56 protein-coding genes are annotated in these 57671 nt (G+C 33.3%); 47 read left to right on the plus strand and 9 right to left on the minus strand.

Annotated features, from left to right (window positions below):
- Nucleotides 1-1314: 1314 nt before the first annotated feature.
- Nucleotides 1315-2670 carry a hypothetical protein gene (locus IGI47_RS13250; RefSeq protein WP_438784470.1) on the plus strand — a complete coding sequence of 452 codons (1356 nt, stop codon included), beginning with the start codon at nucleotides 1315-1317 and terminating at the stop codon, nucleotides 2668-2670.
- A gap of 176 nt (nucleotides 2671-2846) precedes the next feature.
- Here the strand turns inward: IGI47_RS13250 and IGI47_RS13255 are convergent, their stop codons facing one another.
- Together IGI47_RS13255 and IGI47_RS13260 are read right to left on the minus strand one after the other, a co-directional pair.
- Nucleotides 2847-3716 (minus strand): hypothetical protein, encoded by an 870-nt coding sequence (locus IGI47_RS13255; protein WP_438784471.1) that lies wholly within the window; start codon nucleotides 3714-3716, stop codon nucleotides 2847-2849.
- 50 nt (nucleotides 3717-3766) lie between these two features.
- Nucleotides 3767-4726 carry an IS30-like element IS6770 family transposase gene (locus IGI47_RS13260; RefSeq protein WP_113844459.1) on the minus strand — a complete coding sequence of 320 codons (960 nt, stop codon included), beginning with the start codon at nucleotides 4724-4726 and terminating at the stop codon, nucleotides 3767-3769.
- A gap of 314 nt (nucleotides 4727-5040) precedes the next feature.
- On the opposite strand from IGI47_RS13260, the gene IGI47_RS13265 reads away from it, so the two are divergent.
- Nucleotides 5041-5718 (plus strand): hypothetical protein, encoded by a 678-nt coding sequence (locus IGI47_RS13265; RefSeq protein ID WP_438784472.1) that lies wholly within the window; start codon nucleotides 5041-5043, stop codon nucleotides 5716-5718.
- Nucleotides 5719-5894: 176 nt separating this feature from the next.
- Here the strand turns inward: IGI47_RS13265 and IGI47_RS13270 are convergent, their stop codons facing one another.
- Entirely contained in the window at nucleotides 5895-5993 is a 99-nt protein-coding gene (locus IGI47_RS13270) for a type I toxin-antitoxin system Fst family toxin (RefSeq protein WP_438784473.1), read from the minus strand.
- Nucleotides 5994-6177: 184 nt separating this feature from the next.
- Between IGI47_RS13270 and IGI47_RS13275 the strand changes: the two genes are divergently transcribed.
- Nucleotides 6178-6963, plus strand: a complete 786-nt coding sequence (locus IGI47_RS13275; protein ID WP_226077235.1) for a DUF5677 domain-containing protein — start codon at nucleotides 6178-6180, stop codon at nucleotides 6961-6963.
- A gap of 43 nt (nucleotides 6964-7006) precedes the next feature.
- A complete protein-coding gene (locus IGI47_RS13280) occupies nucleotides 7007-8443 on the plus strand; it encodes a hypothetical protein (protein WP_438784474.1) in 1437 nt (478 codons plus the stop codon).
- Here IGI47_RS13280 and IGI47_RS13285 read toward each other — a convergent pair.
- Entirely contained in the window at nucleotides 8440-9063 is a 624-nt protein-coding gene (locus IGI47_RS13285) for a recombinase family protein (protein WP_438784475.1), read from the minus strand. The genes IGI47_RS13280 and IGI47_RS13285 overlap by 4 nt on opposite strands.
- A 201-nt stretch (nucleotides 9064-9264) precedes the next feature.
- Between IGI47_RS13285 and fic the strand changes: the two genes are divergently transcribed.
- The 8 genes from fic (at nucleotide 9265) to IGI47_RS13325 (ending at nucleotide 14561) form a co-directional block, all read left to right on the plus strand.
- Nucleotides 9265-9870 (plus strand): protein adenylyltransferase Fic, encoded by a 606-nt coding sequence (gene fic / locus IGI47_RS13290; RefSeq protein WP_438784476.1) that lies wholly within the window; start codon nucleotides 9265-9267, stop codon nucleotides 9868-9870.
- Between the two features lie 15 nt (nucleotides 9871-9885).
- Nucleotides 9886-10461 carry a recombinase family protein gene (locus IGI47_RS13295; protein ID WP_224434961.1) on the plus strand — a complete coding sequence of 192 codons (576 nt, stop codon included), beginning with the start codon at nucleotides 9886-9888 and terminating at the stop codon, nucleotides 10459-10461.
- A 159-nt stretch (nucleotides 10462-10620) separates the two neighbouring features.
- Entirely contained in the window at nucleotides 10621-10824 is a 204-nt protein-coding gene (locus IGI47_RS13300) for a hypothetical protein (protein WP_010734340.1), read from the plus strand.
- Nucleotides 10825-10933: 109 nt separating this feature from the next.
- Nucleotides 10934-12259 (plus strand): Y-family DNA polymerase, encoded by a 1326-nt coding sequence (locus IGI47_RS13305; protein ID WP_438784477.1) that lies wholly within the window; start codon nucleotides 10934-10936, stop codon nucleotides 12257-12259.
- Complete coding sequence (locus tag IGI47_RS13310) at nucleotides 12252-12599, plus strand: hypothetical protein (protein ID WP_438784478.1); 348 nt, start codon at nucleotides 12252-12254, stop codon at nucleotides 12597-12599. Before IGI47_RS13305 ends, IGI47_RS13310 begins: the two co-directional genes overlap by 8 nt.
- On the plus strand, nucleotides 12596-12775 hold the full coding sequence (locus tag IGI47_RS13315; protein WP_438784423.1) for a hypothetical protein: 180 nt from the start codon (nucleotides 12596-12598) through the stop codon (nucleotides 12773-12775). The genes IGI47_RS13310 and IGI47_RS13315 overlap by 4 nt, the downstream gene beginning before the upstream one ends.
- Nucleotides 12776-13020: 245 nt before the next feature.
- Nucleotides 13021-14343, plus strand: coding sequence for a C39 family peptidase (locus IGI47_RS13320; protein ID WP_438784479.1), 1323 nt, complete (start codon nucleotides 13021-13023; stop codon nucleotides 14341-14343).
- 131 nt (nucleotides 14344-14474) lie between these two features.
- Nucleotides 14475-14561, plus strand: coding sequence for a putative holin-like toxin (locus IGI47_RS13325; RefSeq protein WP_219842351.1), 87 nt, complete (start codon nucleotides 14475-14477; stop codon nucleotides 14559-14561).
- A 359-nt stretch (nucleotides 14562-14920) separates the two neighbouring features.
- On the opposite strand, the gene IGI47_RS13330 is transcribed toward IGI47_RS13325, so the two are convergent.
- Both IGI47_RS13330 and IGI47_RS13335 read right to left on the minus strand, forming a co-directional pair.
- Nucleotides 14921-15295 carry a hypothetical protein gene (locus IGI47_RS13330; RefSeq protein ID WP_104661782.1) on the minus strand — a complete coding sequence of 125 codons (375 nt, stop codon included), beginning with the start codon at nucleotides 15293-15295 and terminating at the stop codon, nucleotides 14921-14923.
- 1 nt (nucleotide 15296) lies between these two features.
- The gene (locus tag IGI47_RS13335) at nucleotides 15297-16208 is read right to left on the minus strand and encodes a ParA family protein (protein ID WP_438784480.1); all 912 of its coding nucleotides are present in this window, start codon (nucleotides 16206-16208) and stop codon (nucleotides 15297-15299) included.
- 551 nt (nucleotides 16209-16759) lie between these two features.
- Between IGI47_RS13335 and IGI47_RS13340 the strand changes: the two genes are divergently transcribed.
- From IGI47_RS13340 to IGI47_RS13370, 7 genes are all read left to right on the plus strand, one after another.
- Entirely contained in the window at nucleotides 16760-18256 is a 1497-nt protein-coding gene (locus tag IGI47_RS13340) for a primase C-terminal domain-containing protein (RefSeq protein ID WP_438784481.1), read from the plus strand.
- Between the two features lie 180 nt (nucleotides 18257-18436).
- On the plus strand, nucleotides 18437-18742 hold the full coding sequence (locus IGI47_RS13345; RefSeq protein ID WP_438784482.1) for a type III secretion system protein PrgN: 306 nt from the start codon (nucleotides 18437-18439) through the stop codon (nucleotides 18740-18742).
- A gap of 964 nt (nucleotides 18743-19706) precedes the next feature.
- Complete coding sequence (locus IGI47_RS13350) at nucleotides 19707-19964, plus strand: hypothetical protein (protein ID WP_438784483.1); 258 nt, start codon at nucleotides 19707-19709, stop codon at nucleotides 19962-19964.
- 464 nt (nucleotides 19965-20428) lie between these two features.
- Nucleotides 20429-20647 (plus strand): hypothetical protein, encoded by a 219-nt coding sequence (locus IGI47_RS13355; protein WP_438784484.1) that lies wholly within the window; start codon nucleotides 20429-20431, stop codon nucleotides 20645-20647.
- A gap of 48 nt (nucleotides 20648-20695) precedes the next feature.
- On the plus strand, nucleotides 20696-20872 hold the full coding sequence (locus IGI47_RS13360) for an addiction module toxin RelE (protein ID WP_438784485.1): 177 nt from the start codon (nucleotides 20696-20698) through the stop codon (nucleotides 20870-20872).
- 22 nt (nucleotides 20873-20894) lie between these two features.
- A complete protein-coding gene (locus IGI47_RS13365; protein ID WP_167592709.1) occupies nucleotides 20895-21038 on the plus strand; it encodes a hypothetical protein in 144 nt (47 codons plus the stop codon).
- Nucleotides 21039-21125: 87 nt separating this feature from the next.
- Nucleotides 21126-21377 carry an ASCH/PUA domain-containing protein gene (locus IGI47_RS13370; protein WP_438784486.1) on the plus strand — a complete coding sequence of 84 codons (252 nt, stop codon included), beginning with the start codon at nucleotides 21126-21128 and terminating at the stop codon, nucleotides 21375-21377.
- A 278-nt stretch (nucleotides 21378-21655) separates the two neighbouring features.
- Here IGI47_RS13370 and IGI47_RS13375 read toward each other — a convergent pair whose 3' ends face one another.
- Nucleotides 21656-22075, minus strand: a complete 420-nt coding sequence (locus IGI47_RS13375) for a hypothetical protein (protein ID WP_438784487.1) — start codon at nucleotides 22073-22075, stop codon at nucleotides 21656-21658.
- Nucleotides 22076-22129: 54 nt separating this feature from the next.
- Nucleotides 22130-22369 (minus strand): hypothetical protein, encoded by a 240-nt coding sequence (locus tag IGI47_RS13380; RefSeq protein ID WP_438784488.1) that lies wholly within the window; start codon nucleotides 22367-22369, stop codon nucleotides 22130-22132.
- Nucleotides 22370-22517: 148 nt separating this feature from the next.
- Here IGI47_RS13380 and IGI47_RS13385 point away from each other — a divergent pair, with 148 nt between their 5' ends.
- From IGI47_RS13385 to IGI47_RS13520, 28 genes are all read left to right on the plus strand, one after another.
- Nucleotides 22518-23321 (plus strand): LysM peptidoglycan-binding domain-containing protein, encoded by an 804-nt coding sequence (locus IGI47_RS13385; RefSeq protein WP_438784489.1) that lies wholly within the window; start codon nucleotides 22518-22520, stop codon nucleotides 23319-23321.
- Nucleotides 23322-23539: 218 nt separating this feature from the next.
- The gene (locus IGI47_RS13390; protein ID WP_438784490.1) at nucleotides 23540-26362 is read left to right on the plus strand and encodes a SpaA isopeptide-forming pilin-related protein; all 2823 of its coding nucleotides are present in this window, start codon (nucleotides 23540-23542) and stop codon (nucleotides 26360-26362) included.
- Nucleotides 26363-26442: 80 nt separating this feature from the next.
- Nucleotides 26443-27084 (plus strand): hypothetical protein, encoded by a 642-nt coding sequence (locus tag IGI47_RS13395; protein ID WP_438784491.1) that lies wholly within the window; start codon nucleotides 26443-26445, stop codon nucleotides 27082-27084.
- The gene (locus tag IGI47_RS13400; RefSeq protein WP_438784492.1) at nucleotides 27081-28079 is read left to right on the plus strand and encodes a class A sortase; all 999 of its coding nucleotides are present in this window, start codon (nucleotides 27081-27083) and stop codon (nucleotides 28077-28079) included. Before IGI47_RS13395 ends, IGI47_RS13400 begins: the two co-directional genes overlap by 4 nt.
- 90 nt (nucleotides 28080-28169) lie before the next feature.
- The gene (locus IGI47_RS13405; protein ID WP_438784509.1) at nucleotides 28170-29693 is read left to right on the plus strand and encodes a peptidoglycan DD-metalloendopeptidase family protein; all 1524 of its coding nucleotides are present in this window, start codon (nucleotides 28170-28172) and stop codon (nucleotides 29691-29693) included.
- 43 nt (nucleotides 29694-29736) lie between these two features.
- A complete protein-coding gene (locus IGI47_RS13410; protein WP_438784493.1) occupies nucleotides 29737-29826 on the plus strand; it encodes a DUF3789 domain-containing protein in 90 nt (29 codons plus the stop codon).
- 53 nt (nucleotides 29827-29879) lie between these two features.
- The gene (locus tag IGI47_RS13415) at nucleotides 29880-30269 is read left to right on the plus strand and encodes a hypothetical protein (protein ID WP_438784494.1); all 390 of its coding nucleotides are present in this window, start codon (nucleotides 29880-29882) and stop codon (nucleotides 30267-30269) included.
- Nucleotides 30262-31872 (plus strand): FIVAR domain-containing protein, encoded by a 1611-nt coding sequence (locus tag IGI47_RS13420; protein WP_167592701.1) that lies wholly within the window; start codon nucleotides 30262-30264, stop codon nucleotides 31870-31872. The genes IGI47_RS13415 and IGI47_RS13420 overlap by 8 nt, the downstream gene beginning before the upstream one ends.
- Nucleotides 31873-31874: 2 nt before the next feature.
- A complete protein-coding gene (locus tag IGI47_RS13425) occupies nucleotides 31875-32099 on the plus strand; it encodes a hypothetical protein (RefSeq protein ID WP_438784495.1) in 225 nt (74 codons plus the stop codon).
- A 539-nt stretch (nucleotides 32100-32638) separates the two neighbouring features.
- A complete protein-coding gene (locus tag IGI47_RS13430; RefSeq protein WP_438784496.1) occupies nucleotides 32639-33478 on the plus strand; it encodes a hypothetical protein in 840 nt (279 codons plus the stop codon).
- A gap of 1 nt (nucleotide 33479) precedes the next feature.
- Nucleotides 33480-33686, plus strand: a complete 207-nt coding sequence (locus IGI47_RS13435) for a hypothetical protein (protein WP_081123643.1) — start codon at nucleotides 33480-33482, stop codon at nucleotides 33684-33686.
- On the plus strand, nucleotides 33676-34011 hold the full coding sequence (locus tag IGI47_RS13440) for a hypothetical protein (RefSeq protein ID WP_167592698.1): 336 nt from the start codon (nucleotides 33676-33678) through the stop codon (nucleotides 34009-34011). Before IGI47_RS13435 ends, IGI47_RS13440 begins: the two co-directional genes overlap by 11 nt.
- A 3-nt stretch (nucleotides 34012-34014) precedes the next feature.
- Complete coding sequence (locus tag IGI47_RS13445; protein ID WP_167592697.1) at nucleotides 34015-35106, plus strand: hypothetical protein; 1092 nt, start codon at nucleotides 34015-34017, stop codon at nucleotides 35104-35106.
- A complete protein-coding gene (locus IGI47_RS13450) occupies nucleotides 35103-37640 on the plus strand; it encodes a type IV secretory system conjugative DNA transfer family protein (protein WP_438784497.1) in 2538 nt (845 codons plus the stop codon). The genes IGI47_RS13445 and IGI47_RS13450 overlap by 4 nt, the downstream gene beginning before the upstream one ends.
- Nucleotides 37637-39664 carry a pLS20_p028 family conjugation system transmembrane protein gene (locus IGI47_RS13455; protein ID WP_438784498.1) on the plus strand — a complete coding sequence of 676 codons (2028 nt, stop codon included), beginning with the start codon at nucleotides 37637-37639 and terminating at the stop codon, nucleotides 39662-39664. The genes IGI47_RS13450 and IGI47_RS13455 overlap by 4 nt, the downstream gene beginning before the upstream one ends.
- A gap of 48 nt (nucleotides 39665-39712) precedes the next feature.
- Complete coding sequence (locus tag IGI47_RS13460; protein ID WP_438784499.1) at nucleotides 39713-40087, plus strand: DUF5592 family protein; 375 nt, start codon at nucleotides 39713-39715, stop codon at nucleotides 40085-40087.
- A complete protein-coding gene (locus IGI47_RS13465) occupies nucleotides 40084-42636 on the plus strand; it encodes a trse protein (protein WP_438784500.1) in 2553 nt (850 codons plus the stop codon). The genes IGI47_RS13460 and IGI47_RS13465 overlap by 4 nt, the downstream gene beginning before the upstream one ends.
- A 1-nt stretch (nucleotide 42637) precedes the next feature.
- Entirely contained in the window at nucleotides 42638-42826 is a 189-nt protein-coding gene (locus tag IGI47_RS13470) for a hypothetical protein (RefSeq protein ID WP_086325187.1), read from the plus strand.
- A gap of 24 nt (nucleotides 42827-42850) precedes the next feature.
- Nucleotides 42851-44023, plus strand: coding sequence for a DUF3991 domain-containing protein (locus tag IGI47_RS13475; protein ID WP_438784501.1), 1173 nt, complete (start codon nucleotides 42851-42853; stop codon nucleotides 44021-44023).
- Nucleotides 44020-45099: a lysozyme family protein gene (locus IGI47_RS13480; protein WP_438784502.1), complete on the plus strand. Its 1080-nt coding sequence runs from the start codon at nucleotides 44020-44022 to the stop codon at nucleotides 45097-45099. The genes IGI47_RS13475 and IGI47_RS13480 overlap by 4 nt, the downstream gene beginning before the upstream one ends.
- Nucleotides 45100-45111: 12 nt before the next feature.
- A complete protein-coding gene (locus tag IGI47_RS13485) occupies nucleotides 45112-45747 on the plus strand; it encodes a hypothetical protein (protein ID WP_104889498.1) in 636 nt (211 codons plus the stop codon).
- A gap of 32 nt (nucleotides 45748-45779) precedes the next feature.
- Nucleotides 45780-46712: a hypothetical protein gene (locus IGI47_RS13490; RefSeq protein ID WP_081123653.1), complete on the plus strand. Its 933-nt coding sequence runs from the start codon at nucleotides 45780-45782 to the stop codon at nucleotides 46710-46712.
- Between the two features lie 289 nt (nucleotides 46713-47001).
- On the plus strand, nucleotides 47002-47331 hold the full coding sequence (locus tag IGI47_RS13495) for a hypothetical protein (RefSeq protein ID WP_179189834.1): 330 nt from the start codon (nucleotides 47002-47004) through the stop codon (nucleotides 47329-47331).
- A gap of 253 nt (nucleotides 47332-47584) precedes the next feature.
- On the plus strand, nucleotides 47585-47971 hold the full coding sequence (locus IGI47_RS13500) for a hypothetical protein (protein WP_438784503.1): 387 nt from the start codon (nucleotides 47585-47587) through the stop codon (nucleotides 47969-47971).
- On the plus strand, nucleotides 47971-50190 hold the full coding sequence (gene mobP2, locus IGI47_RS13505) for a MobP2 family relaxase (protein ID WP_438784504.1): 2220 nt from the start codon (nucleotides 47971-47973) through the stop codon (nucleotides 50188-50190). Before IGI47_RS13500 ends, mobP2 begins: the two co-directional genes overlap by 1 nt.
- A 78-nt stretch (nucleotides 50191-50268) precedes the next feature.
- Nucleotides 50269-50496 (plus strand): type II toxin-antitoxin system PemI/MazE family antitoxin, encoded by a 228-nt coding sequence (gene mazE / locus IGI47_RS13510; RefSeq protein WP_071856366.1) that lies wholly within the window; start codon nucleotides 50269-50271, stop codon nucleotides 50494-50496.
- On the plus strand, nucleotides 50489-50827 hold the full coding sequence (locus IGI47_RS13515) for a type II toxin-antitoxin system PemK/MazF family toxin (protein WP_438784505.1): 339 nt from the start codon (nucleotides 50489-50491) through the stop codon (nucleotides 50825-50827). Before mazE ends, IGI47_RS13515 begins: the two co-directional genes overlap by 8 nt.
- Before the next feature lie 84 nt (nucleotides 50828-50911).
- Complete coding sequence (locus IGI47_RS13520; protein WP_438784506.1) at nucleotides 50912-57376, plus strand: SNF2-related protein; 6465 nt, start codon at nucleotides 50912-50914, stop codon at nucleotides 57374-57376.
- 38 nt (nucleotides 57377-57414) lie between these two features.
- Here the strand turns inward: IGI47_RS13520 and IGI47_RS13525 are convergent, their stop codons facing one another.
- Nucleotides 57415-57639: a hypothetical protein gene (locus tag IGI47_RS13525; RefSeq protein ID WP_086325258.1), complete on the minus strand. Its 225-nt coding sequence runs from the start codon at nucleotides 57637-57639 to the stop codon at nucleotides 57415-57417.
- Nucleotides 57640-57671 lie beyond the last annotated feature (32 nt).

The raw sequence follows: 57671 nt of genomic DNA on the forward strand, positions 1-57671 counted from the left end.
GCCAGTTCAATTTCGTTTTCATTCTCCTATAGTTGTAATAATAAATATACTGATCTATCGCTCGCTTCAATAAATCAAAGAAACTTTCCATTGGTTAATTATCTAGACACTTCCCCTTTTACGATATGCTTTAGAAAATGTTGTGTTCTCTCAGTTTATACGAATAAGCATTCATTTGATTCCCCCTTGATCTGAGTGGAATATACGGTAATACGGACAATCATCCATAACCTGGATCGCTTCCTCAATTATTTAAAAAAAGCATTTTCAATTTGAAGCAAGCGCACTTATTTTTGGAGCGTATTGCTATGATATTGGTCTTCGATTGTTGTTTTAATATTGATTTATTCGGGTGCTCATTTTTTAGTCAAGCTAGGTGGACGTCCTTTCGATTTGGAGAGTTCCTCAATTTTCGCTATACGAAATTGACGCATCTAAGCTACAATAAGTGCTAAATTGTTTATTTTTAAGGTGTTGGCCACTTCACGGTAGGACATCTTACTTGTTTAATATTACTCTGTCATATTTGGCTTGAATTGAATAGAGTATTTCTGATTTCGTCGTTTTCTCAGGAGTACTTCTTCTCTAAATTCTCGATAAGCATTTATCCAAAATTGAAGCCGTTTATGGAATTTGACACCATGCTTGATAGAAAGAAATTGAATCTCATTTTTGCCTTCAAGATATTCTTGAACGATTTTCATATTGAATTCGAAACTGTATTTTCTATACAAATAGTGACCCTAAAAAATTAGATTTTTGGTCTAACTTTTGGGAAGCTTCATTTTTTAGGTTTTTTTATTATAATTTCATACTTTTCTATTTTCACATTACAATAGAAAGAAAAATATTGGCTTGAAGAAGGTAGAGACTTATAAAGCATAAAAAATCTCTTTATATTTTTTTTAGATATATACCTATTCTCCAGTCTATAATATTAGACCAAAGAAGGGTATACAATTCTTTTATTCAAAAAATTCTATATCTCCCTCAAATATATATCAATCCCTATAAATATAACATAATTCTGATTTCTTAATACAGTCGAATTCCTTATCTTTATGAACTAATATAGGCCATCTAGAATAAATCAAACTTCAACTTTAGGTTCATATACTGCCATTTCTAGTCATTTTTATAAATTCTTTTTGTATAATAACCTCTTTTATTATTGGTAATAAAAACTATCATTTGTTGCTCAATTAATGCTGAGAAAACATCTCTCAAATAGTTTTTTTTTAGATTTTTTTGATAAATCTATCAACTGTAATCAGTTTTTAATTATCATTAAATTAAAAAGGAGAGTGTCCATGCATGAATCAAGATGAGTACTACTCACATTTATTATCCTGGGCTAAATCTCAGAGAACATCATTTATTAATTCTAAAAAATACGGTTTTTTTTCAATGCAGATTATTTTACAACTCCTCAATCTAATGGAAAATAAAATATCTCTGTTAGAAATAGAACAATATAAACCTAGTATTGAACTTATTTCTTTATATAAAAATTATCTAGAACTAAATGAAAAAAGTTTCAATTCACAGGATATAGAATTATTAAAAAAGTCTTTAGATAATAGTATGTATGCCACAATTGTACCCGAGCTATTAGCTTTTGAAATAAAAAAATTAGTTCCTAATAAGAAGGAGAGTTTTTTATTACTCCCCCTTACAATAGTTTCCTATGATACTTTATTAGTAGATTGGAGTCTCCATGAAATCAGCTGCAGGATACAAAATAAAAATAATTATATTCAACTAGAATTTTTTGATAAAGCACACCAATTTCATTCTCTCAGAAAAAACTTCAAGCAAGTAACTATGGATCCCCATTCTAAAATACGTAATAAAAGGGACATTATTAATTATTTCTATATTATTTCTCCGGAAAAAATAAATCAATTATCTCTCATTCTTTCATTAGGAACTATACATGTACGCAATCAAATTAATGAAATTATTACAAAAAAAGAATCTCAAAAATATAGTCAAAATAAAGAAAAATCAAATATTCAAGAAATATTTTTTTCTAAAATAAAGAATCTTTCTATAAATGAACATTATGGTGACATTACTAGTACTTCACAAAACCTCGTTGGAAATTGTGTAATTAAAGAATTAGATATTGCTCTAAAAGTAGCTTTAGGAGAAAGGAAATTTAGTGAAATTTCCAAAATAAAATTCTCTCCTTCTTTACAAGGGATTCAAGGTAGATATTTATATACTTCTAAAATACCAGGGATTAGTTCAACTAAAGAAATCTACCTATCCTTGATATCTATATTATTAGATCGTTTAGATACATTAAAATTTGATTCTTTAATGAGCAAAGAAATAGCAATAGATATTTTTTCCATTTATTCCTATTTAAAATGTTGCCGTGAAAATAGTCCTCTGACAAAAAAATTACAAACTTATTTAACAAATAAATTTTATAAAAATCAAAATTTATCTATTTCAAAAAGTATTTCTACAAATATTCATACTGATCATCTTCATATGAACATCCAGAATATCAATTCTATCAAATACTTGTTAAATCAAGAATCAACTAGTGTACCTAAACATTTACACTTACTAAAAGATGTAGCAAAAAAAGAAAAAAAATCACAACAAAAAAAATTAAAAAAAAGTATTATCTATAAGCAACCTGATCATTCATTATAATAATTGTATACTTTATCTAGTAAATTAATAATTTCCATAAATAATCAAATAATTACTTTACATTATTTAATTGATAAAATCTTGTCGAATATTATTAAATAACTAGAAATCATATGTGAACAGAGATATCTTTCTGTTCACATATGATTTATTTACTTCTTTTCAGATTTATATAATTACTTCGCTCGTTCTATTCGTTTTAAATACTTTTTCTGAATTATATACAAGAGAAGTAAGACTATTCCTAAGATACTAAATAATCTATTAAGTGAAGAATTTTCACTGGTACGTGGAAGTTCTTTTTTAGATTCATTCAATTTTTCTGTTAAGAAATTCTTTCTAGAACCTCCAGTTAGATCACTAGCCCTATCGATTTTTGACATACTTCTATCGTTAAAATTTCTTGTCCCTCTAATTCCTAAACTACTATTTTTACTGATTTCCTTACTTTCTGAGTTGATATTTTCTGAATCATTATTGCTTGGCTTACTACTCATTTCAGCATTTACTGAATCACTTGTACTTGTCTCTCCACTTGTTCCAGCATCTACTGAATCACTAGTACCTGTATCCCCACTCGTTCCAGTGCTTACCGAATCACTAGTACTCGTATCTTCACTTACTTCAGTGTTTTCTGAACTACTGTTATTGGTGTTACCATTACTAATCACTTGAATACTTAACTCTATAGTTGATTCATTTTTGTCCGAATCAAAAACAGTATATTTTATAGGATATGTTCCTATAATTGATGGATTAAATGTTGTTTCTATTTTTGTATTATCAGGACTGATAGTTAATTCTCCATCTTCTGGATCTATTGCCTTAATCAAAGAATATAAATCGATTATTTCATCTTGTTTAAGAGTAATATTGTTAAAAATACTTTGTAACCTAGGTGATCCACCTTTTTTTATCTTTTCTATAAAATCTGTAAATTCGGTTTTATCTATTTCTAGCAAAGAATTATATAGTAAAATCAAATTGTTTTTATAGTTGATTTTGACAGTTCTATTTTCTATTTCTTCTTGACTTAGTTCATTCATTGCATTTCTTAATATTATATTGGTCTGATTTTTTTTCAATTTATGATTTGTCAAATTAAGCTAGAATAAAATGCTTCTTGTACATAGCTCAAAAATATTTCGATTGGTGTTCTGTAATTCAATGATTTTCTTGGAATATGATTACGTTGATTGCTGACACTGGAAATAAATGTCTGATTCACTTTTCTAAAATCCATTGATTTCGGCAGTCCATTACGACGCAGAATCCCGTTAGAATTCTCGTTTAATGGGCGTTGAGAAGGTGTTCCAGGGTCCGCAAAATATATATCAATATCATGTTGGTTACTAATGGCTTTCCAGTTAGAAAATTCTTTTCCACAGTCAAACGTAATAGATTTAAAGAAGTTTTTAGGGAAGCGAGAAAACCATTGATTAAGGGCAGTTTCAATATCTAATGCCTTACGGCCGTTGGGTTTAATCGTGATAATGACTTTAGATAATCTTTCAACTAAAGTAATGACGGCACTTTTATGATGAATGCCAACGATCGTATCACCTTCAAGGTGACCAAACTCAGAATTGAAATCAGGATAATTATCAGGTCGATCATGGATTGAGCGCTGATACTGTTGTTTTCCCCGTTTTTCCTGATGGCCATTGGGTTTTCTTTTACCTTTCATCGGTAGTGTGTCAATATCAAATATTCCTTTAGAAAATAAACGATAAAGTGTTCTCATACCGCATGAAACAGGCCTTTCTTTTTGCCCGATAATGACGTCAGGCGTCCAACCAAGAGTGACTTTCTCTTTAATGTAATCTACTTCATGAGCAGGTAATTGAATGACTTTTCTACCACATTTTTTCTTATTTTCTTTATACTGGTGCCAATAATCAAGAGCAGTCTTGCCTTGCTTGAACTTATTGACTACATTATAAATAGTTTGTATAGCACGTCCCATTCGGTTAGCGATTTCAACCGGTTTATTATGTTGAAGATAATATGATTCTATCATTGTCAGTTCGTCTATGGTAAGATGTTTGTAGGTCATTTATGGTTACACTCCTTTGTTTTCTTTCGTCGGAAATACAATTTGAGTGTACCATAAATGCCTTTTTATTTTTCTAACTTAATTTTACAATTCGCGTAATAAAAAAAATAAGAAAGATAGGTACTGCTCATTGATGAAGTTTCAAGCAGTACTTATCTTTTTCATTTGACAGATAGATGTTATACTCAAGACGTAGTTACGATAGCATTTTTTGTCTGTTTCTGAAGCAATTTTAGATGCTATGTTTACGTATAGCTTTTTTTCATTCATAGTATATCATTTGGTAATTCGCCAATATATTAAATGGAGAGGAAGTGAATAAGTTGTTAGTAGAAGCTGTTCATGTTCAACCAGCACATGGAAGAATAAATGATTCCGTCTACTTAAAAAATAAGATATTTACTTTTCGTGTAGCTGAAAAATTAGAAAAAAAGATTCAAAAGGGAATGCTTGTGTATTCTAAAGATGGTCAATTGATTTATGTAAAAAACATAATTACAGGTAGATCCGAAGAAGAAGAAAACGAGTATACTGCGATTATTAGTAAAGTTTTTAACGAAAATCCTGGTGTTCTTCCTATGCGAAAAGGAGAAGGGGTACCTAAAATACGATTCATAAATAAAAAGACAATTTTTGAAGGGCTATTTTTAGAATTGAAAGATAAAACCTTACACAAAACCAAGCAAAAGGTTTATTTCAAAGTACCACCAACTGTTTATAAGAAAATTGGCATAGGAGATATTGTGATCTTTTCTTTTAAAGGTAAAAAGTACCATGTATTAATTATCCAAGTTTATAAACCAACAGAATTGAATAAAGAAGTATCTTTCATTCAACCGAAATTTAAACCATTTTTTTTGAAAAAAGTTGCGAAAGGGTTCAAAAAGACAGACTATATCACTATACCAAAGGAAGAGAATATTGTAACTTCTAATCAAAAGAAACAAGAAAATCGTAAACGTCCGTTTATAATAAGAAAAACAAGTAAATAAGAAGTTATAGTTATAAACGAATATTTAATTTGTGCATTTGAGGTAGAAATGCTATAATACAATTGCGAAATGTGAAGATTTTGTACAATAGAAGCACAAAGACAAGCCTACTGCGAATAGGCTTGTCTTTTTTTCATTCGTTGCGACTCCGAATGTGTGGGTTAGCGACAACTTGCTCAATTATCGTCTTTCTCATCTAACCAATGAGAAACTAGCTCAATGACTATCCCAACAAAAGTTGGTGCGATAATTAATATGAAGATTTTGTCTAACAATAGAAGCACCCCCTTTGGGGGCAAGTTGCCAAAAAAAGTATAACATTAAAATATTGGATGTACAAAAGTAGTTTAGAGTCCAATAGAGTATACCCTGTTGGATTTTTTTAGGGCTATGGTAGAATCATAATTATATTGTGTCATGTAGCTTGGGCATTAAAATCTTAACTTGTTGGAGGTAACTTTGAATAATTTAGAAGATAAAAAGAATTTTTTTGATAGTGGAGTGAATTGTTACGAAAAAATATGGAAACAAATGGACGAAAATAATGTTGATTTCGTTATATATTCATTATCAAAGAGTATATTTAATAGAGCTAAAACAATAAATGATCTTATCTATATTGGTAGTACGGAATCACTTGGTGTACTATCTCGATCTTTGTATGAACTTTACTTGTCCATACGATATATACTAGAGGATAGGGATGATTCTATAAATAGAGCTAATTCTTTTATTTTCCAATCTAGAATAGACTATTTAAATAATTTGTCAAATATTGAAAAAAACTTACCAGGTAGCTTAATTTATAGTGAAGAATATTGTAATCGTGAAGTAAGTGGCGCAAAAAGTATTAGTGATTTAATTACGTATTATAAGAATGAACGAAAAAAATTATTTAAGTATAGAATGACGAATAGTTGGGACAATAGGCATTGGTACGATTTAGACCAAGAAAAGAAAACAAGCATACTGAAGTTGATGAAAAGACTTAATATTGACAAATCTCTATATTTTTTTATATATGGAATTGGATCAATGGATGTTCATGGAACTGGTAGTATTAATCATATTGCATCAAATTTTGGAATAGAATCAGCGTTACAGATCCCTGTATTAGAAAGAATATCATTTGTAATAACTTTAGATACTTTGAAAGAAATGCAAGAATTTTATAGATATAACAGCAATGATATGGATGATAATTTTAAATTGATGGAGAAATCTTTTAAAAATATAATTGAGTAATTATATTTACGTTTCACAAATCTGTTAAAGGAGGAAAATAATTATGGATTCGGGAGTTCTATGGAATCTAACAAGTACAGTGTTGGCATTATTTATACCAATTGCTATATTTTTATTTGAGAATGAGAACGCTGTTGATTGGGATAAAATGGTAGTATTTGATCAAGTTATAAAAATAAAAATACTATCTTTTGGAATAATACTATTAACATTACCTTTACTTTTCTATCAATCAGATTCAACAGATAATGAGTTCTATGTAATACTTAACTGCATAATTCTTTTCTTATATGTAATCGGTATAGGCTTATCTACTCTATCGCTAGTTAGGTGCTACTTTTGGATTATTAACAAGCGTACTTATTCAAAGAACAACGCTAGTAAAACCGGTAAATATAGAACACAATGTAGGAAAGGGTATATTAGTAACTTATCCAAGAATGAAAATGTTCAGAAAGAAACATGGTCTCTCATATGGAATTCAGTAGATCAACAAGGAGAGATAGCTGAAATTGAATTACTGGACATGTATGTAGAGCAATGTAATGAAAATACAGATTATGAAAAAAAATTAGAATTTATGTCTATTTATTTCAATAGTATAGATATGAATATTATTGATGAAAAGAATACAAATCATTTTGTCAATTATGATTTTTATGAGAGGTTGTCCAATTTTCTTTACTGCGAAATCAAACGGGTATACCTTGCAAACAAGAATATAGATATCGACAAAGTAAATGTTTTCTTTGATATCTATACAAAAAACTCTATTTTTAAGTGGGACTCTAGACACAGATATAATAAATTTTTATCACAATTTTTAGAAGACAAAGACATATCTGAAGAAAAATATAGGTTATTCCTAAATAAGAATATATTAAAATTAATATCTTATATCAAGAAAGCTAATAATCTATCTTTAGTAGATAATGTAGATGATTTTTTGCCTGAAAAACTTATTTATGATGAGAATGAAGATAATCCCAAAAAACAAATAATGATATTTCAATTTTATTTAAACTGGCTTAGCAGCGTATCAGTTTCCCCAGAAAGGAATGACGATGATAAATATTTTGCGAACAAACTGTTTCAATTTATATTTCCAAACTATTCTTCAATGCCATTTTTTACATTAATAAATTTTATGCTGTATGTTAAAGAACACTTAGGATACGATGACTTAGTAGAAATGATAAAGGCATATGATAAAGAACCTTATCCATTCAAAGGAGTCAATGCTGGTTCAGATATGGCTATGATTTCAGGTGAAACTCGAGAAGAAATTCTAGCTAATTACAAAGAACAAAATATAAAAACTCAGGAATTAATTAAAAAGAATATAAAATACTATGATCCTTTACTAGTGAATAAAGAAAATATTGATAAAGTATTAAATGCAATTGCTGATTCAGATGTTAGATCTCCTAGAATTGATGATTTAAAAGAACAAATTTTAATGTATAAAGAACTTTTTTAATTCATTTGATTACTGTTATAGTCAATATCATTCTTAATTCTGTAAATAGTTTGTCTAGTAATATTGTAGTTTTTAGCAATCTTAGAGATAGCAACGCCATTCTCAAGATCCTCAACGATGCTTTTATAAACAAGGCGACGTTGGGGATCTTTTGTATCTGCGCTATATAACTTAGGACGTCCTTTGTAAACACCATTCGCTTTTGCAATCTTAATTCCTTGTGCCTGGCGTCGTTTCGATTCAGTACGCTCTTGTTCAGCAATCATGGCCAAAATTTGAATGATTAGGTCTTTGATAAATTTATCCAAGAGAGGATTTCCGATTGCTTCAGCCATGATTGGTAAACTAGTGATGATTAGTTGCACATTTTTCTTTTTGAGATAATTGACTGAGTCAATGATTTCGTCATAATTTCTGCCTAATCGATCGATGGCTTCGACAATAAAAATATCTTGTTCACGGACAAAATCTAAAGCTTCCTGGAAAATCGGTCGATGAGTGATCGTTGCTCCAGATTGTTTCTCGATGAAAATTTTTTCTGCACCGAACTTTTTCATTTCTGCAATTTGTCGTTGTTCATTTTGATCAATCGATGATACTCGAATATAAGCAACTTTCAATTTTTTACCTACTTTCTCAAACTATTTAAAATACACCCTAATCATACATTAGAAATCGAGATTTTTCAATGATACGCTAGTGTCTATTTAGGGTACAATCGTGTCAGAAACTTAATAGTTTTTGACACATGATTAAATTCGCGGTATAATAGGATTTGTAGTGTTTCATAAACTTATGTCAAAAAGTTAAGGGGATTTTCCATGATTTTAGAGAATAAATTGGGTTTAACGAATCAGGTTGAGCTGGCCAAGGCTGAAGAAAAACTCAGCAAGCAAAAAGCGAAGGAATTATACGATTCAGGAAAAATAAACGAAATCGAAGTCGGCACGTTTAAAGGCTTATCTGAAATTCATGATTTTCTCTTTTCAGAAATTTACGATTTTGCCGGAAAAATTCGTACGGTCAATATTGCAAAAAGAAATTTTCGTTTCGCACCGGTCATGTACCTGGAACATTCGTTAAAGCATATTGATCAAATGCCACAAACTTCTTTTGAAGAGATTATTAATAAATACGTGGAGATGAATATCGCTCACCCTTTTCGTGAAGGGAATGGACGAAGTACTAGAATTTGGCTAGATCTCATTTTAAAGGAAGAATTGCAAAAAGTTGTTGATTGGAACTTGATTGATAAAGCAGACTATCTTTCTGCAATGGAGCGCAGTCCAATAAACGACTTGGAAATACGCTATCTGATTTCCAATGCCCTGACTGATCAAATCGACGATCGTGAGTTATATATGAAAGGAATCGATGTTAGCTATTTTTATGAAGGATACTCTGAATATACGATAGATGATTTGTAAGAGCAGGTGGGTTAAATGACAAAATATGGCTATGCACGTGTCTCAACTGCTTCTCAAAGTACAAAGGAGCAGATCCAACAGCTGCTTGAGAACGGTGTTGAGAAGAAGAATATTTTTTCTGAAAAATTTACAGGTACGAAACGAGATCGACCGAAGTTTAATCAGCTGTTAGCTGGTCTGAAGCCTGGAGACGAAATCGTTGTTACGAAACTTGATCGATTCGCCCGTAATACAAGAGAAGCACTAGAGATCATTGAACCTTTACTCGATGATAACGTCACGATTAAGGTATTGAATCTAGGAACGATCGAAAATACGTCAATGGGTCGAATGGTTACACGCACGTTGTTGAGTGTAGCTGAAATGGAACGTGATATGATTGTAGAACGTACTCAGGAAGGAAAATTGTTTGCGAAAAAGAATAATCCTAATTTTAAAGAGGGACGTCCGAAAGCAACAATCACACCAAAGAAGAGGCACGCATATGAATTGATTACTTCCGGGAAATCGTACAAAGAAGTGGAAGCCATAACGGGGTTCAGTCGTAGTACACTTTTTAGAATTAAGAAACAAATAGAAGGCAGTGATTAGAAGATTGATAAAATGAATATAAAAATCTCTTTCAATTTAAATGAATCGTTGTTTATACGAACATTCTAAGGTCAAGTTCGCTCATTAAGATATATCATTGGTCGAACAGAGCGTCATATTAGCTACGAATAGAGATATTTTTAGGGAGGATCGAAGCAAATGAAAGAACAACAATTAGGCTATACTTTTTGGGGACGTCCATTATACGGGTTAGAACGAAGAACGGCTGTATCGATCGATTGTGCTTGCGGTGAGCTGATTCAGCAAAATATTCAAACGAAACAATATCATTGTAAAAATTGTGGGAATTGTTACCAATTCATTGACCAAGACTTCCAATTGCTAAACGAAAAAAATAAGTAGGTTTATTATAGTCAGACAAATAGTCTGACTTTTTTGCTATTTTAGAATGTTCCCCTTTACAAATGCGAACGTATGTTTGTATAATCAAATTGAAATGGGGGAGAAAAACATGCTTGATTACTCAAATGAGCCAGTCAATGATTACTTTTTGATCGATATAAAAAGTTTTTATGCGAGCGTTGAATGTGTCGAAAGAAATTTAGATCCATTAACAACGCCTTTAGTTGTGATGAGTCGAGCAGATAATACAGGGTCAGGACTTACTTTAGCCGCTTCACCCACTGCCAAAAGTAAATACGGAATCACAAACGTTAGTAGACCTCGCGATCTACCTTATCCTTTGCCTAAAGAATTACACATTGTACCACCAAGAATGAACCTATATATAAAGAAAAATATGGAAGTAAACAGTATTTTTCGGCAGTACGTCGCAGATGAAGACTTATTGATTTATTCGATCGATGAGTCGATTCTAAAGGGAACAAAATCGCTGAACTTATTTACAACAGCTGATACAAGAAGTGAGAGACGCAAACAGCTCGCAAGACAGATACAATCACATGTTTACTGTCAAACTGGTTTGATTGCCACAGTCGGAATCGGTGATAATCCAGTTTTAGCCAAATTAGCCTTAGATAATGAAGCCAAGCATAATAAAGGATTTGTTGCGGAATGGACGTACAAAAATGTGCCAGAAAAAATTTGGACGATTAAAGAAATGACGGACTTTTGGGGTATCGGTTCACGCATGAAAAAAAGATTGAACCACATGGGGATTCTGAGTATTAAAGATTTAGCAAATTGGAATCCGTATTCTATCAAGCGCCAATTAGGTGTTATTGGATTACAGTTATATTTCCATGCTAATGGGATCGATCGAACAGATATAGCTTTACCACCAGAGCCGACAAAAGAGAAATCGTATGGGAACTCTCAGGTGTTACCTAAGGATTATACGAAAAAAGAAGAAGTTGAGATCGTGGTGAAGGAAATGGCGGAACAAGTGGCTGCACGTATTCGACAGCATAAGTGCAAGACTGGTTGTGTTCGCTTGTATATAGGTACGTCGATCCTGGAAACAAAGTCGGGGTTTTCGCACCAAATGAAAATCCCACTCACTGACAATACGAAAGAGCTTCAGTACTATTGCCTTTATCTATTCAACAAATATTATGAAGGACAAGAAGTAAGACACGTTGGAATTACTTACAGTAAGCTCGTTTATACGGATTCGCTTCAGCTAGATTTGTTTAGTGATCCACAACAACAGATCAATGAGGAAAAACTAGATAAGATTATCGACAAGATCCGACAGAAATATGGATTTACGTCGATTGTACACGCTTCTTCTAAGTTAGAAGGCGCACGTAGTATTACTAGAAGTACATTGGTTGGTGGACATGCTGGGGGCAATGGAGGGCTTAATAATGATTGAATATAACGATCGAGGACGTTTGAAATGGGCAGGATTTTATCTTTCAGATCACACAGAAAAGATCGATGCCGACGTCGAGCAGCGTGCAAATCTAAACTTGGCCAAAGAACAAATGACGACTGAAGAGATTACGGAAGTATTGAACGCTGCTGTCCTGAAAAGAAAAGTTGTTTGTATTCAAAAAGAAGAACGAGATTCTGAAGGCTACTATCCTGATGATATTATTGGTGAAATCAGAGGACATGATGAATTAGGAATATTTGTTGGTGATCATAAAGTTCATTATGATGAAGTACGCCATGCTGAGATTCAAGAGTTAGATAAATGGAGTCAATTATGAATATCATTCAGCAGTATGAGTTAGGGTATATTACTTTTGATCAGTTATTAGAAGATATTTGGGGTTATGATCAGCGATTAATCAACGATGTTGGTGTAGATTGCTTCAGTTTCTATATTGCTGCAAGTTCAAGCTATCATGACGATCAATACTATATATATCCATATGGACGATGATCCAATTAAATCCATGACAGTATGTAATTGATTTTTTAGGCAAGTAAGAGATATTACAGTGGTTTAGAATATTTGATATACTCTCATTATCAACGATGTTCTGTCGTTGTTCCCAAACTTTTCAATATTTTGTAGTCTTCTGTCCATAATAGGGCAGAAGTTTTTGTTTTTCTTCATAAATATTGAATCCATTTTTTTTAGTCGGTATAATTTTATTGTGAAATTATTTTTATCAGGAGGAGTCAATGAAGCGTTATCTTTTTTTGTTAGCAAGTATTAGTGTATTGTCTAGTATTAGTTTAGGGGAATCTGTATCTGCAGAGGAAATAAACACAGGAAATTCGACAGTTGTTACTGAAGAAACGATATTTTCTACTGAAGATACACAAGTGACCAGTGAGACACAATCTTCAATAGAAACAATAACTACTAACGAGACAAGTAATGTAGAACAACCACAAACAGCAATTATTAATGGACAAGAAGTTACACTGGAAGCGCCAGAAAAAGCAGGACAAAGTGAAGCGAATGCAACACAAGCGCCTAAAGAAGAATTAATGGATGATTCCATGAGCAGTAGTGCAAGAGCAGCAGTTAAAACGATTCCTATGTATCGTCTATTCAACCCTAATAGTGGGGAACATTTTTACACACGAGATACTGGTGAGCGAGATCATTTGAGAAAAATTGGTTGGAATTATGAGGGAATTGGTTGGCAAGCACCAACAAGCGGTGATCCTGTTTATCGTTTATACAATCGTTATAATGGGGAACATTTTTACACATTAAATGCGAAAGAGCGAGACAGCATTACAAAACAAGGCTGGACATATGAAGGAATTGGTTGGTACTCGTACAAAGGAGCGAATGGGATTCCAGTAAGTCGTTTGTACAACAAAAAAGTTAATTGGCATCATTATACGCTAGATGAGAACGAAAAACGTGTGATTACCAAGCAAGGTTGGAAATATGAAGGTGTAGGTTGGTATGCAGTTGGAAATGGACAACCAAGTAATGATGATTACAGATTGTTAGGTGTAAAAAATTATAATCAGTATGCTTTAGGTGCGCCAAGTGGTTGTGAAGGAGCTTCTCTCTTACAAGCTTTGCAATATAAAGGAAAGTTGACAAACTGGAGTTTGAGACAATTTTTGAATACGATACCTAAGTCACCGAATGGCAGTCCAAATAATGGATTTGTTGGCAGTCCGTTTGTCGAAAATTCATGGACATATTCTGCTATCTACCCTGCCCCACTGACTTCATGGGGACAAAAATATGGGAATGTACAGAACATTTCAGGAAGTTCTATGAATACGTTACTGAATGAAGTGAAGAACGGCAATCCTGTTGTAGCTTGGGTTACGATTAATTTCCAGCCAATACGTTGGGGGAATTGGAGCTTTGGTGTGGCAGCGAATAATAACCATGCAGTGACACTTGACGGTTACAATAAAGGAAGTAATCAGGTACATGTATCTGATCCAATCAGTGGCTCTTATTGGATGAGTCGTACGACATTCGAGAATATCTATAATGCTCGTAAATATGCCGTTGTTGTTCGCTAATGAATAGCAATGTCATGAACGATTAGATATGCTATAATTGAGCGGTAGAAAAGTGAAAAGATGGTGGCTAATCTCTTGAAAAAGGGGTGATGCCTATGGTTCATAGCTTTATCCCTAGAAGGGAGTAGCGCGTGTCAACGTTTGAAGCAATTCAACTGATGATCGCTTTTGCGACGTTAGTTTTGCTGATTATTGACCATAAAGACCAAAAAAAGTAACCATCTTCTAACTTTGGCGAGTTAAGATGGTTACAATATACACTTAATGAAGCCACCGTCTTTTTAACGGTTCTACATGGAGCTATGTTTGTGCATAGCTCTTTTTTCTTATCTTAATTATAGCAAAGTACTGTGGAAGTTGCAAATACACTGAAAAAGTACATAATGCTCGTAAATATTTCTTTATTGTCCAATAAGATATAAAAATACATATTCATACTTTATATAAAATATAATTTATATTTTATAATTTATAAATCACACAAACTTTGTATATCGGTACTTTATAGATTAACAAACAATATAATTTATAAAATATAATTTGCAAATTATATTTTATAAATTGCAAAAAGGAAGAGTTACATCTTCTTTTTCTTTTTATTCTTTTTAAAAATTTTTTCTCTTTCTTGTTCTTTTTTTCTATCTAATATTCTGTTATAAGTTTGTAATTCTTCATGATTGAATCGTGAGATTCTTTCGTGAATTAGTTCTTCTAAAAGTTCATAAGTATAATCATTGTCAGGAGTTGCGTCTAATAGTGCTGTAAATTCACACCAAACAATAGCAGGTATTCCTAATGATTTATTATTAATTTTTAGTACGTCTTCTTCTACATGTATATTTTCTAATAGTTCTGAGTTGTCAGAGGTAAAAGCTGATTTAGGTTTAGGAATTGATTTGTAGGAAGTATCTGGTTTTGTCTTTGAAAAGAATCCTGGTCTGTTATCAGTCATTTTAGCTTTCTCCTTCAAATAATTTAATTCTGTGAATAAAGTCTTTAGCTAGAGGAACAAAAACTTCTTCATAAGCTAAATTATCCCAATAAGTGTCTGTGTTCAATCCTGTTCTAGGTGTAGATTGTACTCTTTTTACGAAAGGAAGTATATTGTCAAATAAGTTTTGTTTTCCAAATTGTTCAATAGCATCTTTAACAACTGTTTGGTCTATGCTTCCCTTACTTAATTGATTAGGCAAAATACCGACAATTTCAGTTTTGCAGTTAAATTTTTCTACTAGTGGAGTTACTTCTTCGGTTATATAATCAGCAACACCATCTAAACTGTCAGACTGAGTCTGGAAAGCCATAATAATATAATCAGAAGCATAGGCAGCGTTTCTAGTAAAATCTGACATGGTTGGTGGTGTATCAATCAAAATAAAATCATAGTCTTTTTTTATAGGTTGTAATAAGTCTTTTAAAACAGAAATTCTGTTTCTTTCTACTTCAAAATAATTATCATCTATACCTTCAATTGCGTCTCCATATAACTTAGTTAAGTATTTAGGGAAATTTTTAAAGTCTATATGTGATGGAATGCAATACAAATTTTCGATTATTGGAACAACTAGTTGTGCTAAATTTCTTTCAACTATTCCAGCTAACATAGTTTTATCAATAATAAATATTTCGTCGTCTTTAGAGTGATAATTTTTAGTTAACAACATAGTTTTAGTTGTATTTGCTTGGGGATCGGCATCAACTACTAAAACTTTAAATCCCATATTTGCAAGCACATAACTTAGGTAGCGAATAATGGTTGTTTTACCAACGCCACCTTTAGAATTAGCTACGGTAATAGTTAAAGGACGATTGACAGTATTTTTGTAATCAAGTACATTTTTTAAATTTTCTGACGTTAATTCCATATTTTTACCTCCCGATTATAAAATATAATTTATATTTTATAAAATACAAATTATAAATATTTACAGTAATATTGTATCACAAGTATTCTCTATGTCAATTATAATTTACAATTTATATTTTATAATTTATAAATTGTAAATAGAAGCTGATATTTTCTTTACAAAGCAAACTAAATATTGTAGTTTAGTTTTAGACAAAGATTTTTATTTACAAAATACTTAACTATGTGATATCGTATTTCACGAAAAAATACATAAAAAAAGAGACGGAAATAACTGATTTTGGTCGAATCAATTATTTCTGAATCACATGAAACATACTCATGTGTTCGCGCTCGTCTCAATAAATAATTAAGTAGTCTGTACAACTACTTTATTGTTTAAAAATGTGCTTAAAGTATAGCACATTTGGAGCGAGAAGTTCAATAGATAAAGCGATATTTTTCTAGGTTTTTCTAGGAATTTAAGCCGAATATTGGAAGAGAACACAGAACCATTTTTAGAATTGGCATGTGTTCTCTTTTTCAATACAATTCGGAGGAAATTTTAGGATGGAAAACTTAGATAATTGCTATAGAGCTTTGCTAAAACAAGGCATTCGTACATACAAATATCGAAACAGCACCATGAAGCCTGTCGGTTATGAGAATACCAGCAGGAATGGTGCTATCTTTGCGTACCGCAGTAAACAATTGATGAATGCAGGGCGTGGCATGGTTATTACGTCTGAAGAAGCGATTTTAGAAAATGAATCTAAACTGACCCATTGGACACCAAATGTTTATCGATATGGAACTTATGCGGACAAAAATCGTTCAATCGTTAAAGGACATTCGGAGAAAAATATTAGTCAAATCAATACTTTCGTCGTGGATATTGATTCTAAAGAAAATCACCAGGGAGAGATTTTCTTAGCTTGTGTGGATGAACTAGGATATATGCCAACGATGATTTTAGAATCGGATCATGGCTATCAAGTTTACTTTGTGTTAAAAACACCTGCTTATGTGACGAAAAAGAGTAATTTCAAAGTAATTGAAGTGGCAAAACGTATTTCTACAACGATTCGGACACAATTAGCTAACCAATTGCCAGGTATCGATGTAGGTTGTAACCATTTTGGGATTGCTCGATTCCCAAACCAACAAAATATCGTTTTTTGTGAGTTAGAAAATCAATATTCTTTCTCTGATTGGTTAAATTGGTCAATGAAAAGGGCGTCTAACCAAAAAACTGAAGCAGAAAGAGGTGCGAAATTGATTGTTTTTCCTGAGAAAAAAGAGTATCGCCAAGTCGATGAGCCTTGGTTTGATTTGTTACTACGAAAAGCAAACATTATTGGGGGAGAAGGTCGATTAGGACGAAATAACGTGATTTTTACACTCTCTTTGGCTTATTATTCTTCCGGTTACGGACAAGAAACTTGTGAGTATAACATGTTTGAGTTTAACGAACGCTTAATTGAGCCGTTGTCTGAAGGCGAAGTGCGAAAGATTATTAAAAGTGCCTATTCTGGCAATTATCAAGCTGCCAATCGTGACTTTATTTTGGAATTATGCCAGGAATGGGTAGCTTCAGATATTCAAGAAAACGAGTTGTTTATCCAACGTCGTGGGTGGTGGAAGTTCAAGAAACCACGTGAACAACGAGAATATAGTCATAAACATGAATGGCAAGAAGATATCATGCGCTATTTGAGCGAAAAAAGTGATCTTCGTATGCCTTATTTGAAACTGTCAAAAAAAGAATTGGCAGAACAATTAAATATGCCGTTAAGAAGTCTGGATCGTGCATTAAGCGCCTTAAAGCAAGAACACAAAGTGTTCTACCATGTCAAAAAAGGGCGTGGTGGCGGACTTTTACTTGCTTCAGTACGTGTATTATTCGCAAGTTTGATCCAAGCGAAGAAAGAAGAAAAAGAAGCCTTTATTCAAGGAATCATTGCGCAGTTTAAGCTAACAATCGATGAATGGACAAATACAATTCAACAACTAATTCCTGAGAAAGAAGCCCAAGAAATCAGGCTATTTGAAGTCGATACAGGTTGAAAAAATAAAAGACGTCAATTGCCTTTTACAATATATCTTTGATACTTCTAGAGGTTCTCTTCGTTTGTTTAGTTATATCTTCGGGTATCTCTTGGTCTTTTACTGTTTTTCTTTAATTTGCTAGTTATATGCTATTATTACGTATGTAATGATGTATGGCTATCTGAAGGAGGAGTTTTTATGTCTATGAAGTTGTATGTGTATTCTCATGCGGTAAATGTGTATATTTTGAGGTATTTAGGTATGCCCGTGGAGCAGTTTTGTGAGCTTTATGGTTTCAACCAGGGGACTGTGGCTAGTTGGGTAACAAGGGAGCGTTCAGTAGAGACGTTGCCTGCGTCGTTTATTTATGCTTTGTCTTTAGCTTCTAGTCGGAATATGGGGAAGATTTATGAGGAATTGCTGAAGTTACAAGAAGACTATTATCGTTATCGTGAACGTGTAGGGTTTAAGAAGGGGAAGAAAGTGAAAAAACGCTTAGATTGATTTTAAATAAATTTTAGATATTACAAATGTTACAAGGAGTATTGTTTATTTCATCACAAATAGTGATTAGAAATTGATTAGGTTAAATCATAATCGTTGATTTTGGTTTCAAAATCGTAGATGAGAGAATCAAATAGAGCAAAAGCAAACACTTGTTCCCGTTTCATTTTTATGATATGCTGTTTTTGTAAAGATTTTTACAAAAAAAACGCTTTATTATCGTTTGTCAAGTAGACTTAATAAAAAATTAACATAAATATTTTGCAAAATTTCGTCAAATATTTAAGGTTTTTTGGGTTTTCAAACGAAAATAAATATGCAATACTTAGTTTGTCAATTGATCGAGCAGCTGTTCAAATTTATTCATGAGTAAATGATTTTGTGAGTAAAGGAGGGCGAAAGCCTGTTTTTATCGACTTTTTGGAAGTAAAAAAATAAAATGATAAATTTATTTGCAGATTGTGAATGAATATGTTATCGTTTTTTTAGAAATTTTCAAATTAAAATGAATTTAAAAGTAAATATACTTTTTTTGTTGCTGTGTTGCTGTGCAATGTAGAGCCCAACAAAAAAAGGAGTGGTTTAGAAATCTCGCTGAGAAAGAGCGCCAACTCTTTCAAAGGTCATAGATTTCTACCCCGACCGTTAAGGTGTAGATAACGGTGCTGCTCCTTTTTGCCGCAGGGTTTCCTGCAACGTGAACAATAATACCATAAATTTGTAGTAATGAACAATCATGTATCTTATACTTGTATTAGTTTTATTGAAAATTTATGGAGTAGTGTATCTAATTTTATTAGATATAGTGCGTATATTATTCTTCTGTTGTAAGGAAAACCTTGTGGCATAAAGAGAGAGACTGTTATTGCTTCTTTAGAGGTAGTAGTTAGTCTCTCTCTTTTTTGTTGAGTTCTACATTGTTCGACAACAAGTTGAGCAATAACGCTTAAAAAGGAGTTTAAACATGTTTGGAAGATTTTGTACAGTAGAGGATCTGAAGCGTCAAGCAATTACGATCAAGCTATATAACAACAGCGTTTGGGCTAACCTAGGGGACGGACGGTTTATTAATCGTCAAACCAAGCAAATCCGACCAATTTTCTTGCTTTATCGTTCGACTCGAACGGTTGTAGGCGTGAATCATCAAGTGATTGCAAAACGTAAAAAGAAACAAGAAGGACTCTTGTTTTTGGAGAAACCCTACAGGATAAAACACATGTAAGAACGGAAAGATTTTTCTTGTTTGCAAGTAAATCTCTTTACTTGTGAACACTTTGATCTTTGAAAACTGAATAAAAAGAACACAGTTTAAGGGTGTAAGAAAACCGTCTGGTTTCTAAATGAGGAGGTGTAAAGATTTAGAAGGAGATATGAATGTTTTCTTACCAGTCGTAGATATTCTCGCTGTCTAATCTACGGTCGTGTTTGGAAGGACAGTACCTGAAGACGTAGTGAACCTTTAGGATGATTTTGTGGAAGTAAGTTGTAGAGGAATGAGTAGCGCAGGTAAGGGTTGCTTTGACAACTATCTGTTAGCAGAAGGATTTCTGATACTTTGAGTATTTCGAGCAATTTACGGTTCACAGGTTGAGCATTTACCTAACATGCCAGGTTATCGTTTTACCTAACAACGAAACACTATTTTTTATTTGTAAACAAGAGAAATTTTTAACAGGAGGGTTTTCAATGACGGAAATTCAACGATTAATTTGTTTTTTAGAATCTAGAAAACGCAAGGAAATTTCAATGGCTGAATATGTTTCTCTGCAAAAGAGGAAACATAAGTGGTCAGAAAGGCGTTATCGCCAGTTGCTGGCTGAATTATCAAGAAGTCAGGCGATTCCTCCAAATTATGTCACTCAAAACGGGCAGGTTGTACGAATATTAAAACTAAGAACTGCTTAGGTTTAGAAAAGTAGAGGGGACACCTGCTAATAGAGAAGGGGACACCTGATGGGAACAAAGAAAAAAAGAATTAAGATTGCGATCAGTGAAGAAACGATCCAAAAACTTCAGTGGATCGTCAAAGAAGATCAAAAGAAAAGCAATAAGAGAATTTATCCTTGTGACTCTTTAGAGCGAATAATCGATAACGAATATGTTATACGTAAAGCATTTCGAGACAATTAATTAAGAGAAGGAGTGAATGCCTATGGTAAAGGTTATGGGGAAATATACCGGACGTGTGTATTATTCCTGTTCAAGTAAAAAAGAAGCCAATGAATGGATTCTTGCGAAAAAAATCTTTGAGCCATTAGTACTTCTTGTTCTTCCTGGAAAAGAGGGGATTGCATGAGAACAAGTTATAATTATCGCTCTTTAGTCGATGGGTTTAGTCGGAAGTTCAATTTACAAGAAGAGCAAAAATGAAAAGAAAAAAAGTATGACTCATGAACTAAAAATATTACCTGTATATTTTGAAGCAGTTGTTAACGGACGTAAGCAGTTTGAGATTCGCAAGAATGATCGTGATTTTCAAGTTGGTGATCAGTTAATTCTAAAAGAATGGAATAAAGATGGCTTTACAGGTAAGTCATGTCAATCTGAAATTACGTATATAATAGATTATATGCAGAAAAATGGGTATGTTGTATTGAGTATTAGAGTAGGAGAATTAGAAAATGAAAAATTATGATCCGAATAGCCGATGGGGAAAACACACCATTAAAGTTTCTTTTCAACGTTAGGATTACAAAGGGTTTGTGATGTTTATCTTTTGACAAGGTATAAGGAACTCATGGAAGACGACCAATTTGTTTATTAATTTCATTTTTACTTCTTTCTTTTCATATAAGATCTTACGAGGGCAAGCCCCTCGTAAGATCTTATACGATTATGAGTTCAAAATGATCTTTTATGAATGAAAGCGTAACATTAGAACGAAAATTGTTATAATTAGAAATGAAACTATGCTCATTTTTCTTTATATGCGAAATAGGTATTCTCTTTTTTGGCTAAGCCAAAAGTATCCCCTATTTTCAATGATTTAGAAGCGTATTTCAATTCTGAAATTTCAAATAAATTTTTCTCTTTGTCAGTTACTTTTATTGGCAACTGGACTTCTTCTCCAGATTCAGGGGAAAGGACAGCAAGATTTTTATTTTGAAATAATACCATTGTGATTTGAGTCTTCCCCAAAATTTGAATATCAGCACCTTGAAGGGCTTTTAATTCGCTTAGCGAAGGATAATTAGAATCACTAATCACACTGCTAGAAATTGTTGTGGTTGTGGAACTACTTGTTTCTGTTTTTCTAAAAAGAGAAAAAGCAATGATAAGTACAGATATCAGTACGATACTGAGTGATAATATTATGAGGGATTTTTTCTTCATAAATAGTTATTCTCCATAATAAAATTGTTTTTTCATTAAAGAAGCAGAAACGACTTATTGTTGTTTCTGCTTTTTAGCTTGTAAACTTGCTGCGTAGGCTTCTATTTCGTCTTTTAAATATAACCGAATAAGTGTAGGACCAGGTTCGTCGCCTATTTCAATAAAAGGTTTAATTCTCCCTAACTGAATAGCACGAGAAAATGCAGCATGGCTTTGACCAGTTATTTTTGAAGCTTGTTTTCTATTAAGTAAATTTTCTTCAATCCATTTTTTCTGATCAATCAAATTATACATGAGAACACTCCTTTCAATAGGTGTTAACTTTAATATATCAGAAATCAAGAAAAAAATCAAAAATATAGTTGACAAAAAGGTATTAACTTTGATACTATATTTTTGTAGATAAAACAAATAAATATTAAAAAGAAAGAAGGAATAAAATATGAAATTAATGAAAGTGTTAGCTATTGGAGTTACAGTTGGTGGGGTTACGTTAGCAACAGTTCACGAGAAAGTAGACGCAGCAGAATGGACACCACGTACAGTGGAACAAATCAAAGCAGACATGAAGGGTAATGAATATACTATTGTTTGGGGTGATACATTAAGCGGAATCAGCCAAGCAACAAATATTTCAGTACAAAAATTAGCAGATATGAACAAAATTGCGAATGTAGATTTAATCTATGCAGGCAATAAATTAGTTTTTGATGGAAATGTAGCAACTATTCAAAACAGTAATGGTGAAACAGTTGCACAATCAGTAATCCAAAATGAAGATAAAGTTGTTGCAAACCAACCAGTTGGACAACAAGTACAAGATACAACTAATTCAGCAATTCAAAATTCAACAACACCTTCAACTGACAACACAGTAGCAGGGAACACACAAGCTGGTGGTCAAACAACTGGAAATACTGGAACAACAACGCCAAGCACACCAGAAAACAATGGTGGCGCAACACAAACACCAACGCAACCAGATAACAATGGTAACCAAAATGGTTCGACAGGTGGAAATACTGGCGGAGGACAAACAACACCATCAAATCCAGATGAACCAGTTAAAATGAAATACACTGTTTGGGGTGATTTTGATGATCCTAAATATAACATTGTAGAAGGGCAACACATATTTGATACACAAGAAGAAGCAAGAGCTTGGATTGATAGCTATGCAGATAATTTGTTAATGCAAGGCATTAGTTCTAGTTCTTATGGTACAACTTCTTGGGAAGTAAAATAGTTAAATTAGTAAAGTAAAACTCACAAAAATATTTTTTGTGAGTTTTTTATTTTTTTAGGAGGTGATGAGGGTGACGAAACTGGCTCATTACGCTTTTTATGGGTATTACTCATCGTATTTAAGAAAGTTTATATCAAATCATTTTAATCTTGTTTTTAAGACGCTAAAAAATCTTTTTGGTGTCTTTTTTTATTAACTTTTTAGGAGGGAATTACTCAGTGAAAAAAATAAATAATTGGTTGAAAAAATTTATTCAATCTAAGCCTATAATGATGGCACTCTTTTTAGTATGTAGTATTGTGGGGATTGGTTTTGGCAGTGGAAATGTTCAGGCAGCTGTGCCAGAGGCATTTACCATGAAGCCAGGAGAAACAGGGAATGTTTATTACGATACTAGTAATGTCTATATGATGTATGGAACACGTAATGGGCAAGCATGGAGTGATGCTACTGCGCCAATGGCAGTCAAACCAGATGATGGTGGTATTGATATCATGACGTTTTGTATTCAACCAGGTGTACCATTTATTTCTAGTGATAATCCTGGTTATCAGGCTGTAGCTGCAAATGATGTTCCTCGTGATGCTAAGATTGCTTCGATTATCTGGAATAATCCAGATTTAGGTATTAGTGGAGACACGAATGAAAATGATCGTATTGTTACCCAGTCGGTTATTTGGGAATTGTTACCTTATGGGATACATGTCAATGATATTCCTCGTATCCCTAATTATGCACAACGAAAAGCATTGTTATATAAAAAAATCGAGGAGTATAATCAACGTCCAGAGTTTAATGGGAAAACGATTGACTTAACTTATGGTGAATCTAAAACATTAACTTCTTCGGTCAATTTAAATTCATTTGAAACACAAGTTTCAAATACTGCGAAAGTAAATTGGACAATTGCTCCAGATGGAAAATCTGTGACTGTCACACCGACTGATCCTAATATTCAAAATGGTACAATTGCTTATAAAAGATCATTTATGGAAGGAACGCCAATCGCATTAGAAAAACAAGGATCACAGCGCGTATTTATTCCATCAACAGATGATCCAGCTTCGTATTCAGTAAAATTCAATATCAAGACATTTGGCGAATTTCAAATCAAAAAAATCGACAAAGAAACAGGGAATCCAGTACCAGGTACAACATTCAAATTAGAATATAGTAATCTTCCAGCAGGTTCAACTGCACCAACTCAAACAGAAGTAACTACTGACGAAAATGGAGTATCACCAAAAATTAAAGTGTTAAATGGTGTTCATGTTAAAGCAACTGAGACTGCTGTACCTGCTCCTTATGTATTAGGATCAGTTATTGGTGATTCTGATGTAGTAGAAGGTGATATTGTCGCAGGTCAAACAATCACATTGACACAACGCAATAAACAAGCAAAAGGGCAAATCATTATCGAAAAATCAGGTGTCGAATCTGGTAAAGATATGTGGAATGGTAACTATTCTCTAGCAGGAAATGTGTTTGAAATTCATGAAAATGACACAAGCGGAAGAGTTGTCGCAACAGTTACAACGGATGTTAATGGACATGCAGAAACAAATAAAGAATTGCCTTTAGGCACTTATGTAGTGACTGAAAAAACAGCTTCTAACGGTTTTGCGAACACATTCAAACCAGTAACAGTAAAAATCGAATATGCGAACCAAACAACTGCGGTTATTATAAAAAATACTGAAGGTACAAACCAAGAAGTGACAGGATCAACTGTATTAACAAAAATTGACGCTGAAACAGGTTCAGAAACACAAGGACAAGCAACATTTAATGGTGCGCAATACGGATTATTCCACGAAGACGGAACTCCAGTGAAATGGTCAGAAGCGTTTAAACCAGAATATATGGAAGGAAACAAATTAGAAGGTGATAATATCGCCTTTGAAATGACTGACAAGCTTCAAAAAGCAAGTGTTAAACACTTAGCATTAGGAAAATATTACTGGAAAGAAACAAAAGCGCCTGAAGGGTATCAACTTGATAATACAAAACGCGAATTTGAAATCACATATAAAGATCAAGACACACAAGTGATTGCGACAGAATCTGTTTCTAAAGAAAATGTCGTGAAATTTACGTTAGATGGCTTTAAGTATGTTGAATCTAAATCAGGTAGCACAAAATCTGGTTATAACGGCATTGAGTTCAAATTAACACCAATCAATGACACAAAAGGTGAAACAATCAGCACCAAAACAGTGACAAATAAAGACGGTTACGATGGTTACTTTGCATTTGAAAATATTCCTTATGGTGACTATGAATTAACAGAAGTAAAAGCGCCAGAAGGATATAAAATCATCAAACCATTAACAATTACTTCTGATTTTGACGCAGAAAAACGTGAATATACGTTTACTGTGACGGAAAAAGGTCAAAAAGAACCTTTAAAAGTCTTAACTGTTTCAGAAGATACAATCAATAACGGTTTAAATGTGATTCAATTGAGCAAATTATTTATCACAAATAACTTGGTTAAAGTACCAACAATCCGTACTTTAGCGACTGTCAATGGTGAAAAAACATTCACGCCAGCAAAAGATACACCAATGCACGATGACATTTTCTTGGATAACTTGATTAAAGATGACAAATACAATCTAAAAATCAAACTTTGGAGAATCCAAAACGGAAACTACGAAAAAGCACAAGTTGTATTTGAAACAGATAAAGATTTTGTCGCTCAAGCAGAAAATGAAAAAGAAGTGATCGATACATTGGTAGATACGTCAAAAGACGATGAAAACACAAGCTATGTGTGGACAGAAGAGCTTTACGACGAAACTGGCAAAAAAGTGGCAGAACACAATGATTTAACTAATAAAGATCAAACAGTGAAACCAGTTGTTTCAAACAAAACAAACACACCAACAAGTACACCTACTCAACAAGTTGCTAAAGCAAGCATTCCACAAACTTCAGGTGAATTGAATGGTGCGATGGTATTTGGTGTATTTGCTGCAGTAATGGTAATTACAGTAGGTACTTTTGTTTACACAAAAAAACAACGTGTAAATAAATAAACCACTTAGGCTAAACGTCTGAAAAGGCGTTTAGCTTTTTCTATTTTGTAAAGTTTGTTTACAAAGGTGGGCAAATCAATATGACAAGAACAATAAATGAACGCAAAATTTACAGTTCTCAAACGAAAAATCTTCTTTTAAATGTGCTTCATTATTCATTGACTTCAAATGAACTATTACTTTACCACTTAAACACTTCTAATGCTCCTGTCAAAACAATAGAAGTTTATACGACAGAATTAGAGACGATGAGAATCAATTATCAGTTATTAGATGCAATTGATCTATCAAAAGTTTCTATTCCTTATCAAAAAAATATTCAAGGATATATGTATCACTATCAACGCTATTTAGTTTGTGTAGAAGAATACCTCAAACGAATTAAGCGAAGAAGTGATTATATCAAGGAAGTCTTAGAAGGGAAACATGAGTATCATTTCATTGATTTTACTCAATTTGTTTCTGAAAATCAGGAGTCGTTGGAACAAGCAAAGCAGGAATTTGTCAATAGTGAATATGGTATAGATTATATTCTGATTGAAGATGGAAGTGTGCTAAAAGCTCATTTTCTTGTGTTTTTAGAAGAATCCAGAGTATTGTTTCAGGATATTTTACAAGCAACAGAAGCTGGGACAATTTCTTCGCAGGTTGAGATCCAACAAGTATTTACAGAATACTTTACTAAAAATCAGTCGCTTAGAGAAAAGAGTGATGATTCATGAATAAATGGCGAAAATCTTTTTTGATTAGCTGGGTATTATTTGGTTTTTTTATTGTAGGATCGACTGCTTATGGCTATTTTCTTTTGCAAAAGTCAGACAATCGTAGTCAATTTTTGCGTTCGCCAATCCAGCAGGAAGAACAAGTAGAAAAAAAGCAAGAAAGTAAAAATGCGAAAGCTTCTTTTAATCCACTGTTAATTCAGCCTGTTCATGCGGAAGAATTTGCAGAAGCTCAGTTACACTATGAGGATCTTGTGAACCAATGGGGAATCGGTGCGGTGTATATTCCGAGTTCGTCTATTCAAACCAAAATTTTGGCTGGTATGAGCAACGAAAATTTAATGGTTGGTGTTGGAACTTATCGGGCAGAACAACGACTAGGAAAAGGAAATTATGTATTATTAGCTCATAACCTTGTGCAAGGTGGTGGTGCGTTAAAGAATCTTCGTCAGACTTCAGAAGGTTCTTTAATTTATGCGACTGATTTTGCCAATATTTATGAGTACCGAGTAACGAAGAATCAAGTAATGAATCAATCAGAAGGAGAAGTATTAGATGAGCCGAAAGCAGAAGAAACACCGCTTATTACTTTTATTCGCTGCGAAGGTGGATTAAATACGACTCAACGAGCAGTGGTTCAAGGAACGTTTGTTTCTTCTTATCCTGCAAGTGAAGCAAATAATGAGTTAAAAGAGAAATTAGGACTTGTTTCTGTTGTTCAAGATCAAAAACAAGTGGACAATACAATTGTGTCAAATTCGATGGATACAGTGTCGAATCATGACATTACTTCAGACGAGCATACGAACCAATCAGTAAAGAAAAGCAAAGAAATGAATACATTGAAGGAAGAAAAAGAAGTGTATTCTTCTTTTGAAAAATATTGTATTTGGTTAGTCAAAGAATGCAATGATATGTATGTGCTAATAACAGCTTCAGTCGTTTATCTGTTGGTGTTATTCAGTACTTTCCAGTGGAAAATCAGAGTAGAATGATTTTTTATTGAAAGATTTTATTCTTTTTTTACAAAATCTTCAAAAAAATTTTTTATCTTATAAAAAATAGACAGAAGGGAATTAGAAGTGTTGAAAAAGAGAAAATTTTCTATATTAACGTCAACGGTTGTATTATCTCAACTGTTAGTCACGACACCCTTACAAGTATTAGCAGACGAAAAACCATCAAATATAGCGACAGAACAATCAACGACAGTGAATGCTGACCATTCTATAACAGATAGTACAGATACAACTAAGGAAGAAACCACAACTGATTCTTCCATTGAACAACCTGAACAAAAACCAAGTGAATCAACAGATCAATCTACTGATTCTACGACAGATAGTTCACAGACAACAGAGTCAAAACCAGAAACAACTACTCCTGGTACGACAGACTCTAGTCAACCAGAAAATAATACGCAAGATACGACGAAGCCTTCAGAAACGAAGCCTGTGGAACAGCCAACCACAAAACCGAGTGAATCGGATAATCATGGAGCAACGCAACCACCGAAACCTGCGGAAGTCACTCCTTCACAACCAGTTGCGACACAGCCTTCAACAACTGAACAAAATGTGCAACTCAAAGTAGAAACAAAGGCACAAGCTCAACCAACTATGCAAGAAGAGTCAAAAGCTTATCATCAAGCACCAACTGAGCCCATTCAAGAATTAGTCCCTTCTAGCAAACAGGATAACGAAGGGAATATTCATTTTGAAAAAGACGAGTCTGTAGAAAGTTTTATTCGTAAAATTGGTGAATCTGCTCGTAAAATTGGACAAGAAAATGATTTGTATGCTTCAGTCATGATTGCTCAGGCGATTTTAGAATCAGCAAGTGGTCAAAGTCAATTAGCCCAAGCACCGAATTACAATTTATTTGGAATCAAAGGCACACATAATGGAAAAGGTGTCTCTTTTGCGACACAAGAAGATTTAGGGGACGGAACACTCTATGCTACCCAAGCCACTTTTAGACAGTATGAGAACTACGAAGAAAGTTTAAATGACTATGCTCAACTATTAAAAGAGGGCTTAACAGGAAATAGTCATTTTTACGATGGGGTTTGGAAAACGAATGCGAAAACCTATCAAGAAGCAACGAAATTTTTGACAGGACGTTATGCCACAGATACTAGTTACGATAAAAAATTGAATGGCTTAATCGAAACCTACGAATTAACGACTTATGATAAAGAAGTATCAGGACCACAATTAAGTAAAGAAGGATACATCGTACCATTAAAAAATTACACGAAATCTAGCTCATTTGGTAATCGTGGAGCAGAATTTCATCGAGGACTAGACTTGGCAGCACCACAAGGCGAGCCAATCTACGCTAGCAAAGCAGGAACAGTCGTTAAAGCCGAGTTTCATCCTTCTTGGGGGAATTATGTAGCTATTGAGCATGAAGACGGTACAACGGCTTTATACGCCCACCAACAAGAATACCAAGTCAAAGTTGGTGACAAAGTAAAACAAGGGCAGATTATTGGTTATGTTGGTTCTACTGGGAACAGCACAGGTAGTCATTTACACCTTGAACTTTGTTTAGATTATAGTTTAAACCAATCACAATTGGTTGATCCAGAAACAGTCTTATTCTAAGGAATAAGGCTATTTTTATATTGCCATGAAGAAAGGGATTCATATGCTATTTTATGCAGGTCTATTTGTGGATGCTGTGTTTGGAATAGGAATAAAGGCATTATTAGTTGCAGGAAAGCAAGAAGATCAATAATTTAAAAGAGAATAAAAAAATAGATTTATCTAATTTTAGGAGGAAGTTTTAATTTGAACAACCAAGAATCGAATTTATATCCTGTGAGGGATCTTGTATTAAAAGAAAAGGACTTAATTTTTACTGTCTATAGGAAAGATATTATCAAATCTCGTGTTTCAAGAAAAATGAGAAAAGGAAAGAGCGGTGTAATCGAATCTGAATATTGTTATTGTTTGCCAGAAAAAATAATCAAAAAAAAACGATTTTATCAAAACCAATTGCCAAATGCTCGATACATTAAGAAATTATGTATTTTAAATAATGAGAGAAGGATTGTTCAAGAAATTCCTATATTGAGGGTTCTTCAGTCAAGGAGTGGGGCATTAAATTTTGGGATTGATCGAAGCAAATTTACTGAAGAAGTAAATAAATATATTAGAAAGGAAGAGTGTAATGAATAAAGAACAAAGAACTAAATTTATTGGTGGCAGTGTCATAGGTATTGCAATGGTTAGTTTGTGTTCAGTAGCTTTATTGAAAGGTTGTTCTGCTGAACAAGATACAAAAGAGCCAACCAGTTCTAGTATTGTAAAGAAATCAGAAAAGAAAACAACTAGAAATAAAGAAACGAAGAAAAATAAGGGAAAAGAAACTACTAAATCTGAAAATAGTACCGAAGAATCAGTTTCTAATCTATATGATAGGGCAGGAATTAGTTATTCTACTGAAAGTAGTTCTCCTAATTTAACACGTCAAGAATTACAAGAAATCTCTCATGTTTCACAAGTTTTATCTAACAAGAAAGAGGAAGCTAAAAAACAAGAAGAAGCAAGAGAAAACTTATTAAATTCTACCGGTATGAATTGGGTAAACAGTCTTTCTAAAAAGGATGATACAAAGCCAATAATCAATAAAGTAGAGAATGATAAGCAGTCAAATGATAAAATTGAATCCAATAAACCAATAGAAGAACCAATTGTGAAGCCAGATAATCCACAACCAGAACCTAACCCTACACCTGTACCACCAGTGGAAGTAGTTGATTATCAAGCATTACAACAGGTTCTTTTTTATGCTGAAAATATTGATGGTTCAGCTTATCTATCTGCTAGCTATCAAGCTTTACAAACAGAAATCAGTATTGGACAACAAATGCTAAATGCTCAAAATTCTAGTCAAAGCGAAGTAAATGCTCAAACTATGCGTATTCAACAAGCGATTGATTCATTAGTTCCTAAAGGAAATAAAGCTTCATTAGCTGAAGCAATTGAAAAAGCACAGTCGATTAATTTAGAACTATATACTACTGCTTCAGTCGAAGTCTTTAATCGAGTATATGCGCAAGCATTAGCTGTATATAATGAACCAGAACTGACACAACAAGATGTAGATACCCAAGTCTCTGAATTAAATCATGCGATGGATCAATTAGTAAAACGTGGAGATAAAACGGAGTTACAGTCATTGTTAGAAAGGGCGAAACAAGTCGATCGACCAATTTATACTGTTGAATCTCTTCAAGCGTTAGATGAAGCAATTGGTGAGAGTGAAGCTGTCTTGAACAATAAAGATGCTACTCAAGAAGATGTCAATCAAGCATATAACAATCTCAAGAGTACATTTGATTCATTGAAGAAAATTGATGAACCAGATTTAAGCTTAGTCTATTTAAATCGTTTGATTGAAGAATGTGATTCTCTGAAGTCTGAAGACTATACGAGTGACTCTTTTATGTCATTTGAAATTATCCTAAATCAATCAAAAGAATTGGCTAAAAAAGAAGGTGTCACGCAAGAAGAAGTACAAAAACAAATCGAGGATTTAAACCAAGCAAAACAAAATTTAGTGAAAAAGGCAGATAAAACAGCTTTGAAATCAATGATTGATACAGTTTCGGCACTTCAAGAAGAAAAATATACACCGGAATCATGGGCTGAGTTACAAGAAACTTTAAAAACTGCTAATAGTGTGTTTAGCAATGAAAATGCTACACAAGAACAAGTAAATGAAGCCCTAAAAGCACTTGAAGGTGCTAAGAATGCACTAATTGAAAAAGAGGTGTGAGAATGTATACGGACTGGAAGTGGCAGTATCAATTTTTTGTGATGAGAAAATGGCTACTTGCCTTGCTTAAACTAAGTTTAGTGGCTAGTTATTTTTATTGCTGTTATTTGGGTTGGCAACAACTGAAAGAACTTCCGATGATTAGTTTCCAACTATCAAATGTAAACGGCATTACATTGCAAGAAATTGTGGAGACAATGTTATACCTACTTGTAGCAATTCTATAGTGTATTGCTTTTTTTCTTGGTATTTCGGAAAAACAGAGGAAGTGACTATTTTCATTTATAAAGTTAAATGGTCACCATATCCTTTAAAAATTACTACAGGCTTTCAAAGTCCAACTGTAGAATCAGAAGTCATGAGAGTGACTGTTAAAGGAGCAGAAGAAAATGAATGGAATAAGTAATTGTTTTTCTCTTTTCTTTTTAGTTTTTCTATTGCTGACTATACTTGTAGAGAGACGTTTTATTTTTAAGACAAGTTTGAAATGTCAAACGGTTTATTTTTTCTTTTCTATATCATTTATTCTAGCGAATCTGGTGAATTTTTTTGAGGTTTCACTACTTGCTAGAATCACTTATATCTTTTTTAGTTTTTCTGTTTTAGGTATTTATTTGCCTGCTGTAAGGCAAATGAAATTAAAAATCAGTAGAATAGTGAATCGACTATTCAAAGTAAAGCATAGATCTTAGGATTTATGCTTTTTTTGTTACGGAGAATAATATGAAGAACTATTGGGTGAGAGCACCACCAGAAAGGATTTTTTATGAACGAAAAAGAATTAGCGATAAAAACAGCGTTTATAGAGATTATTGATCGAATCTTTGAAAATGCTGAAGCATATAAATATTTTTTGATTTCAGTTCTATTAAAGGAATTAAAATCAAGAAATGGTCGTTATCATTCTTTTGAACGAACAATAGAGATCAATAATTTAACTAGAAAACCAATTGAACAATGTTTAACAGGTTTATATTGCTTAGCTTGTCACATTGAAGAAATTAATAATGAACTGTTTGACGACTCCAAAGGAGTTTATCCAATTTATCAAGAATTAATGGAAGCTGCTATATCAAGTAGCTTTTTTTCATTAGATGAATTGATCGAATTAGCAGGAACAGGATGTATTAATGATATCGTTGAAAATTGTGGAGAATTTTCAACATGGAATATTGAACAGTCTGAAATTCCACTATATGTAGTAGTAAAAAATAGTTATTCAATCAAAGGGAAACTTTATCGATCAGGGTATCAATGGAACTCTTCTCAAAAAGCGTGGATAAAAAGTTTTTCTACTCAAGAAGAAGCTGAAAATGAAAAAATAGCTTTATGGGAATTAGATAGTGAAATTGTCGTATCCATACAAACACGATTAGAAATGCTCTTTGATTTTGATTATTACGTTGTTGTTAAACCTCAACTGGAATTAAATCAGACATTTCAAGTACATGGCTATCGCTATGAAGAATATGGGGTCAAAAAACACTATGTTAAACGAGTTCCTACAAAATATTTCTTTCATGAGCGAGATTTCTTGTTACGCTTAGAAGTTCCATTCAAATTAATAACCCCTAAAATAATACATGAAACGAATCAGGAGAGATAAAATGGCAAAAAAAACAAAATCAGAACAAAACATGTTAAAAAAACGTGTACAACAAATTATGACACTAAAAAATGTTGATTACGACACGTGGTTGAACCAACAACATGAGCTTTATCTCAATGAAAATATGGAATGTATTGATGAGATTATCGATAAAGAAATTAAAAGAAGACAAAATAATCAAGGAGGAACATCATATGGTAAATAAAATAAACGAGCGAGTGAAACGTTTGATAGCTTCTCTTCAAATGTTTTTAGGTTTAGCATGGGTAGATTTTTCTCAAGCTTATCCTGTGTTTGCTGATGTACAAGGAACGTTAAAAGAAGTTGAAACAGGGTTAGGCGGTGAGTTCAAAAATTATGCTAATATTGGTTTAGGGATTGTTCTGTTAATTTATGGGGCTTGCCGTTTTTTTGGAATGGAGATTGCCCAATGGGCAAAACGTCTTGCATTTGGTGCATTTGTAGGATCAGTTATCATTGTAAACTTCGATTGGATTCGAAATACAGTATGGGGCTGGATTGGAGGATAGATGATGGCTGTGGAAGTGGAGATTCTAACGACGAATATCTCTGTTTTTGAAAATCAACCGCCAATGACCTTATTTTCCTATGAAGAGTTTCTTGAAATCACTGAAGCAATGAAAGCTGGAGAATACATTAAGTTTCAGCTATTAATCGTGGAAGGAGAGCCGATTTATCAAGGAACCTATCATAAAAAGAAACATTTACAGACTTTTGAAGAAGATTTAAAAGAAAAGTTAGAATTATTAGTTAAAAATAAAAGCATTACAGAATTAAAAAAAGACGAGATTTGGCAAGCTATACATGATGAGCCAATTTCTGAAGCTGATAATTCTAATCTCAAAAGTAATTCAAGTTCAAAAGTAATCAAGAGAGAGTATCCTAAGATTTCTTTCCCTAAATTAAAGAAAGTAGAATTTCATTCAGAAAAAATGAGACCAATGCTGAAACGCATTGGTCTTATTTTTCTTTTCTTCTTTTTAGTTTTAGGTATAGGAATTGGAGTGAAAAAGACTTTGTTCAATGAGGATAAAAGTAATCAAACCATTGTATCTGGCGACCATTTTAATAAAGAGACAGAAATTACATTGGATAACTATTTAGAAATTGCGAAAAAAGTTCCTTCACGTCAAGAAGAGATTGCGGACTTTTTAGCTCAAAATCATGCTTTTAAAAAATTAGAAGAATATGAAGCAAAATATCCAACGGAAATAGGGTCATTTGAATTGGCGTTTAATCATCAAGAATGGGAGAAAGTAGTAAAAGCAGATGTTTCTCGTTTGACTGATGAACGAAAAATGATGTTAGCTATTGCATTTTTAGAACTGGGTAATAAAAAAGAAGCAGAGTTAATTAACAAACAGATTCAAAGTAAAACATTATCCAAAAAAATAGCAATTGCTTATTTACAAGACCAAGATATTAATGCTGCAAAAGAAATACAAAATCAGCTAAAGGATAAAAACCTAGAAGAACTGATTGACACAGCATCTATTTATAAAGAAATGGTTGACTATTATAAATCAGAAAAAGACACGACCAATCAAGAAATTTGGGAACGTAAATTTAAAAATTTAGGTATAGAGGAAAGTGAAAGCTCATGAAGCGAAAAAAAGAAGTGAGTAAATCACAGAAAAAAAATTATCAAAAAGGAAAACAAAATCCACTACGCTTTTTATCGAATAAAAAATTGCTGATTAGTGGATCGGTTATTGCATATTTTTGTTTACTGATTTTAGAAGTGTGGCTTGTAGAAAATTTCTTTGCGCTAACCAGTCAATCTTTATGGGATTTTGAGGTACTTTCACTTTGGAAGATAAGAATTATTCACTCCATTTTTTCTAACCTTTTACTGTATATGATTTTATCTGTCATTGATATTGCTGTATTAGCCAAAGTGAGCTATCAGCTATATACCTCGTTTCGCCCATTAGAAGAAGACCTTGTTCAAGGCACAATGCAATTTGAAACAGTAGAAAATATGGACAAACAATACGAGCTTGTACCTGTTCATATGAATACTGACAAGGATGACTTTTTTGATGGTAAACCTGGTTATCCTGTGGGAAGGAAACCGCAAACAGAAGAAGATAGACGATTGAATCGCTTTTATTATTATGTAGACACTAGTGATTCGGACTCTATTACATTGGCAGGGACACGACAAGGGAAAGGAATTTATTTTGTTGATCCTTTCATTGATATCTTAACAAGAGCTAGACTGATTGCTAATCGTGCTTCTTTTGTGATGACAGCTACTAAAGGAGACGAACCTCGAAAATGGTATAGAACGCTAAAAAGACGTGGTTATCGTATAAGAGTAGCAAATACGGTCAATCAGTTTTACTCTGATCCAATGCCAGTTTTAGGGGTCTTTAATCATTATTATAAGCATTATAAACGTTTAAGGGAAGAATCCATTCAAGAAAAAGAAAAAGGGCTTGAAGATCAGGCACTGAATCTTTCTATTCAAGCAGAAAAGCAATTGGCAAATGCAGAAAAAATGATTAGTCAAATTGCTCATATGTATTTTAAAGAAGTAAATGAGGGAAAAGATGGTGGTTTTTGGACGAAAGCTTGTCGTAATTTATTTAAATCAGTAGGTATGGCATTAGCAGATCAAGAATATGATCACGGTGAAACATTAAAAGTTAATCCTTACACGATTTATACAGTAGTAAATGAAATGCAAAAACGACGCATTAAGGAAAAAAGTCATGATTTTTTGAAAAAGTATGCGACTTCGGAAGAACATTTAGCGAAGCTTTTAGCTACCTATGATGGAAAAAGTGAACTAGATGTATTTTTTGGAGAATTACCTAGAGAACACCCCGCAGCTCGGTTTTATGACGCAATCATGGCTTCTGCTCCTGCTCATGTCACGTTAGGAAATATTATTACTCATTTTGACGGCGACTTAGAGCCTTTTATTATGTCTGCCAATGCGAAAATGACAGCTTTTGATGACGGATTTGATATGGAATTGATAGGATTTGACCGAGAACAGCCAACCGCAGTTTTCATTGTGATGAGTGACGCAGATTCTTCTAATAATGATTTAGGTGTGATGTATCTCGACCAAATTTATCAAGTATTACTCAATCGTTGTAATTTAGAAACTTCATCGCAATGTTATCGTGATGTTCACTTTATTTTAGAAGAAGGGGGAAACTTAGGTGTTCCGATTCGAGATTTATCAAGAAAATGGACGTCTGGATTAAGTCGACACTTGTTTTTACATTTGGTATTACAAGATTTACAACAATTATCCATGCTTTATAGTGAAGATACGAAAGATACGATTATTGGTAGTACAGGGATTCTGACCTATATTCGTACAGCTTCAGATAAAACCAATCAATATATTGCAGGACGTTTGGGTAAACGCTCGAATTACTCTAAAACAAGGCATAGAAGCCCGTTGTCTATTGAATCAACAGAAACAGAAAGTTCTGAAAGAATTGATTTGATGGCTTCTTTTGAATTAGAACGAACACAAATTGGGGAATCGATTATTTTGCGAGGAAATAAACATACTGATTTACAAGGAAATCCAATTTATCAGTATCCGATTTATAATACACGTCAGAATGATACCCATATGATTCCCTTTTATGAATTTCGGAAAATGGAAAAAGTTTCATGGGATGAAATACCTGTTAATAATGAATTTATGGCAGTGGAGTTAAAAGATTTAGCTTGGTCATTAGAACCTGAAGAAAATCAAGAATATAGGGTAGAGGAAGAAAAAAATATTCCCGATCTTCCGATTTACCAAAAACCAAAGAGAAGGGAGGAAACGCCAATGGCTATTCAATCAATTAAGGATTTAGGTACACAAGAACAAAAAGAATTAAACATGAAGGAAAAGAAGGCGAGATCATTAGAAAAAATTTATCATGAAGAGATTCGTAAACGGAGTATCTCTGAGGTTTTTTCAAAGGATCAGGTTCGGAAAATTCGTCAGCTAGTGAAAGGTTCTCTTTTTAATATTCCAGAAGCATTTAATGAATTTAATCAAATTGTGGCAGAAGGAACATTAGATTCCTTGTTTTCATTCTTAGTGTCCAATGGAGACGAAAAATTATTGAACTTGTGTATTCAACAATTTAAAGAGTGGAAAGGTGGTCATTTATGAGTAATGAACAGCTATTAGATATTCTAACCAAGTTTAATGATTACCTCCATATTAGTGGGCTGCTTAGAGATATTGGACGATCGATTTTAGATTGGATTGTCTCTATTTTACTTTGGATAGTGGATCATATCAGTGGAATTATGTATGAAACGATCAAATTTTTAGGTTTTTACAATACGGAATCTATGGGAGACAAAGGGTTATTTGGTACATTGGGGAACTTTCAAAAATTTGGTTTAGGAATCAGCATATTATTAATTGGTGCTGTTTTATTTTTTGGGAAAACTTCCGAAACAAGAGAAGTACCACTAAATTTTTTAATGATGTTGATTATTACTTTGATGTTACCAGGCATGATGAGAGATGGCATTAAGATTGTCAATTCTACAACAGATTCTTTAAAGGTAGAACAAGGAGAATTAGGATTTAAAACATTTAAAGACAGTCTGACCGATGTCTATGTTTTAGCAGATAATGGATGGACAACCACTACTCCAGATCCTCCCAATTATTTAAAAGATCGAGATAATTTTGATATTAACGAAAAAGTATTAGAAGCTCCAGATGGGGATAATGGAGCCCCCTTAAAAAATAAATTGATTGATAAAAAAGGGGGAGAAGGAAAAGAAGTGGTTGAACTAGAAGATGGTGGCGGTGGGATTTTCAAAAAGATTATGAAAAAACTTTTTGCAGAAACGTATTATCGATGGCGTGTCGATTGGGTAGCTACTATTGGTACGTTATTAGCATTAAGTTTTGCGATGATTATTTCCATTTTAAGAGCTTGTCGTGTCTCTATCGAAATGGCGTTTGATTATATTTGGGCAAATGTGATTGCCTTTTTTAGTATTCGAGATATCAAGAAATTAAAAATGGCATTGATGAGTCTCTTAGGAGGCTTTATTTTATTGCTATCTATTTTTACGATGTATTACGTGTTTATCAACTGGAATACGTATATTTTTCAACAACCAGATGTCTCTTATTTAACTAAGATTTTTGGATTAATTGCAGGTGCATGGTTTATTTATGATGGCCCAGCGATTATTCAGAAAACATTAGGAATTGATGCAGGGTTATCAACTGCTGGTGCATTTTTAATGACAGCAGGTGGTGCAAAAGCTATTAAAGGTTCAACTGATTTAGCGAAAGGAACAGTAGAAGGTGTAGCTAATAGCACTGTTCGTACCGCTGGATTACTCTCAGGTCTATTTTCTGATGGAAAGAAGAATAGCGAAGATAACGGTGTGAACTCTGAAATGGAAGAGGAAAAAAATCATAAAGAAGAAAATGAGCAAGATCCAGAAACGAATCACGAAAATGATGAAAAACCAGAAAACGAATCAAACGAAACTACTGAAACAGAGGAAAACGAAATGGATACTCACGACTCGGTAAATGAAGAATCTGAAGATAATGGTGATTCATCAGAAAATATGCCAGATGAAAATAACGAAAATGACAATGTATCAGAGGACGAGTCTTTAGGGAATATCCAAGATAAGGAGACTGATGAAGATACTTTAAATGAAGAAGAGCCTAAAAACACTACAAATGATTTTTCTGAGTCTCCAGATACTGAAGAGACGGTTGATGAACAAAAAAATAAAAATGAGTCAGATAAGAACAATGGATTTACTTCTTCAACTAATCAAGAAGATGACATTGAAAATGATAAAACTACTTCAAAAAACAACCAAAATAAAATAGAAAATTCTGATCCAAATAGGAATAGAGCGAATGATTCGTCTCATTCTAACCAATCAGACTCTTCAAATTTAACAAATAAAAATGAGTTTTCAGTTTCTGATTCACAAGATACAAATACGACATCTACAGAAACTCCTAATCCATTTAAGAAACGTATGAACCAAGTAATTTATCGTTCAAAATATGAAAATCATGGGAAAAGTTATATTGGTCAACAGGTGGATAGATACAATAGAAATAAGGAATTTGGACAAGATGTACGTGACTGGTTAAAAGAAAGGAAAAATCAAGAAAATGACAATCATAATGAGTAAGAGAGGATCGTATGATATTCTCTCTTTTTTTATTTGAGGTGAAAGAATTTGCGACATGACATTCAAGAAGAAATTTTTACAAAAGCAAAATTTGTAGGGAAAATTTTAGCTCAAGATGCCGTTTGTATGTTTATTATTTTTCAGTTAGCGACTGGTTTACAAGAAAGAACTTATCGACCACTAAGTACTTTCGCTTTTCTTTTTGTGAATTTGATGGGGATTTTTTGGATATTTCCTAGTTTTGGAAATAAGCAATTGAAAAATTACCATCGTTTATATTTTATCCTAACAAATAATCGAGAAACCTATCATTCGATTGACCGGATTGATTTCAATGTGGAAGAACGAATTGATATGGTCATGGGAACGGAAGAAGAAGCAGCAAAAGAAGATTCAATGATTGAAGGGGAGGACTATTTGTGATTGATGCCGATAAATTACTTGCAGAGCCAGTACATGAACCAGAAACTAAAAAGGAAAGAAAAGAAAAAAACAAAGTAAAAAAAATAAAGAATGAAAAAACGGTTTTGAAATTTTTGCCTTTTCGTAGAATGATTTCTGAAGATTGTATTGCACTGGATAAAGGAGTAACGAATTTTTATCGAATTGAGGACGCTTCTGCTCGAAGAGGGAGCTTAAAACAACAGCAAGAAGCCCTAGATAGCTTTTTGCAATTTTTACGATCTATTCATTCAGATATCAAATTTATATTTACGAGTTTTCCATTAGATATGTCTGAAAATATTGATTATGCGAAACGGCGATTCAAAATGCGTGCAGTTCCTAAATCTGTTCAAAATGAACAAAAAAAATCATTGGAAACCTTAGAATATTTAGATAACAATCGTCTGATTGATACGGTGTATCTTCAAGTTTTTGGCGAAGATGAGGAATCTTTAGAAGAAGTTGACCAGGAGATAAGAACTGCTCAGAGTCAAAATTTTCGAGTATTACCAATGACGCTGGCGCAGAAAATCAAGTTGCTTTTTCGAAGATATAATCCATTATCACCGTTGCCTTTAGGGATTCCCTATCAACAAACTGATAAAACAGGACGAGATCCTGCGATTCAAAAAATTGTCGATAAAAAAGGGTATGATCCCATTTTTATTGGACAAATTCAACCATTAGGAGGGATTCGTCCATGTTCTTCTAAGGATTTGCAAATTTCAGACGGCTATATACGCACGTTAAATTTAACTGTTTATCGACCTAAAAATAATCCTAATTTTTGGGGAGAAAGAGTTTTTTTAATGAAGAATGTCACAACTACTGTGGATATTCATACGATTGATATTTCTAATCCGATGGTAGAACAAAATTTAAATCGTAGCTTGGGAGAATATGAAGATCGTATAGAGAGTTCCAAAGATAAGATTTCTAGGAAGAAAGCAATCAAAGAATATCAAAAATTAAATGATACAGTCGAACATGTGCTTGATTCTACAGAATTGTTAAAAGAAATTCATGTTCGTTATATTCTTTGTGAATCTACTATTGAAGAATTAGACGCTAGAGAACAAGAAGTACACCGTAAATTGAAAAAATCGCAATTTCAAGCGTCTTGTTTTTTAGATGAACATGAACGCCAGTTTAAGGCTACTTTTGTTTCTCATAAACGAGGACATGAGTTTGTAAGGCGAAAGGGGAAAGAAATCAAAGGAACGGCTCTAGCTGCAAGCTATGCATTCAACTACGCCAATCATATTGATCCTGATGGATTATATACAGGTTATCCCTTGTATGGTTCAGGAATTGTCGCATTCAATCGATTCCATAAAGATAATCTTAGAAAATCATATTCTACGATGATTATTGGAAGTCAAGGTTTCGGGAAAACTACTGCTGACAAGAAGATGGCAAAACAAGCGATTGAAATGAATAACAATCATTTTGGTTTTTATATGTCTGATGAAACGAAACGATTAACAGAATATATGGGTGGAACATTTTTAGATGGAAGAAAGGCAGTGATGAATCCTTGTCAAATTTTTGCTTCAGAAGTAGATGCGCAAACGAAAAAGACGTTGGAAGAAGAATCCTTTAAAACAAATTTAGTGAAAATGCGTCTAGTTTTTGGAATGGCGTCGAATCTACCGAATAATAGTGTCACTATGAGTAAGGCAAAACGATATTTCAATGAGGGATATCTTGACTATATCGATAAGAACCGCTTGGATATTCAACGTATTACACAGTATGAACCTGAACAATATCCTATCTATGGTGATTTATTAACTTATATTAAAAAAAGATATAACGAAGAATCCGAACCGTTTGAAAAAAAAGAGCTTTATAAATTGATTGAAAGTATGGAATCGTTTATTTCTGACGCAGGAGATATTTTCAATCAAAAATCTGTTTTTGATTTTAAAGATAAACAGTTTGTTACGTTTGATATGGATAAATTAAATAAAAGTGATACTTCTACTTACAATGCACAATACTACAACTTATATACGGCAGCCTTCAGTGAATCTGTACGTGTTGGGCAGAGGGAAAAATATTTATTTGACCGAAAACAAAAAAGAGTCGATGAACTCGTTTATACCAATATTACTTCTGATGAATTTCATAATCCAATTCGTACAGGTAACTTAGAACTGATTAATCAATTAGATAAATATAGTCGAGAAGGGCGTAAATTGTTGATAGGACAGACTTATATCTTTCATGATATTTCAGACGCATTTCCTGATTACTCACCTGATACAGGGCGTATGGGCGCTATATCAACAGTTGTTTCTAAACTATTTAAATTATCGACTTACCGTTTTATTTTCAAACAAGATGAATCTTCACGTAACCTCTTAGAAAAGGTATTTGGTGCGCAGTTAAGTAAATATGATATTGATGATATTGTGAAATTTGAAGAAAGAGATGTTCTTTTAAATATTAAAGGTGCACAAAATATCAAATTTCAATTCGATTTAACAGATATTGAAAAGAAATTATTCGATGGAGGATTATAATATGGCAACTCCAAAAATAAAATTAAAATCAAAGAAGATAAAAAAAGGGGTAAAAAAAGCGATTGATCTTGGAAAGCTGATTACTTGGGGAAGACCCGTTGAAAAAATGGAAAGAACACGAAGCAAAAAACTTTTCTTCGTTGTTCTTTTCATTTTTTTATTACGTTTAATTTTTTCAGCTTTTGCTTAAAAAGTGTTAAAGGAGTGAAAGAAAATGCCTTCAGCTATTGATGTATTTACGGAAAAACAAATTGCTTATGCTAGACGAACGAATATGTTTAAGTACATGTTAGCAAGGGGAGAAGATTTTGATGTGGTTAGTAGTAAATTTGTAGAACATACGGTACATGATAGTTTACGTGCGAATATCAAAACAGGTGTGGTCAATTGGTATTCTAAAGGACTTACCTCTTGGAACAATTCGATTGATTTTGCTATGCAATTTTTTAACGAACCCTACGAACAAGTCGTTCAATCCTTGTTAGATTTTCAAAAATATCAACGTGTGCAACAAAAATTTAATCAGAAATGGAACGAACAAGAGAAGAAAATAGCTAAAAACAAAAAGCCTGATTTTTCACTTGAAAAGCTAACAGAAACAGGTAACTATGATACGAATCAGTTATCAGAAAAAGGGAAAGAATACTTAAAAAATCGCTTTTTCTCTGAAGAAACCATAAATATGTTAGCACAACGAAAGCTGATTTCTAGTGACAATCGAAACAATATTATTTTTCGATTTAGCGGCTTAGATTATGGAAATTTTGGTAAACCAGTAGGAGCAGACGTACAAGGAACGTATGAACGTCCGTTAGAAAAAAGAATTAACTATAACAATCCCAATCAATTGGAATTAGAAAGAAAATATTTTAAAGGCGTGGCTTTGAACAGTCAGGAGAATTACGGCTTTTTATTTGGTTGTGAGTGTTCCTATAAACAGGATGTCACGTTATATGTTACGGAAAGCCCCATTGAGTCGATGTCATTATATGAATTGACTAAAGACTCTTTACCAGATAATTCTTGGTTTCTATCTTTATCTGGATTGAAGGAAGAAACCATGTGGGCAACGGTCAATAAATTGCAAGATTATCTACTTGCGCCAAGAGTTCAAGTTGTTTTAGCACTGAATAATGATACTCGTGGAAGAGAATGTATTGAAAAAATCCACCAAGAATATTTAAAGAAAAAAGAAGCGTCTCAATTTGATGAAAGGGTTAAGCTGTCTTTGTTCTTACCTGATTTAGAAAATGGCGATTGGAATGAAATTTTAGAACTAAAAGAGACAGGTCAATTAGCTAGTCGACAAGAAAAAATAAAAGAAAAACAATTGGCACAAATGATGTGGGCAGAGAAGATCAGCCAACAAATGGAGACTACTGTATGATCCGTTCATGGAAGTGGAAAATTTTAGTCATTGTTTTACTTGGGGGAGGAATAATAGGAGTAGCTGTTTCGACAATTGAGTACATTCAACAATCAGTCATTGTTTTATTAGGTGGTTCTGAGACTCAGCAACAATCTGAAATAAGTACTAATTTAAACCTTTCAGAAGATGTTTTAGCACTAAAAAGTATTGTCGAAAAATATGCTAAAATAAATGGGATTCCTGATGAAGTCCCATTTATTTTGGCAATTATGATGGTCGAATCAGGCGGGAAAGGGTTAGACCCTATGCAAAGTTCAGAGAGTGCAGGTCTAGCACCAAATGCTTTTACAAGTCCAGAGCAATCCATCAAACAAGGGGTCGCTTATTATAAATCTTGTTTAGAATCAGCTCAGAATTTAAACGTTACAGATAAGAAAGCGGTCATTCAATCTTACAATTATGGTGCAGGTTTTTTATATTGGCTAAGTAAGAATAATAAGAGCTATTCTTTTGAAGCAGGAGCGGAATTTGCGTGTCAACAAGCAGGTGGTAAGAAAGTCGTTTATACGAACCCTATTGCAAGTTCTAGAGGAAATTGGCGCTATGCTTATGGCAATATGTTTTATGCTGATTTGGTTTATCAATATATCGAAAATACTGAAAGTAATCGTTCTGAAGGTGGCTCTTCTTCGTACATTTTGCCAGTAGATAATCCAGTTGTTTCAAGTCCATTTGGTTGGCGAGGTAGTCCGCTCACAGGTGGTTCTGAATTTCACCGAGGTCTTGATTTTGCCAATGCAGCAGGTAGTTCTATTAAAGCAATTGCTTCTGGAACGGTGATACGATCTGAGTACCATTATAGTTGGGGAAATCATATTGTTATTCAACATGATGATGGAAAAGTGAGCCTCTATGCACACCAATCAGTATTGATTGCGAAAGCTGGTCAGAAAGTGAAACAAGGAGAAGTCATTGGAAAAATAGGAAGTACTGGTGACTCTACAGGGCCACATTTGCACTTAGAAATTGCCAAGTCAACGGATTTATCACAAGGGAATCTAATCGACCCTAAAGGAGTTTTAGGCATACAATAAGGAGTGATTGCATTGAATCTAGGGAAGAAAATATTGTTAGTTAGTATTAGTTTTCTGGTTGGGATAGTAGCAACTATTTATTTGATTAATCCTTTTATTCAAAAGAAAGAAACTGCTAGTCAAGACCAACAAATTGAAACGTTGAAAGAGGAAATAAAAACGAAAGAATCAACAGCTCAAATCAAAGAAGAAGCAGAAAAAAATAGCTATGAAGGATTGCCAAATGATACACGAACGGCAAGAGAATTAGAAGCTATTCAGGCAGTTGCGTCTGATTTTTTAACACTATATTATCAAACAACAACAGAAAATGTCGATAAAAATTTAGCTGAACTCAAAAAGTTAACTATTGATAATAACAGTGAAAAATATCGTCCAGGATGGTTGACACAACATGCTTCAAATGTGCTTGTACAAGAAGTTGTATCAGAAAAATATTACACTGATTTACATGCAGTAAATGGGAAAGCAAGCGTTATGGCATTTCTGAGTTTACAGGCAAAAATAGGGGATGGCGACGTTTTTCCTGAACAATTTTTGAACCGAGTGGAGTTGAAAAAAGACGAAAACAATGTTTGGAAAGTAACAGGATTTAAGTGGACAGCAACTAGTGATGATTACATTAATGTGGAGGATTTCTACTCTTAAAAAGATACAAAAAAGAATAAGAGGGGGATACTTTGGATAAAATTTTAGAACTAAAAGAAAAGATATTCGATTATCGTGAACAAGTCCAATCGAAAAGCAGAAGTAAATCAAAATTCAGTAAAAAAGTCGAGAAAATTTCTTCTCGGCTTTATATTTTTCTCTTTATTTTAACGATTGTGGGTTATTTCTTTTTCTTCTTTTCAAGAGATATTTTTGTCGATGATAGTCCAATTATTGACAGTGGGACTGGCACAATGAGTACACAAAAAATTGGAGAAATTAATGTACAAGTTTTATCCAGAAAAGTGAATCCTTCGAGTCATTATGGGGAGTTTCTTTTTGAAGTTGAAGGAGATCAATTAAATACGAATCGAGAATTTCAAGCGGTTGTTTCGGAAGAAAAAAACAAGACACAATTGAAGTCGCATTTGATGAAAATTTACGATAATTATTATGTTTTACAGGTTGAAAACATTCCGGTAGATTGGAAAAAATTAGTCGTTGATTTTGGTTATGTAGAGACCGATTTAGCTGATTTTGATTTAGAAAATTCGACTAAGCAGGAGGAAAAAACACTCCAAACAACTTTTAATTTTGATTATCGAAAAGTAAAAGAAACAAACGATTTGGAGAAAAAATCAAAACAAGAATATGTGATTGAAATGACTCAAGAACAGATTGAACAGACTTTAAAAACTAGAAATGAAGCGGATAAAACAATCGAAGAATTAACAGAAGAAATGAAAAAGATTGACCAAAAAATAGAAGAAAATCGTGAAGAACTTGAGTACAAAACTGGTGAAGAAAAAGAAGAATATGAGCGAGCGAATCAACGACTAGAGTCTCAAAAACAGAAGTACGAAGATAAAATAAAAGAATTAAATGAGACCAAAAAATCGTTAGAAGAAAAACGCCAAAAACTGATTGAAAAGAACCGAGAAGCACAGAGTGAAAAAACAAATTAATCCCTTTTTAGATTGGGGCGAAAACAGGGCGACAGTCGGGGCGAAGATAGGGCGAATAAGGATGGATTTGGGGCGACAGTTGGGGCGGAAATAGGGCGAAAAGGGGCGAATTTGGGGTGAAAAACAAGAAAAGTGTAATACGCGGGAAAGCCTTGCACTGCAAGGCAATACACCTTGTGTGTATTACATTTCCCCTTATGCTCATACAACAAACAGGAACGTTTAAGTGAGTGCTAAGAACTGATTCAATAAGAAGAGAAATAAAATAACAAAATACTGGAGGGAATACATGGCAACTAAGGATAAAAAAATACTGACAATTAGAGATGTAGATGTGTTAGTACAGAAAAAATTAGTAGAAGTTGCGAAGAGAAAAGGGTACAGTAGTCGGGACGAAATGTTGCGAGAAATTTTAGAAAAAGTAGCTTATGAAGAGTACCAAATGGAGACGGAAATACGGTACAAAAATTTGATTAGTGAACAGACCAAATTTCTCAAAGGACTTCAGGAACAACTGTTGATTCAGCAGAAAGATTTTATGTACAGTTTGGCGCAACAATTTTCCGATTATGAGATTTCAAAATTAGAAAATTATTTTATTGTTCCAGACGATTCATGAGATCGTTTGGAATAAAATTTTATGGGAAATCTTTTGACTGTTTGGTGAGAAAAATAAAGTTAAACTGGAAGAATAATTTTAAAACAAACGTCAAGCATATAAAACATTTAACACCCTCCTTTCTGGATGAAGATTTCAACCAAATAGGAAGACAGCAATTTGATTCTAGCATAGGATTTTTCTAAAATTTTATTTTCTCCAAGTCAAAAGATTTCCTTCTAATTTAAAAAAGTTAGAAGGGAATTTTTCATTTATGGCAAAACGTAAAAAGAATTATTATGTTTCAGAAGAAACGATCCAAAAAATAAAAGGTTACTCCGTTTCAATGAATAAAAATGAAGGAGATGTACTCGACTTTCTTATCGCTTTTTATGAGCGCCATACGGAAGAAAAGAGAGAGACTCAAGATGAGATTTTACACCAACTAAAAAAATTATATGCCAGTCAAAAGCGTATTGAAGAAGATGCTAACTTGACGTTAAGGCTGACAGATAATTGGTTACTTTCCGAAAATCTACCAGGTTATCGTGAAGAAGAATCGGTGACATTAATGGAAGCGAGGAAAGCCTATAAACGTGAGAAGAAAGGATTGGTTACAACTGCTAATCATAAGGCAAAATATTATCTTAGGAGAGACTAATGACTAAGAAAACCGCAGGTATTATTATGACCGTAGCGTTTACTCTTCCTAGTAGTAAAGCATATGCTGAATTTCTCTCATATATGGATCGAAGTGAAGCGGTTCGTAACGAAAATTTTCAAAAATACAATTTATATTCTGATCAGAATCGAGCAGGGAGTTATAATGCAATCGATGGAGCTGGCGAGACCATGTTTGCGACTTATAATGACTACATGAACGACCCTTTAAAAACGTCTAGCCTGTTTACTCGAAGACATGACCAAGCACCTATAGAAGAAGTAAAATATTTAAAAGAATATTTTACAGAAGCACAAAAAAATGAATCACCATTATGGTCAATCGTTTATAGTTTTCGTAATGAGTGGTTGATTAAACAAGGATATTTAGATCAAGAAACGAATGAATTAGATCACGAAAAATTGATAGAAGCGATAAGACTTTCTGTAGAATCTTTAGAGAAAAAAGAAGGACTTAAAGGGGAATGGTCTGCCGCTATTCATTACAATACAGGACATATTCATATTCATGTGGGTTATGTTGAAAAGTTTCCTACGAGAGAATGGATTTATTATGAACACCCGACAGATATTGAAAAGACAGGGTGGCAATTTAAAGGAAAATTCAAACAGAAAAATGTCAACTTTGCGAAACGAACATTTGTGAATGAGCTAATACAAAATAAAGACCAGTTGGTTCAAATGGAAGAATTGTTAGCAAAACAAAAAAATCTTGCTTTAGAGCATTCCACTGATTTTTTATCTGGTCGATATGAAAAATTGTTTGAACATTTGTATCAAAAGCTACCTAGCAAGAAAAACTATTGGAAATATGGTTATGCAGAACGTCATGGTTTCAAACCAGAATTAGATCGAATAGTGAATCTATTTCTACAAACAGATGGTCAAAAAACAATGGAAAGATTATTGCCACTGTTACAAACAGTATCAGACGAATATGAGGAAGCTTATGGCAATCCACGAAATAAACCGACTTATTTTCATAATCAAATTTATGGTAAAGAAGGTTTGTATGCGAGGATAGGAAATATTATTTTAAAAGAAGCATTAACGTATGCGAAGCAACAACAAAAAGGTCGAGTAATGGGAAGTCTAAGTACGGATGATATTGAGCAATTACGATTAGAACAGGCTTGTATTCGAACGGATTTACCTGACGCTTCATTAGAAAACTTTCAATCAGAAGAAGTTTATCAAGCATATAATGATTTACAATCACTCGAAGATCAGATTCCTGATGAGATGGAGGAATCTATAGCTATTTCTGATAAAGAATACCAAGAAATCAATGACGATTTTTTAGAATCTGTTTCTTTTGACGAGACTGATAGTATGCACGAACAAAAAAATAAGTCATTATTTATTCAGGAAGAAACTTCTAAAAAAATAGATGAAGCAATGAGTCAATTAACTGACTATTTTCAAAAACGAGATGAAACATTAGAGGAACGAAAAGCTTCAGTGATTGAACAAATGAAATATGAACAGAAGTTGAATGGGAAGAACAAACGTGCGATGTATATTCGAGAAAAAGATGGAGATATCTTTTTTGAACCTGTATCTGTATTTACTCATGAAAAGTTACAACAAAGAAGAGTATTTCATAGCGGAGAAAAGCCTGACATTCAGTCACTAAATTTTTCCAGTTCAGAAGATAAGCAATTTTTTTCAGATGATGAAGAGAAACAATATTCTTCAGATTCAAAAGATAAACAATCTGTTTCGTATAAGAAAGATAAACAAAAAATAAATAGTAACTTAGATGCTTTTTCAAGAGGAAATCAGCGCCGAATTTTAGAACAATATTCTGAAGCAACTCTGGTATATGGTTCACAGCAATGGAGATTGAAAAATCGCAAAGTAAAAGAAGATGAACTTTCAAATGGTATACGAATTGTTGCGCCACGAAGAGATGAAATGGGTTATATAGAATTTATAGAAATTTTGGTTTATGACATTAGCCAAACAGAAGAATTGCCACTTCATGAGAGAAATAAAAATGATGAGATTGAATCTAAGCGACCTAAATCTAAAGTTCAAACTAGAATAGGATACAACGGATATCAACCAAAGAACCAAGAGTATGAATTAAAAAAGATAATGAATCAGCTAAGAAAAAGTTGCGACCGGAGTCTTCAACATTATTTGAATCAACGAGCATATGAAGAAATGGAATATGCAATTGAGCATAACCTTTAATTGTGTAAGCACAGATAAAATACGTTGTAAAATCTAATTTTACGTGGTAAAATATTTGGCGAACAGGGGGAATGCAGAATGATTCATGTAACAGCTAGAAAAGTTGGTAATTCAATCTCTATTTCAATTCCTAAACAATATCAAGTTGAAGCAGGAACAGAGTATGTCACCTATAAATCAAAAAATGGTGGATTGATTTTTACACCAAAAATTAAAAATCCATTTTTATCAGATGAATCTTTTCAAAAAGCAGAAGATGAGGAATGGCAATTTTTAGCTCAGGAGGAGATAGAAAAGGATGTATGAACCGCAACAAGGTGACCTTATATGGTTGAATTTCACGCCGTCTTTTGGAAGAGAGATGAGGGGGAAACACCCAGCCCTGGTTGTTTCTTCCAATGCGTATAATCGTAAAATGAATTATATTATTGTGTGTCCAATTACTTCAGGAGGAAATAATTTTTCTGGTTATATTCCATTGCATGGATACAAAATACATGGAAGAATCAATGCGACACAGATTCATAGTTTTGATACTGAACGAATTGTGAGTAAAGAGTTTATTGATCGATTAAGAGGTGAAGACTTTTTATTAGTGAAACAAATCTTAGATTATTCATTAGAAATTGATTTTTGATAAAAACTGAATAGAAAAGGGTACGCCTTTTCTAAGGAGGGGCGTATCCGCTCCTCCTTCTTTTATCTTTATGGGAGGGAAACTATGAATTATCAAAAGTACAAAGAATTAGGAAACTTATTCAAGGAGACATTCCAAACGGTTGTTTCTGATAAGAACAATTTATTTGATTTTTTTAATCAGGTTCAGATGTTTCATAAATACGATATTTATGAGCAAATATTTATTTACGGACAGAAGTCGAATGCTACCCATATCGCTGATTTTGATACGTGGAAAAAATTAGGACGATTTGTTAAAAAAGGAGAAAAATCCATTGCTGTTCTTAGCCAGTCAACAGGGAAAATAAATATAAAACATTATTTTGATCTTTCTCAAACAGATGGAAAAGAACTTAATTTTCCAGATTATACGTTAGAAAAGAATGATTGGAATCTTTTAGTTAGCCAAGAGATAGAAGATTTAATTGATGAAACAGTTGATTTTACTGAAGAACCAGATATTCGTAGACTATCTATAGAAATTGGTTTATTTTTGGCAAAAAATAAGAGTATTGGTTCTGAAGTAATGGATATAACCGAACAAGAATTCACTATGTTACAAAGTTTGCCTAACTTTTTTAAAGTAATGAATTATGCAAATGAAATAAACCGACTAATTAGTAAAGAAATTTTAGTTTATAAAAGAGAAAGGATGAATGAACATGAGTCTAAAATACTACGAGAACGAGACAGGACAACTGATACCAGAAGTCGAGTATCCCAATTATCCATTGGGGAGATTCGGGAAAATAGCCGTAGCCAAATTACAGGAAGAGAATCCCGTGGAGTATCAAATCAAACTAGTCGAGGGCGATTTGATGAAGTGGGGACACGAGATCAACAAAAAAGTGTGGAACAGAGTAAGCGAATTGATGGAAGCGTTGGAAGAAGCCAATCCACTGACTCCAACTCAACAAGCGAATTTCGAGGAAGCGTCGAAGATACGAATGCAATTTCGGGAACAAGCAATCGAAATCGCAATGAGCGAGATTCTATAGATGGAAAATCCAATTCAGATATAAAAGACTTTGAAGAAAAACAATCTTCGGAGTCTTTTTTTGTTGAAAAAAATCCTGATTACGAAGAAATTACTCCGGATTTTACAGAGGAAGAACTAAACAACATATTGAGACGTGGATCAGGCGTTGAAGGTGGAAAAATACGTATTTACCATTTATACCAACGAACTCTCTCCAAAAAGGAAAGAGTTTCTTTTTTAAAAGAAGAATATGGTTGGTCAGGTTCTACTCTAGATATTCAGGGTTCTTCTTTTTCGATGATGGATTGTCGTCCAGGCAAGGGAATTACGGTAATTAAGAAAATCAATAATGAAGACTATGAACGTGTAATGAAATGGTCAGAGATTGAGGAACGTATCGGTTTGTTAATTCGTCAAAATGAGTATCTAACTGAAGAAGAACTTAAACTTGTGCAATCAAAGAAAGAAGAATCAATTAAAGAAGAGTTAAGTCAAATGGATACTGAAGCAGAGGAATTAACGCTATTTGATTTAGAAGAGATAGAAACAGAGGAAAAACCTGTTGTAACTGAAGGATATGGAACTGAAGTCGCATTTATTCCGAAAATAGAATCTAAAAAAGAGAGAATCAATCATGGCGAAACAATATTTGAACAAATTTCTCGGAATAAAACAAATGGTTTTTCTTTTGAAAATATAGATGTTACTCAATTTTATCCAAGTAAAGCAAGAGAAAAAATCAAAGCAAATCTTGAAGCGATTCGGTTATCGAAAGAAATCAGTCAGACACCTGGGCGAATAACTACTGACAAAGAACGAAAAATTCTTGCAAAATATGTCGGTTGGGGTGGTCTTGCTTCGATTTTTGATGAACGAGATGACCAATATTTAAGTGAACGAAATCAATTAAAAGTATTGTTGTCTGCAGAAGATTACCGAGCAGCTAGAGAAAGCGTGTTGACGGCTTATTATACTGATCCACGTATTATCCAAGCCATTTACCAAAAAATTGAAGCGATGGGCTTTAAAGGTGGCACAATTTTAGATCCTTCGACAGGAACAGGGAATTTCTTTTCGGCTATGCCAAAAACAATCAAAGAAAATTCCACACTTTATGGGGTGGAATTAGACCCAATTACTGGGAAAATTGCGCAACAATTGCACCCTGACGCGAATATTGAAATTACAGGTTTTGAGAAAACTCCTTTAAATAAAGATAAATTTGACTTAGTCATTAGTAATATTCCTTTTGACAACTTCAAAATTGAAGATGAAAACTATTCTAAAAAATATGCGATTCATGATTACTTTATTAAAAAAGCCCTTGATAGCACAAAAGAAGGCGGAATTGTAGCAGTTATTACGTCGATGTCGACAATGGACAAATCAGATTCTTCTATTAGAAGAGAATATGCTGAAAAAGCTGATTTATTAGGTGCTGTTCGCTTACCAAGTAATGCGTTTAAGAAGATTGCAGGAACGGATGTTGTGACAGATATTCTTTTCTTCCAAAAAAATTCTGAACGAGAATTAGAATACTCTCCTAGCTGGGTATTTACTGGAACAGATCCAGAAATACCAGAAGTAAGTATGAATAATTATTTTATTCGACACAAAGAAATGGTTTTAGGAGAATTAGCTGTCAAGAACTTCAGAGGACAAACCCTAACAGTCAAATCACATGAAGGAGACTTAATTGCTTATTTAAACCAAGCATTTTTGAATTTTAATGGTCAATTAGCCATTTCAACGGAAGCAGAAGTGATTGATTTGGTTTCGGTAGAAAAAGAAGGGTTAGAGAAAGAAATTCCAATGTTCAATTATGGAGTCATTGGTGACGAAATTTTCTTCAATGATGCTGGAGAATTAGAAAAGTATGCGGGTTCTAAAAAGTCCACAGAACAAATGAAACGATTGATTGAAATTAAAGAAGCTTTGCTTTCAGTCATTGAGTTACAACGAAATACAGAATATACACAGGAAGAATTACAAGCTTCTTTAAATCAGCTTAATGATTGTTATGATGGATTTGTAGCTACCTATAGTTCGATAAATAAAGTAGGTAAAATATTTGATCGTGATGAATATTATCCGTTGTTAAAGTCAATCGAAGAAGTTCAGGAAGACGGTACAGTTCGAAAGGGAGATATCTTCTTTCAAGCAACGATTCGACAAATAGAAGAAATTACTCAAGTAGATACAGCCCAAGAGGCTTTACAATTATCAATCAATCGTCAAATGAAAGTGGATCTTGATTATATGGTCTCTATTTATCCAAAAGATAAAGAAACAATCATTGACGAATTAGAGGATTCAATTTTTATCAATCCCACGAAGTATCAGGGAGATATTTATGGTGATGTTTGGGAAACACGTGAAGAATATCTCAGTGGAGATGTGAAACAGAAATTAGCAGAAGCAAAATTAGCGATTGAATCGTATCCAGAAATTTTTCAAAAAAACGTGTCAGCACTTGAACAATCACAACCAACACCACTAAAAGCTGGAGATATTGACTATTCATTGGGAGCTACATGGATTCCAACTGAAATTTATCAATCGTTTATGTATGAATTATTTGAAACGCCTCAATACATGCAGAGAAACGGAATTATTCAACTAGAGTATGATTCCTATGCTTCTAAGTATTTTATTCGTGGAAAAAGTAGAGACGAAAATGCACTAACAACCAATAAATATGGAACAAAACGTGCAAATGCGTATTTGATTTTGGAAAATAGTTTAAATCTTTTAAAAGTGGAAGTACGAGATCGAGTGATTGATGATGACGGTAAGAAACGATACGAACTCAATCCAAAAGAAACGATGTATGCACGTACGAAACAAGAAGAGCTACAAGAAACCTTCAAAAGTTGGGTGATGAATCATAGTGAGGTATTGGAAGAATTACACGCAATCTATGAAGAACGGTTCAATCGCATTGTGCCGAGGACTTATGATGGTAGCCAACTAGAGTTTCCTGGTCTGAATCAAAAGATTACTTTACGTCCTGCCCAACAAAATGTGGTTGCTCGTATCTTACATGAAGGAAGAGCGTTAATGGCACATTCTGTAGGTGCAGGAAAAACACTTTCCATGATTACAGCAGGAATGATGATGAAAGAACATGGACTAATCAAGAAACCATTGTACGTTGTGCCTAATCATTTAGTTGGAGATTTTGGGACAGAATTATTACGCTTTTATCCTGCCAAAAAAGTATTGATTACCACAAAAAAAGATTTTGAGAAAAGTAAACGCAAAGAGTTTGTTTCTCGAATTGCCGTAGGAGAATATGACGCCGTTATTATTGGTCATAGTCAATTTGAAAAAATCACGTTATCGCCAGAACGGCAAAAGAAAATGTTACAAGAAGAAATTGATCGAGTTTCTGAAGCAGTTGCGGAATATCAAATGAATAACGAAGAAGAATCTTGGTCAATCAAACAGATGATTTCTTTTGAAAAACGATTAAACGAAAGACTTGAGAAATTAAATAAACAAGATAAGAAAGATCATATGATTTATTTTGAAGATTTAGGAGTGGACTTCTTATTTGTTGACGAGGCGCATGTTTATAAGAACCTTTATTCTTATACGAAACTATCCAATGTGGCAGGAGTGAACTCTTCCAATAGTTTACGTGCCAGTGATATGGAAATGAAGGTCAAATATCTGTTAGAAGAAAATAATCAACGAGGGGTTGTTTTTGCGACAGGGACGCCGATTTCCAACTCGATGTCTGAAATGTTTACAATGCAGAAATATCTTCAACCCGATATATTAGAAACATATGGGGTCAGTCATTTTGACGCATGGGCTTCTACTTTTGGCGAGATTATTTCTTCTTTAGAGATTAATCCTGAAGGTAGTGGTTATCAGATGAAGAATCGTTTTGCCAAATTTCACAACTTACCTGAATTGATGACTATGTTTAATTTGGTAGCGGATATCCAAACACCTGATATGTTAAAACTTCCTGTGCCTAAATTAAAAACTGGAAAAGCACAAATTGTTGTCACTGAACCAATTCAGTATCAAAAAGATAAGGTGGAAGAACTTGGTGATCGTGCGATGGCAGTACGTGAAAAAAAAGTAATGCCAGAAGAAGACAATATGTTAAAAATCACGAATGAAGCAAAACTCATGGCTTTAGATCCACGTTTATTGGAAGACTATGATGAAGAAAAATATGATTCTGAAGAATTAAAGAAAACAAAATTAGCTACTTGTGCCAATAAAGTATTTGCGATTTGGAAAGAAACAGAAGCAGCTCGTTCCACGCAAATGATTTTTTCTGATTCTGGTACACCAAATCCAAAAAAATTTAATGTTTATGATGAAATGAAACGATTATTGATGGATAAGGGAATCCCAGAAGAAGAGATTGTGTTTATTCATGACGCTAAAAATGATAAACAACGAGAAGCGATGTTTGAGAAAATGAGAAAAGGCTCGATTCGCATTATGTTGGGAAGCACAAGTAAAGTTGGGACAGGAACAAATGTCCAAAACAAAATGATTGCGGCACACCATATTGATTGTCCCTGGCGTCCGTCAGATATCGAGCAGCGTGATGGTCGAATTATTCGACAAGGAAATGAGAATAAAGAAGTTCAAATCTATCGTTATGTGACGAAAGGAACGTTTGATAGTTTCTTATGGCAAATTCAGGAACAAAAACAAACATATATCTCTCAAGTTATGTCAGGAAAGGCAATTTCTCGAAGTGTTGATGAATTGTCTGAAACGGTACTAGACGCCTCAGAAGTCAAAGCATTAGCTACAGGAAATCCATTGATTGCAGAGAAGATGAAATTGGACAATGAGATTAGCCGTTTGCGGATGTTGCAATCTGCTTTCTTGAATGAACAAGAAAGTCTAAAAAGAAATGTAGAACAAAATTATCCGAAAAAAATGCAAGAAATTAAACATTCGATTACCCAATTGGAAAAAGATATCGAATTGTCAAAACAATATTCTAATAATGAATTTCAAGTTCAATTATTGAACATGACTTATGATTCTCGAACGGAAGCTACGCAAAAGCTTGAACAGTTGTGCCAAGCTTATAATCGTTCTGAAGAATTTGTAGAAGTGGGTGCTTATCAAGGTTTTAGTATCCATCTAAAACGTAGCGAAATGCAGTATGGAAAGCTTGAAATGAAATTGCAATCTGAAGGTGGACAATATACAACGTTGATTGATCCACAAGCGGGTATTGGTATGGTTCGTCGAATTGAAAATATTGTCCAAAAATTGCCTGAACGGGTCTTAGAAAAACAAGAACAACTAAAGGAAACAGAAGAAAAGTTAGAAATAGCCAAACAACAACTTGGTCAGTCTTTCCCGCAAGAAGAGGAATTAAAAGAAAAAGTAGCAGAACAAACTCGAATTAATACAGAAATCGAATGTTCACTAAGTAAAAAGACAGATAGGCATTCAACAGATGAAGAAATTATGGAAGACGAAGAAATGAACTACTCTACCGAGGAAAGTAGTGAAGAAGAAATAGAAATGGGAATGTAAATGTATAAAAAGAAGGCATAGTACTTATTGCCTTCTTTTTACTTTCTTTTATTTTTTGCATATAATTCTAAATCTGATCTTTTATAAAGTTTGATTTTAGCACTTCCTTTTCCTTCATTTTCATAAAAAGGTTGGATGTACTTTAAACGAACGGATTGTTCAAAAGCTTTAACTGATTGCCCAGTTATTTCAGCACCTTTTCTTTTATCTACTAAATTATTATAAATCCATTCTTGAATTTCTTCCTCTGTTTTAATTTCCATGTTTTATTCACTCCTTAGTAAAAATATAGCAT

Source organism: Enterococcus sp. AZ191 (genome assembly GCF_051713845.1).
Classification (GTDB): Bacteria; Bacillota; Bacilli; order Lactobacillales; family Enterococcaceae; genus Enterococcus_B; species Enterococcus_B durans.

Excerpts from the sequence above, each read along its gene's own strand:
- IGI47_RS13250 (WP_438784470.1), top strand. The coding sequence starts at position 1,315 with ATGAATCAAGATGAGTACTACTCACATTTATTATCCTGGGCTAAATCT.
- IGI47_RS13255 (WP_438784471.1), bottom strand. The coding sequence starts at position 3,716 with ATGAATGAACTAAGTCAAGAAGAAATAGAAAATAGAACTGTCAAAATC.
- IGI47_RS13260 (WP_113844459.1), bottom strand. The coding sequence starts at position 4,726 with ATGACCTACAAACATCTTACCATAGACGAACTGACAATGATAGAATCA.
- IGI47_RS13280 (WP_438784474.1), top strand. The coding sequence starts at position 7,007 with ATGGATTCGGGAGTTCTATGGAATCTAACAAGTACAGTGTTGGCATTA.
- fic (WP_438784476.1), top strand. The coding sequence starts at position 9,265 with ATGATTTTAGAGAATAAATTGGGTTTAACGAATCAGGTTGAGCTGGCC.
- IGI47_RS13295 (WP_224434961.1), top strand. The coding sequence starts at position 9,886 with ATGACAAAATATGGCTATGCACGTGTCTCAACTGCTTCTCAAAGTACA.
- IGI47_RS13300 (WP_010734340.1), top strand. The coding sequence starts at position 10,621 with ATGAAAGAACAACAATTAGGCTATACTTTTTGGGGACGTCCATTATAC.
- IGI47_RS13305 (WP_438784477.1), top strand. The coding sequence starts at position 10,934 with ATGCTTGATTACTCAAATGAGCCAGTCAATGATTACTTTTTGATCGAT.
- IGI47_RS13310 (WP_438784478.1), top strand. The coding sequence starts at position 12,252 with ATGATTGAATATAACGATCGAGGACGTTTGAAATGGGCAGGATTTTAT.
- IGI47_RS13315 (WP_438784423.1), top strand. The coding sequence starts at position 12,596 with ATGAATATCATTCAGCAGTATGAGTTAGGGTATATTACTTTTGATCAG.
- IGI47_RS13320 (WP_438784479.1), top strand. The coding sequence starts at position 13,021 with ATGAAGCGTTATCTTTTTTTGTTAGCAAGTATTAGTGTATTGTCTAGT.
- IGI47_RS13330 (WP_104661782.1), bottom strand. The coding sequence starts at position 15,295 with ATGACTGATAACAGACCAGGATTCTTTTCAAAGACAAAACCAGATACT.
- IGI47_RS13335 (WP_438784480.1), bottom strand. The coding sequence starts at position 16,208 with ATGGAATTAACGTCAGAAAATTTAAAAAATGTACTTGATTACAAAAAT.
- IGI47_RS13340 (WP_438784481.1), top strand. The coding sequence starts at position 16,760 with ATGGAAAACTTAGATAATTGCTATAGAGCTTTGCTAAAACAAGGCATT.
- IGI47_RS13345 (WP_438784482.1), top strand. The coding sequence starts at position 18,437 with ATGTCTATGAAGTTGTATGTGTATTCTCATGCGGTAAATGTGTATATT.
- IGI47_RS13350 (WP_438784483.1), top strand. The coding sequence starts at position 19,707 with ATGTTTGGAAGATTTTGTACAGTAGAGGATCTGAAGCGTCAAGCAATT.
- IGI47_RS13355 (WP_438784484.1), top strand. The coding sequence starts at position 20,429 with ATGACGGAAATTCAACGATTAATTTGTTTTTTAGAATCTAGAAAACGC.
- IGI47_RS13360 (WP_438784485.1), top strand. The coding sequence starts at position 20,696 with ATGGGAACAAAGAAAAAAAGAATTAAGATTGCGATCAGTGAAGAAACG.
- IGI47_RS13365 (WP_167592709.1), top strand. The coding sequence starts at position 20,895 with ATGGTAAAGGTTATGGGGAAATATACCGGACGTGTGTATTATTCCTGT.
- IGI47_RS13370 (WP_438784486.1), top strand. The coding sequence starts at position 21,126 with ATGACTCATGAACTAAAAATATTACCTGTATATTTTGAAGCAGTTGTT.
- IGI47_RS13375 (WP_438784487.1), bottom strand. The coding sequence starts at position 22,075 with ATGAAGAAAAAATCCCTCATAATATTATCACTCAGTATCGTACTGATA.
- IGI47_RS13380 (WP_438784488.1), bottom strand. The coding sequence starts at position 22,369 with ATGTATAATTTGATTGATCAGAAAAAATGGATTGAAGAAAATTTACTT.
- IGI47_RS13385 (WP_438784489.1), top strand. The coding sequence starts at position 22,518 with ATGAAATTAATGAAAGTGTTAGCTATTGGAGTTACAGTTGGTGGGGTT.
- IGI47_RS13395 (WP_438784491.1), top strand. The coding sequence starts at position 26,443 with ATGACAAGAACAATAAATGAACGCAAAATTTACAGTTCTCAAACGAAA.
- IGI47_RS13400 (WP_438784492.1), top strand. The coding sequence starts at position 27,081 with ATGAATAAATGGCGAAAATCTTTTTTGATTAGCTGGGTATTATTTGGT.
- IGI47_RS13410 (WP_438784493.1), top strand. The coding sequence starts at position 29,737 with ATGCTATTTTATGCAGGTCTATTTGTGGATGCTGTGTTTGGAATAGGA.
- IGI47_RS13420 (WP_167592701.1), top strand. The coding sequence starts at position 30,262 with ATGAATAAAGAACAAAGAACTAAATTTATTGGTGGCAGTGTCATAGGT.
- IGI47_RS13425 (WP_438784495.1), top strand. The coding sequence starts at position 31,875 with ATGTATACGGACTGGAAGTGGCAGTATCAATTTTTTGTGATGAGAAAA.
- IGI47_RS13430 (WP_438784496.1), top strand. The coding sequence starts at position 32,639 with ATGAACGAAAAAGAATTAGCGATAAAAACAGCGTTTATAGAGATTATT.
- IGI47_RS13435 (WP_081123643.1), top strand. The coding sequence starts at position 33,480 with ATGGCAAAAAAAACAAAATCAGAACAAAACATGTTAAAAAAACGTGTA.
- IGI47_RS13440 (WP_167592698.1), top strand. The coding sequence starts at position 33,676 with ATGGTAAATAAAATAAACGAGCGAGTGAAACGTTTGATAGCTTCTCTT.
- IGI47_RS13445 (WP_167592697.1), top strand. The coding sequence starts at position 34,015 with ATGGCTGTGGAAGTGGAGATTCTAACGACGAATATCTCTGTTTTTGAA.
- IGI47_RS13450 (WP_438784497.1), top strand. The coding sequence starts at position 35,103 with ATGAAGCGAAAAAAAGAAGTGAGTAAATCACAGAAAAAAAATTATCAA.
- IGI47_RS13455 (WP_438784498.1), top strand. The coding sequence starts at position 37,637 with ATGAGTAATGAACAGCTATTAGATATTCTAACCAAGTTTAATGATTAC.
- IGI47_RS13470 (WP_086325187.1), top strand. The coding sequence starts at position 42,638 with ATGGCAACTCCAAAAATAAAATTAAAATCAAAGAAGATAAAAAAAGGG.
- IGI47_RS13475 (WP_438784501.1), top strand. The coding sequence starts at position 42,851 with ATGCCTTCAGCTATTGATGTATTTACGGAAAAACAAATTGCTTATGCT.
- IGI47_RS13480 (WP_438784502.1), top strand. The coding sequence starts at position 44,020 with ATGATCCGTTCATGGAAGTGGAAAATTTTAGTCATTGTTTTACTTGGG.
- IGI47_RS13495 (WP_179189834.1), top strand. The coding sequence starts at position 47,002 with ATGGCAACTAAGGATAAAAAAATACTGACAATTAGAGATGTAGATGTG.
- IGI47_RS13500 (WP_438784503.1), top strand. The coding sequence starts at position 47,585 with ATGGCAAAACGTAAAAAGAATTATTATGTTTCAGAAGAAACGATCCAA.
- mobP2 (WP_438784504.1), top strand. The coding sequence starts at position 47,971 with ATGACTAAGAAAACCGCAGGTATTATTATGACCGTAGCGTTTACTCTT.
- mazE (WP_071856366.1), top strand. The coding sequence starts at position 50,269 with ATGATTCATGTAACAGCTAGAAAAGTTGGTAATTCAATCTCTATTTCA.
- IGI47_RS13515 (WP_438784505.1), top strand. The coding sequence starts at position 50,489 with ATGTATGAACCGCAACAAGGTGACCTTATATGGTTGAATTTCACGCCG.
- IGI47_RS13520 (WP_438784506.1), top strand. The coding sequence starts at position 50,912 with ATGAATTATCAAAAGTACAAAGAATTAGGAAACTTATTCAAGGAGACA.
- IGI47_RS13525 (WP_086325258.1), bottom strand. The coding sequence starts at position 57,639 with ATGGAAATTAAAACAGAGGAAGAAATTCAAGAATGGATTTATAATAAT.